Origin of the sequence: Devosia sp. 67-54 (assembly GCF_001899075.1) — a bacterium.
Classification (GTDB): domain Bacteria; phylum Pseudomonadota; class Alphaproteobacteria; order Rhizobiales; family Devosiaceae; genus Devosia_A.
The window spans coordinates 220,120-277,531 of sequence record NZ_MKVA01000008.1 but is presented as its reverse complement, the minus strand read 5'-3'; the positions used below and the strand labels follow the sequence as shown (position 1 = coordinate 277,531).

Sequence of the window (57,412 nt, the reverse complement as noted above, 5' to 3'; positions counted from 1 at the left end):
GCGCAGCCGCCGCTGGATGGCGAGGGCGTTGCCCGGCGCGCGCACCTTGTCGGTGGAAACGAAATAGGCAAACACGTCGCGCTCGGGCTGCTTGCCGGCCATCGGCACGATCAGCTCGCCGGCGATCGTCTTGCCGGCCGACATCGCCTCGAGCCGCCCGGCCCACAGGTCGAGCCCCGCATCGTCGTAATGGTCGCCGCCCGGCGGCCCCTGCAGGCGGCAATAGGTGAAATCGGCGGTCTGGTCGAGCCACGGCCAGTCGGCGGTGTCGGCGATGACCAGCGCCACATTGTAGCGCTTGAGCAGGGTCACGAAATCGGGCGTGGCGAAGGCCTTGCTGCGCACCTCCAGCGCCTGCCGGATGTCCCTGGGCAACAGCTTGAAGAAGGCCTCGAGGCGGTCGAGGTCGTATTTGAAATTGGGCGGCAATTGCCAGCACACAGCGCCGAGCTGCTTGCCGAGCGCCGCCACCGAGGCGAAGAAGAACTCGACCGGCTGTTCCACCTCCTTCAGCCGCTTGATGTGCGTCACCGCCTGGTGACCCTTCACGGTGAACACGAAATCCTCCGGCGTCTGCGCCGCCCAGGCCTCGAAGCTCGCCGGCTTCTGGTTCTGGTAGAAGGTCGAATTGATCTCGATCGCCGTCACGTGGCGGCTGGCATAGGCGAGCTCGTCCTTCTGCTTCAGCCCTTCGGGGTAGAACTGTCCCTTGCGCCACTCGGGAAAGATCCAGCCGGCCATGCCGGTGCGGATCGTGCCTGCCATCGTTCGCTCCGCTCCCCGCCTTCGCGGCGAGCATAGCAGCAATCGCCGCAGTGAACAGCGCGTGCCCTATGCAGCCGCCCCGATGGTTCGGGCGCCGGGGATCACGTGCAGCGCCCGCATCAATTCGCGCGCGTTGTCGGGCGCCTGCAGCTTGTCGGTGTTGTCGAAGAACATGTAGACGTCGCGGCGCTTGCCGTCGTCGAGCGGCGCGACGACGAAATTGCCGTCCGCCATCCGGCGGCCGCCGGCCCAGGCGGCGACGCGGCGTGCCCAGCGCTCGATCTCGGCCCGGCTGTAGCGGGATTTGTAGAGCTCGGTCGAGCCGTGCAGCCGGCAATAGGCGAAGTCCGCCGTCAGGTCCATGAGCAGCGGCCAGTCCACCGTGTCGGCGCACACCAGGGCCACATCATGACGGCGCAGCAGGTCGATGAAGCGCGGCTCGCGAAAGCCGGGATGACGAATCTCGATGGCATGGCGGATCGGCAAATCGTCGACGATGTCGAGATGGGGGGCGGCGCGCAGGCGGTGGTCGTGGTGGGTGGCGAGCCGCGCGGCGGCGGCGTGGGTGCGCGGCAGCATGTCGAAGAACCGCCGCAGCCGGTCGGGATCGAAAGCGAAGCGCGCCGGAAACTGCCACAGGATCGGCCCGAGCTTGTGACCCAGTGCCAGCGGTCCGGAGGCGAAGAAATTGGCCAGCGGCGCCTCGATCCGGGTGAGTTGCAGCATATGCGTGAGGTAGCGCGGGCCCTTCACCGCAAAGACGAAATCGTCCGGCACCGCGCTGGCCCAGCGAGCGAAATTCTGCGGCACCTGCATGCCGTAGAAGGTGCCGTTGATCTCGAGGGCGTTGAACTGGCCGGCGGCGTAGCGCAGCTCGTCCTTCTGCCGCAGGCCGCTCGGGTAGAAGTTTCCGCGCCAGGGCGTGTAGGTCCAGCCGGAAATCCCGATCCTGATGTCGGCGCGCTCTGCCATGCCGGATCAACCCGCCGCCGGTTCGCCGGTTCCGGTTGACGCCCGCGGGGGATTTGCTTTAGTCGCTGCCCAGCTACGGCGCCCCTGTGGTGGAATTGGTAGACGCAGAGGACTCAAAATCCTCCGCCGCGAGGCATGTCGGTTCGAGTCCGACCGGGGGCACCAGCTGTCAGGAATGTAATAGTTTCGCTCAGGATGGGCCTATGTCGGGTATCCGGGCGGGGTATTCTGTTGGCAGAACAGTTACTTGGCTCTTTCCGCGGGACGGATCGAGCAAGAATCGCTCCGCTCTGTTTGTGAGGACGCGACACACCTGCTAGCGGCTTTCCCAGATCCGCGGCAATCGCCTCGCGCGGTTTTCTCGGATGTTGCTTGGATCGTCGAACACGGCATAGGCGACAAAGATCAAGGTCGTTGCGCCTGATAGCGTTCCACGCCCACCAGTCCAATCAGCAACGAGCATCCGTCCCTGCTGAGTCCGCGGCAGCGTTCCTTTGGTTGCCCCTGCGACGGTCCCACACGCTCACTGGATCCACGGAATTGTTCATCCGACCCGAAGGCAAGCCCGCCAGCAGCCGAGAGGCGTCGTAGATCCTGAGGATGGGTCGTCGAGACAGGATGGTGGCCTTGTCACGGGCCTATCTCGGCAACTACGCTGCTGCATTTGCGGGGGGGCGCCTTGCTTTTCAAGTATTTGAACGACGACGCTTTTCTGATCTTCTCAAGAGGAAACCGACACCTATACGAGGCCTGCCTCCTAGCGATCTACGAGCGCTACTTCGACGTCGGCACGCAGTTTCCAACGCCTCAGGAAGTCGTGCACGTGGTCTACGACGTGCTGTCGGCGAATCCTCATCTGGTCGACGACGAGGGCGAATTGCAGGCACTTCCGGAGATCGTCTCGAAGCGAAGACGTCGAATCCGTTTCGTCGGCAATCCTGGTACCGCAGGCGATAAGGCGCTTCGGCTTGCGACCCACGTCTACACGCGCCTTGTTGGGACGGGTTGGCTCGAAGAGGAGGAGTATGGTTTGCGCGTGACCGTCGACATGCCGATGGGTGCGCTTCTGGTCATGCAAAGACTGTCGAGCATCCGCAACGACATTTCACCGCGCTTCGGCGGCGTTGTTGTCCTCATCAAGTCGAGTCTCGAGAATGCATCGCAGTTGGCGAAGTCGACCGATTCGCGTCTCAGGAGCGATGCCTCACAGGCGCTGGACACAGCGCTGAAGCAGGTCAACGATTTCACCAAGACCTTGCGCGCCATTCTCTCCGATCTCAAGCGAGTACGAAGGGCGCTTCTTGAGGCGTCGACCCAAAAAGACCGGATCGCCACGTATTTCGACCAGTTCATCGGGCAGCTGCTGCTCAAGGATTTTCAGTCCATCCTGACGACGAACCACCCTTACCGTCATCGCGATCGTATCATCGAGCTCGCACGAACCTTGTCGCTCGACGAGATCATTATGGAGGCCCTCGCTGAAGGCTATCTTGCCAGCGGGATGGCGGGAACGACCGTCGATGGGTACCGTCAGGCCGAGCACAACCTATTGTCTATCGAAACAGCGTTCGAGACCATCGGCGAGATGTTCGAGCGTATCTCGCAATTCCGGCGCGGGCTCGAGATGCGCCTTCGGAACACGGTTCGATACGCGGAACAGGGTGGGCGAGGACTAGTTCCCCGGGCGGAGAGCTTGATCAAGCAGCTCGAAGCACTCATCGCCTCCGACCCCTCGCGCTACGACAGGGCGACGGTTCCTTCTCCCATCGAGGCCAGGAGCGTCCTATTATCGGAGAACTCATTGGCTACGACGCGCCAGCCGAGGAGGCCGATCGTCATCGGGGCCTTGGCGAAACGCAAGTTCGACCAGATCTACCTGATGCGGAAAAAGCTGAGGGGAGCCTTCCTCCAGCGCATGAATCCGACCCCTGCGATGGTTCGCGCGTACCTGCAGCGGCTGCTCCCCGGGGAAGGAGCTATCTCGGCGAGCGAGGTCGTCATCGGGGATATCGACGAATTCCTCGTATTCGATGCCGCACGCCGCATGGCGGTGACCGGCGAACTTCCTCCCGAAGTCGGCAGGGAGTTTGCCATTGAGTTGCTCGAGGGCACGCCTCCTCACGATGACGACTGGGTACGTTGCTCGAATTTCTCGGTGCGACGACTCGTCGGAGGAGATGCGAATGCTTAGCGAGTTCGTTCAGGTGGAGGCGGACTACGGGGAGCAGAAGGGTGCCGACCTTCGTCGAGCGTGCCGCTATCTCCTTCGGAATCAGTTCGTATTCAATGGTCGCGGCCTAGCCAGCATCTACGACACGTTGACGGATGCACGGTTCCGAAGAGTGATCGGCGAGTTCTTTGACAGCATCGGATACTCGATCAGGCAGGACGATCGCGAGCAGTGGGTGGGCATCATGCCCATGGAGGACGATGCGACAGGAGGCCGGCTCCGGATCGACGCGACGATCTGCCTTCTCGTCGTCGCTGCCCATTGGCAGGCGGAGATAGATCGCGGGGAGGCTGAGGAGCGCGCCGTCGTCAGGACCACGTTCAACATCCTCTACGAGCGATACAAGGACGCCATCCAGAAGGTCTCCAGCGCCGCAGTGAACAAGACCCGATTCCTGGATGTGCTGCGCGAGCTCGGCGACAGGCACTTGGTCAGCGTCGGCGACGAGGATCGGGATCTGCAGGATCGCGAGGTGGACATCCGCCCTATGATCAAGCTCGTAAGCGGCGACGATGCTCTGAAGCGCATCGAGACGTATGTGCGCCAGGAGATCGTGCTCACCACGCCTGAGATACGTGCATCGATCCTCGGTGATGGTGGCACGACCGACGAGGATGCCCGATGAAGCTCGTCCACATCGCCATGGTCGGCTGGCACATGTTCGACATTGAGGACATCTCGGTCGACGGAGACATTGGCATCCTTGGCGAGAACCGCTCTGGCAAGTCGACGATCCTCGACCTTTTGCAGATCATCCTTACCGGCGATAGCCCGAGCTACTATCGACTCAATTCTACTGCCGGTGACAATGGCGGCCAAAAGAGCAAGTCGAGACGTACCGTCCATGGGTATTGTCTCGGGCAGATGGGCGAGGGCGAATATAGGCGAGACGAAAGTCTTACTTACGTGGCGCTGGGCTTCGCAGACCTCACTGGCCAGCGCCCGTCGGTTAGCATAGGGCTCGCATTGCAGGCGAGCCGCAGCGATACGTCGGAGATCGTTCTTGGACGCTTCGTCGCGATCGGGACGGTGTTGACGACTGCGGATTTTCTGGTGGAACGGGAGGGCCGACAGTTCCCGGTGGAGTGGGACGACTTCCGGACGGAGATCGTCCAGCGCCTCGGCGCCGACGGATTCATCAATCATCGCGATCGCGCGCTGGACTTCGTCCGCGAATACATGCGGCGGCTCGTGCCGGGGAGTTCCGTCGGCGAGAAGCACGCCACCGCGATGCTCAAGGCAATGGTCAATGCGATGACGCTCCCCACGGGTCTCTCGGCGACCGAGTTTGTCCGGAACTTCATCGTGCCGGATCAACCCATTCGGATCGCCGAGCTTCGCAATTCCATCGAGACGTATCGAAGCGTCGATCAAGCCATCGCCGACATGAAACAGCGCCTTGCCGAACTGAAGGTGATCGAGGAGCATGTCGCCGCCTTCAAGGAAGCCACTGATCGCGAGACCATCGAAGCGTGGACACTGAAGAGAGCGAAGTACCTCGCCGCACTATCGAGGCATCGGGAGCTCCAACGCAGCATCGTCGCGATCGAAGGCAGGCTTAGCCTGCGCGACGAGGAGCTAGCGGATGCCAACAGGCGCATCGAGGACATCGAAACGGTTATCTCCAGCACTCAGGCACTGCTCGCAGCCAAACGGGCAAGTAGCGGCATCGACACCAAAGAGAGGCTCGCGACCAATCTTGGCGAGCGGATTACGGATATCGAGAGATCGATACGCAGGCGACTTGGATATGTCGACAAACTGGCTGCCCTCGCGACCGTCGCTGGGTTGAGCTCGGATGCGCGCGCGATCTTCGCGTCGCTATCTGTTGCCGCAGCAAGGCTGCGACGGGGCGAAGGTCCTGTGGACCTGACGGTCGCCGAGCAAGCACTAGGAACGAGATCAGGGCTTGCCGACGAACTCGAACGAAGCCTTACCGCAGCGCAGGAGCAGTTGCACGCAAGCCGGAAGCGCATCGAGGAACTCATCGGGGCGATCGGCGGCGATCCATCCCGGCGACCTGCGGATGGTCACCTCGACAGCACAACGCGCAATCTGATGCTGGCACTGCGGCAGGCAAACATGGTTCCCCGCCCGCTCTGCGATCTGATCGAGATTGCAGATCCGGCGTGGGCGTCGGCGATCGAGGGCCTTCTCGGACGCGATCGGGAGATCATCCTCGTCGATCGCTCCGACATCGGGCGAGCCACCGAGATGTTCAAAGCGCGGCGCCGTGAATTCCGCGGCGCGTCCCTCGTCAGTCTCAATAAGATTCGGGACACCGGCGAGGCAGCAAGGGAAGGATATCTTCCGAGTCTGATCCGGACGGATGATCGCGACGCAATGCTGTTCGTGCTGCGACGTTACGGTACCGTCCGTTTGGCCGTCGACATGCGCCAGTTCGAGGCCGAAGGCCGGGCTCTCATGCAGGACGGGCTCTACGACGATGGTCTGGCGCGAAATCATCGGGCTGCCGATCCAGCGGATTTCAAGATCGGTCGTTCCGCTCAGGCGGCACTGCTACTGCGCCGGCAAGCCGAACTGGAGGAACTCCAGGATGGCTTTGCGGCGTCCGCCGGCGTCGTCAGGGCGCTGCAGGAAGGCGTGGCCGCTCTGGGCGAACTCATGGCTCCAGGCCCAGGGTTCGCGGAACTCCTGCAGCAAGCTTCGCAGACCATCTCCGATCAGGAGGCGACACAGGCGGAGATTGCGGCGATCCTGGAGCGCGGCGACGATGGCCTCGGCGAGAAGGTTCGTACCAATAGGGGTCTGAAGGAGCGTGCGCTCGCCGATAGGAAGGCTCTTGAGGACGAGCTGTCGGATGACCGGGCGGCGCTCAAGTCAAACCAAAGCATGCTCAACGGGCTCCAAAACGTTCCCGGTTCCGCGATGAACCTCGCGCTCGCCAAGCGTTTCTATGCCGAGCACAGTCGCGTACACGACCTCGCGAAGGGACGTGGCCGTGAGGACTATCGCAGGCGATATGCCGCTGCTCTCGGGGATCCGTTGAAGGAACTGGTCCACAGCCGAGCACATGCGGATATTGCGGATGCGGCCGAGCGCGCCCTGGAAGCTGCCGTTCGTCGACGTATGGAGGCGAACGACCTCGCTCGGCGTGCTTTGCGAGAGTTCTTCGGCACCTTCGGCCCAAGCTCCCAGGTGGGGGCCGAAAGCGCGCTTCTGACCGAGATCAAGCCGTGGATGGAGGTCAACATCGAGGAAATCGAGACGAACGCGCTACGCGAGCGCGAGCGCGAGGCGGCGGAGGCGGCGGCGAAAGCCAGAAGCCTCTTCAGGAGCGAGTTCATCAACGAGCTGACCAGTCGGATCGGCAACATGGACTGGGAACTGCGTGCCCTGAATGCGAGCATGGCGAACCATCCCTTCCACAACGAGCGCTATAGCTTCCATAAGACGCAGGACGCGCTGTACGGACCCATACTGAAGGTGATCGACATTTCGAAGGCATCCGATGAGGCCCTCGACATGCTGTTCAGGGACGTCGTCCCCGAGGATTTCGAGTACGCAGAAACCATCGGCGAGGTCACCCGCCTCCTGGAAGATCCCGACATCGACTTCTCGTCTTTCGAGGACTACCGCAAGTTCTACACATTTGATCTCCATATGGAGGACATCGACACCGGCAGGCGTGAACGTTGGGAGTCGCGGCGCCAGACCGGCTCCGGCGCTGAGCAGCAGGTACCTCTTTACGTCGCGATCGCGGCGTCCTTGTCCTCGGTCTACGGCCATCGCGCCGGTGGACGTAGCGACGGTATGGCGTTGGCGATGTTCGACGAAGCGTTCACCAAGTTGGACGGCAAGAACCAGCGCCAGATGATCTCTTTCTTCAAATCGCTCGGGCTCCAGGTGGTGATCGTGGCGCCCCCGGAGAAGCGAAGTATCGTCACCGGCTACATCGACACGATCGTTGAGGTGGATCGCGTTGAGGACGACGCCAGCACGGAGGTCGTCTACCTCAAGGAACGGGTGCGTCGGGAGGTGGCCGCCATCAATCCGGAGAATTTCACCGACGACGAGATTCGCGCCCTGATCGGTAGGGAGGGACACGGTGGTTCGGCGATTCCGTGAAGCCTTTAAGCTACTCGGCGACCTGCTGGACCGCTACGAGGATGGCGTCCTCGACGTGAGGGCATACCCCGACATCGATGGGTTCGGCGAGGTCACGGAGATCGATAGGTTCCAGCGTGAGCTAAAGCGAGCCGAAGCGACAGGTGCTGTTTCGATCACGATGGGTACGGGGCGGCAGAGCGACACCATTGTCCGGGTGGACCTCAGCGATCCGCGTCTCCTCTATGCCTATGTCGGGCGTGTTCCCGCATCAACGATCGCTGAGACATCCGCATCGCGGGCGCTCGCGGGATCATCGCTGCATCCGGCCATTCGGGACCGCGTGAAGGACGTGATTGGGGCATGGGCGCGCAACAAGCAATGGTGCGGGCTGATGCCTGGCGACGAGGCGGGGCTCAGGAAGACTCTGCTCCTCGCCCAGGCCATCGTAGATGGTAGACATGCGGGTCTAGACTATAGAACGTTCTCACGGCGCCACGCCGGTGGGTCCAAGGACCTTGAGGATCTGGAGGTTGCAGTGCTGCGCATGCTTGGAGCGGCGCTTCCGCTTCCTGTGGGTCTCGATGCGCGCGCGACCTTCTCCGAGCTTGGCCTCGATCGCTTCGGTCCCCCGCTGCTGCTGGCTGGTCCGATTGCGCTCGATGGCATGATGATTCCGATCTCGATGCCCTATCTGGGGATTCCTGCAAGGGAGCATCGGAGAGTGACATTCGTGCGCCCACCAAGCTACGTCCTTACCGTTGAGAATCAGACCAGCTTCAACCGCCAAGTGATCGAGACCGATCCGGGGCGGCTCGGCCTAGTGATCTACACCGGCGGTTATCCCTCGCTCGACGCGCAACGAGCGATCAGCCACTTCGCGGCGGCGCTACCTGCGGTTTCGTTCCACCACTGGTCGGACATAGACCCCGATGGGACTTGGATCTTCCGTACAGTCGAGCGTGCTGTTAGCAGGCCGATCGTGCCGCACCTCATGGATCGCGAGCTGGCGGAGGCAAAAGGAGCACCGCTGCCGACACCGGTCAACCTTCGGTCCGACCTAGCACAAGCTTCGGGGATCGCCGATCTCGTGGCCTATTTCGAGGAACCGGGTGCCAAGTGGCTCGAGCAGGAGGAACTCGATCCGATCATGCCCGAGCTACGCTTCGGTATGACGCGACTATAGGAGCAACTCGATCGTACGTAAGAGTGACTCGATTAGGCGCCTTGGAGAGTCAGTCAAGGCTTGTGTCCGCTTGGAACGGGCATTGGTCTGGCAGAGGGGTAGTAGGCCAATTCCTCCGGACCTATCAAATGAATGGACGCATCAGACTGGGGCAGATGCTCGACCTCGGGCTTGAAACCGTTTCTACTGAAGAAGATGAATTGTTTGCCGGGATGCCCTTTCCCGTAGGCGGTCAGGTCGGCTCGCCGTTTGAGAGTCTCAACCATCCCCAAGTCGATCCTTGTCGATCTCCATTTGCACTCGCCGTAGAAGAACGTGCCGTTGAGCAATAGTCCGGCCACGTCGATGTCATAGTCGGCACCCCAGATCTGACCGACCTTCTGAGCTGACGAGCCCATGCTCTCCTTTCCAAACTGCCTTACGTGATCAAGGCAGATGGGTTCGAATGCGGTCCCCATGTATTCTGAAAACTTTGGAGCAATGACGCTGTCGTAGACTTCGTTTCCATGTCCTTCGGCGATCGCGGTGAGGTTCGGTCGAACAAACCAGTGCCAGAAAGCGATAAGGCGATCATTGAGGGTGAGGTGCAGGTTGCGCGCCTTCTCGGACGCATCCATCGACCTCGACACGGAAATGAGATCCAGCCGCGCTAGCGTTTCGAGATATGGACCCAACGAGCGAGTGTCGGAACGACCGATCCGGCCGGCGATTTCATTCGTGGTGGTGCATCCCTGCGCAATGGCGGACAGGATGCTCGAATAGAAGGCGGGATCCCGGAGTTCACTCTGCAGCAAGGTATTGGGTTCGTCCACAAGCGCACCGGTCTCGGAGAGCAGCAGATTGATGATGTTCGTTCGCAGGTCCGCCTGCTGATCGCAGAGCTGCAAATAGTACGGCATGCCGCCGAAAACTGCGTGCGCCACGATCAGGTCTTCGGCCGAGTAGTCGGGGAAGAACATTGCGGCGTCCCGCAAAGGGAGCGGCCGGACGATCATGGGCGTCGTGGCGCGGCCGTATAGCGGATTCCGCTCGGCAAACAACTCTTCCATCTGGGAGATCGAGGAGCCGCACAGGATGAGCTTCATCCGGCCATCCTTGCGGATTTCCTCATCCCAAAACCGTTGAAGGATTGACGGCAGGGACTTGTCATTGTCCGTGATGTAAGGGAATTCGTCGATCACCACGACCACGTTGCCGCGATCTTCCGTCGCTTGTTGCGAAATGTAGTGAAACACGCCCTCCCATTCGTTGATCCCATCGAGTACTGGAGACGCCCCCAAAGAGGCGGCCACCCGTTGCTTGAAGGCTTCGAGGTTGAGTTCGCTCGAAACTCTCGCAGCCTGGAAGAAAACCGTTTGCCGACTTTTGACTGCTTCCAAGAGGAGACGAGATTTCCCTACGCGCCGCCGCCCCGAGACCACGATTAGTGATGCTCGGGGGCGGGAAAGCTCCTCATTCAGCCTGGCCAGTTCTCTTTCACGTCCGACAAACATGGCAAACCTAGATTAGACTAATTATGATTAGACTAATCTATCTGTTGGTATGATGCAAGCGGCCGGGGGCGAAACCATCTAGCGCCTTGAAAATCAGGCAATGCCGCGGGAGAGTTCGGGCTCATCCGGAGAATCTGGTTTGCGGCGCAACTATGCCATCGACATCAGCACGCTGCCCGACGAGAGGCTTGAGGCTCTGGTCAGCGACTGGCTCGGGCATCGCGCCAAGCACTACTACAGCCGTGAGAGGTGGTCCGGGCCAGGGGACATGGGACGGGACGTCGTCGGCTACGTGACCGCCGCCCGACATGAGGGCGACTGGGACAACTATCAGTGCAAGCAACTCTCCACGCGGCTTTCCGAGACGGCTGCGTTCGTGGAGTTGGGCAAGATCTTCATGCACACGGCCAACGGCGAATATCGGCTGCCGCGTGCCTACTATTTCGTGGCCCCTCGCGGCGTGGTGCGCAACGTGAAGGGCTTCATTGCCCACCCGGAGCGCTTTCGGCAGGCATTTCTCGATCGCTGGGACACCCAGATCGCTTCCGCGCTCGTTGAGAATTCAACGATCGCCCTTTCGGACGGCATTCGCGCCGCGATCGGAAACTTCGACTTCACGCAAGTGCACGTGCTGGATTCCGTCGGCCTCGCGGACGATGCTGCCATGCAGCCCGTGCTCGTGCAGTGGTTCGGTGCCGATCCCGGTCCAGCTCCGCGCGGGATTGTCCCGGACGCGGTAGTGCCAGAGGAGGCCGCCTATCTCGGTCAACTGGTCGAACTCTATGGCGAGCGCGACGGCAGCGCCTTCGCCGGGCCCGACGCCGTTCTAAAGCATGCGACTTGGGGCGGCCATCTGCGCACCCAGCGCACGCGATACTTCGAGGCCGCGGCATTCGACCGCTACTACAGGGATTCCACTCCGCCCGAGTTCCTGGTGGCATTCAAAGACGACGTCTACCATGGCGTCGTGGACGTCTACGGCGACAGTCATCGAGACGGCCTAGATCGAGTCAACAAGGTCATGACGCAGGCGGCGCAGGTGCCCGCGTCCGGTGTTCTGGGCACCCACGCTGGGCCGGCAGTCAAGCAGGGCACCTGCCACCACTTCGCGAACGATGGGCTGATGCCATGGAAGAAATGAAGTCGGAAGGCATGGCCTCGCATCCCTTCAACAGTGCGCTGGAGACGGGCATTCGCGCGCTCGTGGTCCTGGAGGCGCTGCACCCGAGACGCTGCGACCTAACGGAGATGACCTGGCTGGACCATCTCGTCGTCCACACTGCCGACATAGACCAGGATTCGCCGCCCAGTCTTCATCCCGAGCTGCCCAACCGAGCAGGCGAACTCCTTGTTCGCCGCAGCCTCGTCGAGCAGAGCCTGCGGCTGATGCATCAGATCCACCTTGTCGACATCGACGATACCGAAGAGGGGATCGTCTTCTCGGCCAGCGAGGAGGCACCCAGCTTCCTCGATCTCCTTCAGGCGCCGTACACTGTCGAGCTCAAGCGGCGAGCCGAGTGGCTGGGAAAACGGTTCGGTGCCTTCTCGACCGAAGAGATACGAACGGTAGTCGAGGACCGCATCGGAAGGTGGACGGCCGAGTTCCAGCCGCGCCGCGACGCAGGCGAAGGGCCGTGAGCGCCCCGCGAATTATCATTCGGCATCTGGCCTTCACCGGACCGAACATCGAGGAAGCTCGTCTCGACCTCGGCACAGGGCTGAACATAGTCTATGGCGCTTCGAACACCGGCAAGTCCTTCACTGCCAAGGCGCTGAACTTCATGCTTGCCGGCATCTCGAAGCTCCCGCAGACCGACGAAGTGAAACCCTTCACCGCGGCATGGCTCGGCCTCACTCTGCCCGACGGTCGCGATGTGACTCTCTACAGAGCCACCCAAGGGGGCGACTTCCGCCTTTTCGAGGGGCTCGTTTCCGCCGAGGCGGGCACGCCCATCGCTCTGCTCGGCAGCGCCGAGGCCGACAAGCAGGACACCGTGTCGCACGTCCTGCTCGATTCCATCGGGTGGAGCGGCAAGGTGATCGTCAAGAACGTCAACGCCGAGAAGGACAATCTCGCGATCCGGCACGTCCTGCCATACGTCATCGTTTCCGAGACCGACATTATGTCGGAGGCCAATCCGGTGCACCATTCGGGCCAGTACACCAACCGTACCCTGGAATCGAACCTGCTACGGTTCATCCTCACCGGCCATGACGACGCGGCCGCCGTCACGGTGGTGGGCCGCAAGGAGCAGCGGGTCGCCAATGCGGCCAAGCTCGAAATTGTCGACGAGTGGATAGCTCAAATCGACGACGAGCTCGGCGAGACGCCTCCGGATCGGAAAGAACTGTCGGAGCAGATAGACCGGCTCGCCGCGACCCTTGCCGGCCTGCAGGACCATTTGCGTGCGGCACAGGAACGGCTCGATCAACTGGTCGCTCGGCGCCGTTCCTTGCTGGATCAGCGCCGCGAGATCGATGACCGCGTGACGGAGCTCGCCTTGACGCTCGACCGGTTCACGCTGCTCGACCAGACCTACACCAACGACCGGGATCGGCTGCAATCGCTCGAGGAGAGCGGCTTCCTTCTCCTCGCCCGCGCGGACCGGGATTGCCCCGTCTGCGGTGCGCCGCCCGACGCCCAGCGGCATCGACATGCGCCAGACGAGTTCGGTCTGGCCTATCGCGCGGCCGCAGCCGAGGCGCGCAAGATCGAGATGGAGCAGCGCGACCTACGGCGCACGATGACCTCGCTCGATGCCGAAGGCTCCGGTCTGCGCACCACAGCGACACGATTGTGGGATGAGGTTCAGGACATCGAGAAGCAGATCGAGGAAGCGCGTCCGGCTGAAACCTCGGTTCGGTCCGACTTCTCCGCCATGCTGGAGAAGCAGTCGGAACTGCAGCATGTCGAGGACCTGTTTCGCCGGCGCGATCGGCTCGTCGTGCGGCGTTCGCAGATCGACTCCACCAAACCGACGAAGAACGAGGCGAAGCTCTCGGTCGGCATAGACGGCACGACGGCCTATGCCCTCGGTCGAAAAGTCGTGGAGGTCCTGGAGGCATGGAATTTCCCTGCCGCAAAGGAGGCGCAATTCGACCTGGAGACGAACGACATCACGATCGGCGGAAAGGCGCGTGCAGACAACGGCAAAGGCGTTCGTGCCATCCTGCACGCCGCGTTCAACGTCGCATTGCTGCTCTACTGCCGGGAGCAGAAGCTCCCCCATCCCGGCTTCATCGTGCTCGACACGCCATTGCTCACCTACCGAGAGCCACTCACCAGCAGGCACGGGGAGTTGTCCGAGGACGAGAGCCGCATGAAGGAGGCGCCGGTGGCCGTGGGCTTCTACGAACACCTGGCAGGGCTCGAGGATACCCAGGTCATCGTGCTGGAGAACGCGGACCCGCCCGCGGACCTGAAGGGCGAGGCCAAGGTGCAGGTGTTCACAGGCCGCCCAGGCGACAATCGCTACGGCTTATTCGCACCGGTTCAGCGCCCGGCTCAGTCATAGCGCCCGAAGGCGAGCGGCGCCCGCGGGGACGAAGCGATTGGAGGATTGTCATGGGGCTAGTCGTCGAGGATCGTGTCCGCGCGCGCGCTCGTCAGGTCACCGCGGCGACGAATCTTTCGATGCGCGAAGTGCTAACTCGGCATGCGCGCCCTGAGAAGCCGCGCTACGACGTATTCCTCTCGCAGGCGCTCAAGGACGAGGAGCTCGTCCTCGGCATTCATACGATCCTCACCGAGGACCTGGGACTGACGGTGTTCTGCGATTGGATCGAGGCCGGCCATTCCGACCATGCTGGAACCACGCCGGCGGACGCCGCCTTCATCCGGGACAAGATGCTCGCATCGACCGGCCTCGTCTTCGTCGATTCCGAACACGCTGCCGGTTCGAACTGGATGAGCTGGGAAATTGGATGGTTCCATGGCGCGAAGGGCCGCATATGCGTGCTGCCGATCGTCAAGGACGGGTCGGAGCACTATCGCGGTCGGCAGTATCTTGGTCTGTATCCCGTGGCCGAGGAGGATGCTCAACATGTCCTCCGCGTCTCAGTGCCGCTTGCCAAGGCCGCGGCAGGCTACCCTGTGGGCGAGCCGCTCGGTCTGGCAACATCGTTGCCGATGAAGGTCTGGACGTCGCTCGAGAAGTTGCCGCGCTACTTCCTGCCGTAAGCGAGGTCATTCCCGCAACCAGACAGCAAGCTCATGACCGGTCCAGCGCTCGTCGGGCGTCCAGAACGAGATCGAATAGGCGAGCCTTCCTCAGGGCAGCCCGCACCTCTCGGAAAACCCCCTCAAACTTCGGCGTTGTAGACATCTGCGCGTCAAGCCTGGTGCTCCATGTCTTCTCCAGCGCCTTTTCCTTCTTGTCGAAAGCAGTGGAGAGATCCTCGGCGCCCCTGCCGCGGATCTGAAGTTTCTGGGCGATGGCGTAGGCCAGCCGATCGAGGCCGAAGTCTCCATTCGTCGCCAAGGTCCAGACGTCGAACAAATCCCTTGGCTGAGTGCGCTTGGGGTCGGTCAGAGCCAGCAGCTTTTCTGCCACGATCTCGTCTATGCCGTAGACCTTCACCGCGCAGTTCGCCGGGAAATCGTATGCAGGATAGGTGACGATCACCGGCCTGCGTTCGAGTTCGGCGACGATGCTCTCGGTGCGCGTGACGTCGACCTTGAATTCGCGTGCCCGCCCCATCGGGCCGGTGAAGGTCATGTAGAACGTATGGCTGTTCTCGTGCGGATTGCGATCTGGCCGCTGATAGGCGAATGCCATGCCGGTCTCTTCCGTCACGCTCGCGGCGACTTCGCCGAAGGCTCTGGTGACGGTGTCGAAGTCGTCCTCGTTCAGAAGGGTGAAGTCGAGGTCTTCGGAGAACCGGTACTCCCCGAGGTGGCAGCGCCGGAGGGCCGTGCCTCCTTTGAATGCCAGTCTGTCCCCATAGGGATGCTGTGAAAGCTTGGCCAGGAACCAGCCGAGAGCGTAGTCGAGCTCAATGGACTGCTCCGGGATGCGGCGACCCCCGGTCTCTTCGAGCAGCTTGTTCGAAATGATCGAAAGGTCGCGCTGCGCTATCAAGGTCAACTGCTCCTGGTTGCCTCGATCTCATCCTGGCCTACGTTCAGGCGCAGCTTCCATCGGGCCATATAGCGCCCCTCGGCGGGCATGGAAGGATCCAGCAGGTTGTACGTGGTCCTGAGATGCCGCTGGAGCTCCTCACGATGAACATCGGTTCCCATGCTGCAAGAATCCAGCAGATAGCCTAGCCGAGCGCACACGGCTCCCACGCTGAGACGAACGGCGTAGTCGACCAGTCTATCGACGTCGATGTCGTCCCGCTTCATCCAGGAGCCGCGGTCGATCTCCATATATCCGCCGCACAGGTCGGGGCGTCGGAGACAATCGACAACAGTGCGTTCGATGTCGCTGACCGTGACACTGACCCCGCTATCGACCCAGTGTTGCTTCGTTCCGAAGAATTCGATCTGCGGAATGGAGGTCACACGAATTTCCGCACCTTGGGCGACGATCGAACGCGCAGGTGGATCAACGCAAGATACGGTGATCACGATGCGGGGTTGGGTCGTCATGTTGTGAACGGCCATGGCAGTGCCATGCGACAGATAATGCGGACGATTTTCCATGAGCCGATCCGCGACGAGCAGCGGGTCGCCCGCATAGAGCATCTCGCTTCCCATGACCGATGGCACGAGGATGTACGTTCCCCTGCGTAGCCGAGTTACGACGCCCCGTGCCTGAGCCTTCCCGAGAAGGTTGGAGACGATCGCCTTGGGGTCGCCAAGGATTTTCGCCGCGTCTTCGACGCTGAAAATGGTCTTGCCTTCATCATACAGCGCTGCGACGAGCTTGGCCGTCTTCGGTCCCATAGTTTTTATATTGTGCATCATAAAATCATCCCTACAAGATGATAACATTGACTGCAATATTAAATGACGATGGGCCGACGCCACCAAACCCGCCGGTGGTCGTTATGGCGAGCGCGCGCCCGCGCGCCTATCCGGCCTTCGCCCGGCGATCGAGGATGGCTCGGACGGTCGCCAGGAGTTCGTCGTCGGTCGCGCCGCCATTGGAGAGCACTCGGAGTTCGTCGTCGCTTGGCCTCAATGCTTCCGGGCCGGTGGCAGGGGTTGCCGAACCAAGCAGTTCCCGGCCCACCGTCTCCGCGGCACCGCCGAACGCGCCGATCGGCAACAGGAACGAACCGGCGGCCCTGGCAAGCTCGAACTCTTCCATGACGCCATCGGCGACGACCATGGCACCTGCTTCTGACTTGAGGCCGCCGACGAACAAGACGATACCGGCATGGCGCGCCAACTCTGCTCGAAGCGCGCGCCACTGATCGCGATCGGCAGTTTTTCCCGGTAGAGGCTGGGGGAAGGGTCGTGCGATCAATCGCCGGTCGATGTCCCAGCCTCCGCCGGTTCGCAGCGCGTCCATGAACCCCGATACCGTCGCGGGTCCAACTAGAACTCCGGCTCCCGAGACCAAGTCGCGACCGGTGTCGCCGATCATGCGGCCGAGCTTCTCGGCAATCGTATAGATCCGCGAGGTCTGGGGATCCGCGCCATCGAGCGGCCAGCTACCACTGACCCAGACCCGCTTCTCCGCCACTCGTCTCTCGACCTGGCGAAGCAGCTGCGGGACTTCGTCGTAATCGTCGATCTCGACTGCGACCAGGCCGTAGCGCCTAAGATCTTTGGACCAGAGCTGATGCTGAGCCTGTCGAGCCTTGAACTCGTCCTCGGTCTGGAAGTCGGTCCGCTTCGGAGGGCGCAGGATCGCAAAATGCTCGGGCGGAGCGTCAGTGAAGCTCTCGCGTATCAGCGAGAGCACGTGCCGAATATTGGGGTCGGTCAGGCTGAGGCCCACGAAGAGCATGGACATGCTGCTCAGATGGGCCTGCAGCAGCGGCAGGAAGGCGCCGCGCCGCGCGCGGTAGAGCTCATAGTCGTCGGTCGAGATAACCAAGTCGTCAAGCCTGTCGACCGAACCATGCATCTTGTACAGACGCGTGGCTCCCGGCCTCGGCCTCAGCGCGAGATCCTTGGCGCCCGAGATCGCGTCGAGCGGCCGGTTTATGCCAGCGAAGGCGCGCTCGACGAGCCGGTCGTAGTTCGTCGTCCAGATGTGGCGAACCGGAAGACGCGCCAGGACCTGCAAAGTCTCGGGCACCGGGAATTCCTGTCCGATCTCCCGCTTGATGACGTTGCGCACACCCGTCGCGTTGCCGGTCTCGAGGATATGCCACTGCGCGAGGGCGGCGAGATCTTGGATGTCCCTGGAATTGACACCGATCTCCTCGCCGATCTCGGTCAGCAGTTCCGTCCACGATGGATAGCCCGCCGCCATCGAAACGCCCGCGCCCACGAACGTCACCCCAACCCCGTCGTGGAGCGAGGACGGGAACTCCTTGAGGAACTTCGTCCGACCCACGCCCGCCATGGCTATTTCCCCGCGGCCCTCGCCGCCGCTTCGATCCAAGACTCGATATTGTTGTAACCGTCGTTGAGCACCCAGTCGTAGCTGGAATAGAGCGTGTTCATCTTGCGCTCGCCGACCGAATAGTATGACAGCGGGTTCGCACCCTGGACGTCGGCGCCGCTCTGCGGGTGCTTGATGTTGTGGATGTCGATCGCCAGAAGCCCCTTGCCCAGTTCAAGCTACGCTTGATCTCATGCTGGACCCACGGTCGATGATATGTCTCGGCGCCATAGAGGACGACGGTGACCGACGTCCCGACCAGTTGCTGCTCGATCCATTTCTCGATGCCTCCGGCGCGGCGCTTGACCTCTTCGAACTCCGCTTTGTCGTAGAACGGGGTGGCCTCTCCGTTTCGGCGCACCACCCAGGAGTTCCGCACCTGCATGACGCGGTGGACGTCGCGATCGTAGTGGAAGCTGAAGAATACCTTTCTTGCCAATTCGCCCTCCTCAGGCACGAAATCGAAAATGCTTCGTCGAATAGATGGTCGGGTGTGGTCGGCGAAGACCTGCGCAAGATGATCAATACAGACCAAGCGATACGCCGATAGGCAAAGTATCGGGCCGACCGATCGGACTTTTCCTCCGAAATCGAACAGTTCCGAGGCGAACCTAGTCCGATTCGAGGACGCGCAGGCCCGATTTGCACCTGGTCGCGTCAAGCCGGGCTCCTCGGGGATCCACCGCGTTCGCCTCCGACCGGTCGGACAACGAGAGTTAATGTGCTGCGGAAAAGGATCGACAATGCACATGCCGGTTGGATGGTGGCTCTGGTCCTGGCGGTCGTTCGCTCGCTGGAGCCGGCTCGATCTGGACCCCATTGGCCTGTCGCCAGCAGAGCGATGGGGGGTCGTTGCCGCCGTGATCCCCGCAGTCTTCCGAGCCCGCTTTGCACGTCCTGTCCGCCATTGGCTCCAGTCGCGTCTTCCAGCCCGGGTGGCGCTGCTGCGGCTGGAACGGCATGCCAACGGATGGTACCGCATCCCCGATCGGCCGGCGGCCGAGCATTGCATGTTCCGTTTTGACCACCCGGGGTTGGACACCGGCACTTTCCTCAGGATCGAGCGTGGAGTCCTCGCGGCGACGGGCCACGTGGAGGTCGATCATTGTGAGATGCTCTTCTTCCTGCCGAACGGGGAGGTCGAGGACGAGCCAGCGGTTCCCGAAATGCGGCTCGCCTGGCACCGCTATTGGGAAGCGCGTGACCGGTTTGAATCGGGAGATTAGCGCAACTGAGGAGACTTCTAAGGAAGGGGCTCCATCAGAGTCAGGTAGTAGGCGGAACGACCAGCGACGCCAACGTTCAGACCACCCACCACCTCCGTCGCTGCTAGATTCGTAACTGCATAACCAAGTGGTAACAACGAAAGCGGGTGGAGTGGCTTCGCCGTCCGGCCACGAGCAGATTTTGAGCCCAAGTAACGGTTTCGTCCAAACAACTCGTCCTAGCGTCAAGCGCGGCCATACTCTGTGGCGGACCCAGAATGAACTTGGCGACGGGCTACAAGGCCTTTGGGACGAGCAGAGTGTCCCACGGCAGCGCAGGAAGGGTGGTGGCAGGGGCGGCGGCAATATCTTCGGTGATTTTCCGTTTGGGATCGAGATTCACATCGGTCGCTGAGACAGCGGGCCGGGCTTCGGCCCCAAGGGCCAGACCCGCGTACTGAAGGAAGCTTCGAGCCTCCAGCCGATACGAGCAAGCGACGAGGAGGCGCGTGTCTCCACGCAAGACCCCGGCGTAGCGCTTGCATCGCACTGGCCAATCGACGAGCGTGACATCCCCCCGGTCCGATGCTATCGGAACCTGCATGGGCGCCCATAAATGTCGCGGCGGCCAACAAGGACACAGGCAATGAACGACGGCAGTCGATCTAACATCGCGCAGGATACGATCCGGGCCTGATCCGCTGCCTCGCCCGGCGTTTCCTGCGACAGTCAGGAGGCCGGGCATGATCCCGACAATTTGCTTTTCGCCAGCCGGCATCCACCGTGTTGTCGCGCCCGTTTCCGGGCCGCTTCCGCCGCTCTCCGCAATCCGCTGCGCGGGAGAGCAAGAATGACCCAGGCGAACACGCCCTTCACCAGAGGGTCGGCGCGCGTCCTCACCGTCTGGGACCTCGTTGCCGTGCTGCTCGTCCTGGGCACGCTGGTGCTGCTCGCCCAGGGCAGCCGCGGACTTTTGCAGCCGTTGCCCGAGCCGGGTTTCGGCGCCATCACCCTCGATCCCCTGGCGCTGCCGCAATATGCCCTGCTCACCTCGCTCCGGATGCTGGGGGCGATGGTGCTGTCGCTGCTGTTCACCTTCACCTACGCGACCTGGGCCGCCAAGAGCCGGCGCGCCGAGCAGGTGCTGATCCCGTTGCTCGACATTCTCCAGTCGGTGCCCATCCTCGGCTTCATCTCCGTCACCGTGGTGTTCTTCATGTCGCTCGCGCCCGGTCGGATGCTCGGCGCGGAGATGGCTGCCGTCTTCGCCATCTTCACCAGCCAGGCCTGGAACATGGCGTTCAGCTTCTATCAGTCGCTCCGCACCATTCCCAAGGAGCTCACCGAGGCCTCGCGCTCGTTCCGTCTCAGCCCCTGGATGCGCTTCTGGAAGCTCGAGGCGCCGTTCGCGATGCCGGCTTTGGTCTGGAACATGATGATGTCGATGGCCGGCGGCTGGTTCTTCGTCGTCGCCTCCGAGGCGATCAGCGTCGGCGACACCACCGTGATACTGCCAGGCATTGGATCCTACATCGCGCTCGCCATCGCGCAGCGCGATCTCGCAGCCATCTTCTGGGCCATCGGCACGATGCTGGTGGTGATCCTGATCTTCGATCAGTTGCTGTTCCGGCCACTGGTGGCCTGGGCCGATCGCTTCCGTTTCGAGCAGGGAGCCGGCGCACCGCCGCCCCGCTCATGGGTGATCACCATGCTGCGCCGCTCGCATCTGGTGGCGCGTGCGGTCGCACCGCTGGCGAACGCGTGGCGGCGGACCTATCGCCCGATCGCGGATCGGCCGCGGCCCGCGCCTGCGGCACCTAAGGATGCCGTTGTCGGGAAGCACTGGTCCGATCGGCTCTGGTATGGCGCGATCGCCGCGATCTGCCTCGCCGCCCTGTGGTGGATCGGCACGTTCGTGCTGGAAGGCGTGACGCTCTCCGAGGTGGGGACAGCGGGCCTCCTCGGCCTCGCCACCATGGTGCGCGTCTTCGTGCTGATCGCACTCGCCAGCCTGATCTGGGTGCCCGTCGGTGTCTGGCTCGGCTTGCGCCCGGAGGCCGCACGCATCGCCCAGCCGATCGCCCAGTTCATGGCCGCCTTCCCCGCCAATCTGCTGTTCCCGCTGGCGGTGTCGGCCATCGTCGTGCTCGGGCTCGACCCGGACATCTGGCTGAGCCCGCTGATGATCCTGGGCACGCAATGGTACATCCTCTTCAACGTCGTCGCCGGCGCCTCGACCATTCCGAGCGAGTTGCGCGACATCGGCACCAACTTCCACGTGAAGGGCTGGCTGTGGTGGCGGCGGATCGCGTTGCCGGCCGTGTTCCCCTTCTACATGACCGGCGCCATCACCGCCTCGGGCGGCTCGTGGAACGCCAGCATCGTGGCCGAGATCGCGACCTGGGGCGACACCACGCTCAAGGCGCATGGCCTCGGCGCCTATATCGCGGAGGCGACCGACGCGGGCGACTTCCACCGCATCGTGCTCGGCATCGCCGTGATGAGCGCCTTCGTCGTCGTCATCAACCGCGCGTTCTGGCGGCCGCTCTACGAGCTCGCCGAGCGCAAGTTCCGCCTGAGCTGAAAAGGAGACCGACATGGATAGCGCCCCCCTGCTCGACATTCACGGCGTCCGCAAGTCGTTCCTCAAGCCGGACGGCGGCGAGTTGCTGGTGCTCGACGGTATCGACCTGACCTTGAAGGAAGGCGAGATCGTCGGCCTGCTCGGCCGCTCGGGCTCGGGCAAGTCGACCTTGCTGCGGCTGATCGCCGGCCTTGCCGAGCCGGCAGCCGGTTCCGTCACCTATCTCGGCAACGAGGTCGCCGGACCGCCGCCCGGCATCGCCATGGTGTTCCAGAGCTTTGCGCTGTTCCCCTGGTTGACGGTGCTGGAAAACGTGCAGCTCGGCCTCGAGGCGCTCGGACTGCCATCCGACGAGATCCGCCGTCGCGCCATCGAGGCGATCGACCTGATCGGCCTCGACGGCTTTGAATCCGCCTATCCGCGCGAGCTCTCGGGCGGCATGCGCCAGCGCGTCGGCTTCGCCCGGGCGCTGGTCGTTCACCCCAATATCCTGCTCATGGACGAGCCGTTCTCGGCGCTGGACGTGCTGACGGCCGAGACCCTGCGCACCGATTTCCTCGATTTGTGGTCGGAGGGCCAGCTTCCGATCAAAGGCGTGATCCTCGTCACCCACAATATCGAGGAAGCGGTGCTGATGTGCGACCGCATTCTGATCTTCGGCAGCAATCCGGGCCGGATTCTCAAGGATCTCAAGGTCGAATTGCCGCATCCACGTGCCCGCCTCGATCCCGACTTCCGCGAGCTGGTCGAGCGCATCTATGTAGAGATGACGGCGAAGGCCGCACCTGCCGCCCAGAAGCGGGCGGAGCGCCCTGCAGGAACGGGCATCGGCACCATTCTTGCGCCGGTCTCCACCAACCTGTTGTCCGGTCTCCTTGAAGCGGTCGCGGCGCCGCCATATGAGGGCGAGGCCGACCTGCCGGTGATCGCCGCATCGCTGCAGCTCGAGATCGACGAGTTGTTCCCGGTGGCCGAGACCCTGCAGATGCTCCGCTTCGCCGAAGTGGCCGGCGGCGACATTCGCCTTACGGCCGAGGGACGGAGATTCGCCGGCCTCGATACCGACGAGCGCAAGCGCCTCTTCGCCCAGCATCTTCTGAACCACATCGCGCTTGCCGGCCACATCAGGCGCGTTCTCGATGAGCGGCCGGAACACCGAGCGCCCTGGAGCCGGTTCGCCGACGAGCTCGAGGATCACATGTCGCCTGCCGCCGCCGAGCAGAGCCTGCGTGCCGTTATCGACCTCGGCCGCTACGCCGAAGTCTTTGCCTACGACGATGAGAAGCACGTCTTCAGTCTGGACAACCCCTGATCGAGGAGAATGCGACAATGACAGCGATAAAGACCATTCTTGTCGCCCTCGATCTCGAAGCGGGCAGCAATGCAGTGCTGGCCCGAGCAATGCAGATCGCAAGCGCCCACGCCGCCCGGCTGCTCGTGCTGCACGTCATCGAGGCGGACTCGCTGGCCCAGACCGCCGAGCTCTCAGAGCGCAGCGAGACGGAACTGAGGGAGGACCTCAAGCGCCATGCGTTCACGGCCATCGAGACCAAGGTATTCGAGAGCGGCGATGTGCGGCGCACCGAGGTGTGGGTGGAGTTCGGCGTTCCGCATGAAATCGTCGCGCGCGTCGCCGGCGACCACTATGCCGATCTGATCGTCATCGGTCCGGGCAAGGGCCGCACCCTCAAGGAGAGGGTGCTGGGGTCCACGGCCGACAGGATCATTCGGTCAGCGACCTCCTCGGTCCTGATGGTAGGGAGGGAATCCGCAGCGCCCTATGAGCATATTCTGGCCGCGGTCGACTTCTCGGAGCAATCGGCAACGGCCGTCACGGAGGCTTTGAGACTGGCACCGCACGCAAAGATGCAATTGCTGCATGCGGTGGAGACGCCCCTGGCTTTCGCGCAGGCCATGCTGAGGGCTGGCACGCCGCAGACGGAAATCCAGCGCTACGAGACGGCGAGAGCCGACAAGGCGCGAGAGGAGCTCGCGGCTCCCGCAGGCAGGATCAGCAGCGAGGGCAACCTCGGGCTGCGCGTCGTCGACGGCAGTGCCGGACCGACCCTGGTGCGGCTCTCGAAGGCCGGCGGAATCGACTTGATAGCCATTGGACCGCACGGCCGAGGGATCGTGCGCCAGGCGCTGCTCGGCAGCGTCACGCAGCGGGTGCTCCGGGAAGCCGCGTGCGACGTTCTCGTCGCGCGCAGTTGATATCCGGACGGCACAGCTGTTCGAGGTCGACACGCACCATTGCCGATCGGTGGCGCCCATGCTTCGCCACCGATCGGAGGAAGAGATCATGACCCCGCACAATCGGAAACGATCGTGCCGATCGCGTAGCGTTCTCGCCGATGCTATCGCCGCAGCCTGGCGAGATAGTCGTCGCGGCTGAATGGATCAGGTCCGACCCTGCGGCGCTCCTTCGGCGCCGCCATCGGCGCATAATGGTCGAAGGCGCTTTCCATCGCGGCAACACCTCCCGTCAGACCCGGCAGGGCGCGTTGCACCTGCTGCACGGCAGAAGTCGCAATGGTGCCTTCGAGCCTCGCCGTTCCGTCCTCGACCTCGGTGCCGGTCAGCGTGGCTCCAGCCTGTCCCAACAAGGTCAGCAAAGGCCCGATCGCATCGGATGCGGCCTCGATGCGGAAGCGGTTGATCGGCTCGCAAACCCTGGTATCGGCCATGGCGAGAGCCGCGGCGAGCACCAGCGGCGTCAGGTGCCGGAAATCGCCTGCGGTGGAAATTGGCGCGCGTTGCCCCGCCATGGTCATGGTGACGTGGCAATCGATCACCGGCCAGCCGAACCGACCTTGCTGCAAGGCGTCTGCCACGGTCTCTTCGACAGCCCGATAGAACCCCGCCGGCATCAGGCCGATATTGACGGCAAAGGCAAAACTGTTGCCCGAGCCGGGCGAACGCGGCTCGACACGGAGCCCTACGGTGGCAACGAACGGATTTCCGCCCTCGAACACCACTTCATGCGCTTCGCCGGTGCCGACAGGCCGTTCCACGCAGATGACGCTGCTTTCCAGAAACTCGGCTTCGATGCCGAAATCCTGCTCCAGCATTGCGCCGATGACCTCCTTTTGCACCTCGCCATAGAGCGAGACGAACATCTGGCCCGCTTCCTCGTCGTGCCGCAGATTGATGAGCGGGTCCTGTTCCGCCAATTGACCCAGCGCCACCCATAGCCCCCGCCGGTCGGATGGCCGGCGGGCAAGCACCCGGGTTTCGAGGGTCGGTGGAGCAAAATGGGTTGAGCGCTCGAAAATTGCCCCTTCGCCAACGGCATCGCCGATGATCGCTGCCGCAAGGCCGCTGACCCGGCCGATCTGACCGGCTTCCAGCTCAGCGGCTGGCATGAGTTTTCCAGCCTTGAAGACATGGATGCCGGTGATGCGTTCATCGCCTTTCGGGAGGTGGAGCATTTGCCGCAAATGGACCGAGCCCGATGTCAGGGCGAGATAAGCCTGCTTTTCACCGCCCCAGCCGCGGTCGATCTTGAAGATGCGGCCATGCACCGGCCCTGCATCATCGGGTTGCCGGGCCGGCAGCAGGGTTTCGATGGCATCCATCAGCGCCGCCATGCCGGCGCCCGTCGCGGCCGAACCGGCAAAAGCCGGATGGATCAGGCCCCTGCCGGCCTGATCGGCCAAGGCTTGCCGCAGTCTCGGCTCTGTGAGCCTGTCGGGGGCTAGCACGAAGTCATCGAGCAATTTTTCGTCGTTCTCAACCAGCAGATCGAGCAAGGCCTGCCGCTGCGGATCGGCACCGAAATCGAGGGCGTTGACCCCGGCGGCCTTGGTGCCTGCGTCGTTGACCGACGACATGGCGATCGTGCGCAGATGGAGCTGGTCGGCGAGCGAAGCAACGACACTCTCATAGCTGGCGCCAAGCCGGTCAATCTTATTGACGAAAAACAGAAAGGGCACGTTCAGGCGGCAAAGCGCCTGCACCAGCACGCGCGTTTGCGCCTGCACGCCCTCGACGGCGGAAACCACCACCACGGCGGCATCGAGCACACCCAGCGTTCGCTCGACCTCGGCAATGAAATCGGGGTGGCCGGGCGTATCGACGAGATTGACGGTAGTGTTGCCGAGCGCAAACGATACGACGGCTGCCTTGATGGTTATCCCGCGTTGCCGTTCCAGATCGAGGTTGTCGGTCTGGGTATTGCCGGCATCCACGCTGCCAAGCTTGGCGATGGCGCCGGCTTCAAAAAGCAGCCGCTCAGTGAGGCTGGTCTTGCCGGCATCGATATGGGCCACAATGCCCAGATTCAAGGTGCGCATGAGGCGTCATCTTCTCAGAATTCCAGATCTGGTTTCGATGAGAAGGGACTCGGGGCATGGGGACCTCTATGCGCAAGAACACAGGTATTGCCTGCACCGCCCTCTTTGAGTGCAGCGCGGCTACGCTATGGCGAATGGGGAGATAGGGTCAACTGCCAGCTGTGAGGTTTGTGCGCGCCCTTGCAGCTTAGGCTATTGCGCGGCCTCATCGAGAATACCGGCTGCCCAGCCAGGCATGCGGCTGAGTAGACGGAACAGCCTTTAACCTTGCGCGCTGCAGCGGCCGCCCAAATCGAACTCGATATGCTGCGATATCCGGCTGGGTCTACCATAGCATCTTGCCCTCTCCCAACCGCCCGCCAATGACCATGCCCCGCAGACACCTGTTCCTTACCGTGCTGCTCGTGTTGCTGGCCTCGCTGGCACTCGCGCGACCGGCTTTCGCAGAGCAGTGCGAACAGCAGGGCTTTGAGGAGGCCGCCTTCATCGTCTGCACCGTGCACCCCGGCGAGGACGACCTGCGCCTCTTCTGGAAGGATGCCGGCGGCCGGCCCTATCGCCATTTCTCGGCCCTGGCCGAGGCCGTCGCCGAGAGCGGGCGCAACCTCGCATTCGCGATCAATGCCGGCATGTACCAGACGGATTTCTCCCCGAATGGCCTCTATGTCGAAGAGGGGCGCGAGCTGCGGCCGATCAACACCCGCACCATGGAGGGATCGTCCGGACAGGTCCCCAATTTCTACAAGCAGCCCAACGGCGTGTTCACTCTCGGCGACGAGGGCGCCGGCATCCTGCCGACGGAAGACTATGTGAAGCGCCGGCCGGAGGTCCGCTTCGCCACGCAGTCCGGCCCCCTGCTGGTCATCGACAACGAGATCAATCCCATCTTCATCCCCGGCTCGACGGACCGGACGCGCCGCGACGGGGTGGGCGTGTGCGAGGGCGGCGTGGTGCGCTTCGTCATCAGCGAGAGCGCGGTGAACTTCCACGATTTCGCCCGCCTGTTCCGCGACCACCTGCAATGCCCCAACGCATTGTTCCTCGATGGCGGGCGCGGCGTCGGCCTCTACAGCCCGGAGCTGGGCCGCAACGACTTCTCCTGGCATGGCGGCTTCGGCCCGATGCTCGGCCTCGTGGAATAGCGCAACGATGGCGGGATCGCCCGGATCGGCGTAGAAGGTGGTCGGGCCATGAGCGCCGCCGCCTGGAACCGGATGGCCTCGATGGCGGGGTCGGCATCTAGGTAGGCTTGCCGTGCCGGACGACCGCCCATCGAGCCGCGATGCCCTCGAGCACGATATCGAGCCCGGCCGCGAACCCCGCATCCTGATCGGCGGCACCCGTCCGCTGCAGCTCGTCGAACAGCGCACTTGTCAGCGGATAGACGCCGGAAGCTCGGATCGCCGCCGTATAGGCCGCCTGATCGGCATGCCATTGTGCCGCGCTCAGGCCGGATTGGCGGATCGCCGCGTCGCTCGCGAGCTCGGAGGCGACGAAGCCGCGCACATAGGAGGTCAGCACGTCGATCAGCGCCAGCTGTTCGGCCAGCGGCAATCCGCTCGGGGCGAGCAGGGTCAGCATGGCCTCCAGCGCCCTGAGCCGATTCGGTCCCAGCGTCGGCCGCCCGGCCAGCGCCGTGGTCAGCCAGGGATGCGCCTTGAACACCGCCCGCATGGCGTGCCCGATCTGCTGCAGATCCATGCGCCAGTCGCCGGAAGGCTGCAATTCGCCCGCGCCCAGCGCCGCGTCGACCATCAGATTCAATAGATCGTCCTTGCGCGCGACATAGCGATAGAGCGAGCTCGCGCTGGTGCCGATCTCCGCCGCGATGCGCCGCATCGACACCGCCGCCAAGCCCTCGCGATCGGCCACCGCGATGGCCGCTCGGGCAATGGCGTCGCGATCCCGCGACGGCTCCGGCCCGCGCCTGCCGCGTACCGGTCGCATCCAGATCACCGAAGGCATGGGCTTTTCCGTAGGCACGGCGGGTCCCCTATTGCGAACATTGTACCCAGTTGCTATCACCGGCGCTACTGCGAACACTGTTCTGGGTTATCGCCATGCACGAACATGATGTGATCATCGCCGGCGGCGGTCCGGTGGGACTGGCTCTGGCGCTCGAGCTGGCGCGCGCCGGTGCCGCCGTGCTGGTGCTCGAGGCTCGACCCGACCGCCATGCCGTGCCCGCGGGTCCGCTCGGCGCCCGCTCCGTCAATGTCGCCAGCGGCCGGCTGCTGCATGGGCTCGGTGTGCTCGACGCCATCCGTTCGCGCGCCCTGTGGTGGTTCGATCCCGACGCCGTAGCGCCGCCCGCGACCGGCCGGACCGTCACCGAAGGCTTCATCGGGCACTTTTCCGGCCTCGGCCTCAAGACGGCCAATCTCGATCCGGCGACCCTGGGCGATCCGGGCTTCGGCGGCGGCGCCGTCGCCATGGCCGACATCGTCGCCGCGCTCGACGACGCCGCACGCGCCGCGGGCGCCGAGATCCGCATGGGCGTAGCCGTCACCGGCTTTTCCGAGGGCACCTTCGGCATCGAGGCGCATACAGGGATTGGCGCGTTCCGCGCACGCTGGCTGGTCGCCTGCGATGGCGGCCGCAGCCTGTTGCGCAAGGCTGCCGGCATCGGCTTTCCCGGCACCGATGCCGAGTTCGTCGGCCGCATCGCCTTCGTCGATCTTGCGCCGGGCGCGGCGCCTCCGGTCGGCGACTGGATCGAGACGCCGCATGGCACCTGGCTGCATGCCCCAGCCGGCCGCTTCCACATCGTCGAATATGGCGGGCCGCCCATCGACCGTGCCACGCCCGTCTCGCTCGACGAGATCGCCGGCAGTCTTGCCCGCGTCGCCGGCCTGCCCCTGCGCGTCGAACGCCTGCATTTCGCCCAGCGCTATACCGACGCCGCCCGCCAGGCCGACGCCTATCGCAAGGGCCGGCTGCTGCTCGCGGGCGATGCCGCGCACATCCATTCGCCTGCCGGCGGCCAGGGGCTCAACCAGGGATTCGGCGATGCCGCCGCGCTCGGCCGGCTGCTGCCGCCGGTGCTGCGCGGCGCCGCGCCACCCGAAAGCCTCGATGCCTATGATGCCGAGCGCCGCCCTGTCGGCGCCGCCATTCTCGACTGGACGCGCGCCCAGTCGGCGCTTGGCCGGCCTGATCCCAACAGCCGCGCGCTGCGCCGTGTCGTCGCCGATCTGCTCGACAGCAAGCCGGCCACCAGCTACGTGCTGCGCCGCATCGGCGGCGATTGGGGGGATGCCGGCACCACGGGCGGGTGAGATGGAGCCCTATCTTCCGCCCATCCTCATTTTCGTGCTGACCGTTGCCGTCGCCTGCGGACGGCTGCTCGCCAACCGAACCGCGCGCCGGCTACCGCTCGCGACCATCGCCGTGTTCGTCGCCGTTGCTGTGGGGCTTGCGGTGCAGCTCATCTGGCCGCCGACGCTCGAACTGCTCCGCCGCGATCTCGGTGCGACCGCCGGGGGCCAGCTCTAACGGCTTGGCACGGCGCTGTTCGTGCAGGATGGCGGCCTCGCCGGGGGCGCGTTCAACCTCGCTGCCCTGGCGCTGGTCGGGGCGATGGCGAGCAGCTCTGGTCGCGACCGCGCTGGCTCGCGATCTATTTCGGTAGTGGCATGCTGACGCAGCTTCTCGCCGCATGGTGGCAGCCGATCGGCGCCGGTAATTCTGTCGCCTGCTTTGCACTGGCCGGCAGCATCTTCGCCCGCGCGCTGCTCCACGATCGCCGCGCCGTCCAGTTGCTCGGCCTTGCGGGCATCGCCGCCGCGCTCCTGCTGCTGGCGCTCAGGGACATACACGGCATCGCCACCGTCCTCGGCGCTACGTTGGGGCTGCTGTTGGCCGCCGGAAAGAGCAGAGCACGACATGATTGACGACGCCGTTCCCTAAGGAGACGTCGTTCAGCCACGGGCGCCTTGTCTCAGGCGACAAGCCGCGGTCCGCCGGAAATGAACATTACGCGTTCACCGTCAGCCAACAACTCGTTGGCCGGTGCGTCGCAAGGGTGCAATGGAAGCCAAAGGCGATATCGCGCCGGCGGTGGCGCCCTACGCTTGCGCGGATCGAAGCGGCTGATGTTCATGCGGGCAATTCGCCATCTTCATATCGAAGTCAGCGAAATCATCCTCTGAGGATGATTGTCTCGGCCTGAACGTCGGGCTCGGCCTCCTGCAGGCCGGCGACCGCCAGGGTCAGATGACACGCCCCTCGCGGCGCATCTGGTGGATCAGCTGCAGGTTGGTGAAGGTGTGGGGATCGTCCCACTGCTGCCGCGAGAGGGCTATGACTCGGACATCATCACCCGTGTCCAACAGGGCTTCGTAGGATAGGTCGGAAGATTATCGCTGACGGATCGTCGGTCGTCGCCCCTTCTTCAGAATCACCGCGAGTCGCTATCGCTGCCCTCAGTGGGATGCCCGCGAGCTTGACTGCCGTAGGCTATCGCCATTCATAGATGTCATTCCCATAGAGGACCCAACTTGGCCTCGCTCGTCGCATGGCATCGCGGAGCTGGTCTTTCCAGGCGTCTGTGACGAGGCGATGGTCGTCACGGAACGGCTTCGGCTCGGGGAAACCAGCGAGCGCCCACAAGAGCTGTGATCCGTCACTCAGCGAAGTAGACCAGCAATGGCTCGCGATCGCAGGAACGGACAAAGGAAAGTAGATCAGCAGGGGTAAGACCGACGCTCTCCTCCTGGACCAGCGGATGGAAGTTGACCTGCTCGGCCTCCAGCAAAGATGCGTCGATCACCGCCGTGACCGTGCCGGCGCTGTCGTTGATGAGACCCAGCGGGGTCAATGCGCCGGGCTGCACACCCAATAGCTCGATCATGCGTTCGGCCGGTGCGAAACCAAGACGGCCATTCGCCCCGATGCGCTGGTGCAAGGTCTTGAGATCAAGCGCACGATCCTCATGGATCGAGAACAGGAACAGTCGTCCCTTCTTGTCCTTGAGCAGGAGGTTCTTGGTGAAGGTGCCGGCCATCTCGCCGCGCAGGCGTTTGCCCTCCTCCACGGTCTCATGGACGGGATAAGGAACGATCGGCGCGGCAATGCCGAGCGAGGTCAGCCTGTCGAACAACCGGGTGCGAGCCTGCGCGGTCCGCTCGGCGGATAGAGTTGCTTCGGTCATTTGCGCAGCTCCCATCAACCAACCGACGCCGGAGCTGGTTGACGGCGCTGCTTCCAGCCCAGCCACAGCAGCGCCAGTGCCGCGAGGGCGAGCCAGGGCAGCAGGATCAGGTTGAGCATCTGCCAGCCGAGGGTCTGGAGGAGCGCCGCTGCCCCGAAGGAACAGGCGAGACCGACGACGAAGACGGTCATGTCGTTGGTGGCCTGGGCGCGGCCCTTTTCGGCGGCGGTGTAGGTCGTGGTCAGCAACGTCGTGCCGCCGACATAGAGGAAGTTCCAGCCGACCCCGAGCAGGACGAGCGCGCCGGCGAAGGAGCCGAAACCGGTGCCTGTCAGCGTCATCAGCACGTGCCCCGCAAGGATGAGGACACCGGCCAGCATGATGCGCAGAACCCCGAACCGAGCGATCAGCGAGCCGGTGAAGAAGGACGGCAGGAACATGCCCAGCACGTGGAGCTGGATCACCGTCGCGGCGGTCGCAAGGTCATGATGGTGATGGACCATGGCGAGCGGGGTTGCCGTCATCGCCAGGATCATGATGCCGTAGCCGGTCGCCGCGCCGAACAGGGCGACCAGGTAAGCGGGCTGGGCCACAACGGTCCGCAAGGGTCGGCCCAGCGCCGCTTCACCGGAATCCACTTTGGGGGCCGGAACCTGCAGCGGCAGCATGATGCCCGCGCCGAGCATCGAGACCAGCGCCAGCAACAGGAACGAGCCGATATATTCCGGTTGCACAAGCGGGCCGCCAAGCCGGCCGAGCATCGGCCCGGCAAGAGCCGCGACGACGCCACCGGCCAGTACCAACGAGATGGCGCGGGGCCGAAAGGCCTCATCGGCGACCTCGCTGGCGGCGAAGCGATAGAACTGCGCGAATGCCTGGTAGGCCCCGACAAGGAAGGTGCCGAGCGACAATAGCGCCAGGTTCGAGAGCCAGATGCCGATGGCGGCGATCAGCCCGCCGCCGACACCGAGCAGCGCTCCGGCGATGAAGCCGGCCCGTCGTCCCGCCCTGGCCATCCACATCGAGGCGGGGAAGGTCATCGCCGCCGTGCCGAGGAACATCGCGGCGATCGGCATCGTCGCCAGCTCGGGCGGCGCGATCTGGCTGCCGGCCAGCCCGCCGACCGTCATGACGAGAACCGAGGCGGTCTGGAACAGCGCCTGGGCGCTGGCGAGCAGGAAGACCTGAAAGTGCATGGCGCGGCGCTGCATCAGAACACCAATACCTTGTCCGCCGCGATGGTGGCGGCGGCGAGCTCGTCCATGGTGCTGCGGCGGGCGCCCTCCATCATGTCGCTGTCGGCAAGGCCACGCGCGTCCATGCAGGTGCCACACAGCAGCACCTCGCCTTTGCCGGCGAGCACCCGCTTCAGCATGCGCTCCATGTTGTAGTAGCCTTCCGGTGTCTTCTGGCCGGACTTGGCGGCCACGACCGCGTCGGCCATCAGGAATACGGTGATATGGTTGGCGGAGTCGGCCTTGAGGAGCGCACTCGCCAGCCGCAGGGCGTTGTAGCAACGCTCGGTGCCGTAGGGAGGGTCGTTGAGGATGAGCAGGGTTTTCATGGGCGCGGCTTGTTCCTTAGGCGGCATCGTGCTAGCTACATTCAATCACTCTGCTGAATGATTGCAATAAAGGGAGCGCCCGTGTCAACCACTGGTCCGAAACAGGCGATCTATTCCGGTCTCGCCGAGGTCGCGCAGGCCATCGGCCATGCCCACCGGCTGGAACTGCTGGAGCATCTGGCGCAGGGCCAGCGCAGCGTGGAAGAGCTTGCCGAGCGAGCCGGCCTGAGTTTCGCCAACGCCTCGCGCCATCTGCAGATCCTGCGCCGCGCGCGGCTGGTCGAGACGGAGCGCCAGGGCAAGCGCATTCTCTACAGCCTGTCCGGGGAGACCGAAGTCGTGGCCCTGCTCAAGGCGCTGGGTTGCGTCGGCGAACGGAACGTCGCCGAGGTGCGCCAGATGATGAACGACTATTTCGGGGCCCGCGACGCTTTGGCTCCGGTGACCCGGAACGAGCTCCTCGCGTCCTTGCGCGACGGCATGGTGACGCTGCTCGACGTACGACCCGAGGATGAATTCGCGCTCGGCCATCTGCCTGGCGCGTTGAATCTGCCGCTCACCGAGTTGGAACAGCGGCTGTCGGAATTGCCGAGGGATCAGGAGATCATCGCCTATTGCCGCGGCCCATATTGCGTCCTGTCCGTGGACGCGGTGTCGAGCCTGCGCGCCAAGGGCTACAAGGTTCGCAGGCTCGAGGACGGGTTCCCGGAGTGGAAGGCGGCCGGACTGGACATCGAGGCCGGCGCATGAGCCGGCAGACAGCGTCCGGAGCAGAAGAGGAAACGGCTTCAGGACGACAAGACCAAAGATCGCCGATCCTGCAGGCCAAGGACTATTCCGCGCCGTCCGCGTTCCGGCCGGAAGCACTTCTGCGTGAGGCGCGCCGGCAGAAAAGCCTGCCGATGTCGCCGGTTCCCGACATCTGTATTCTGGATCCCGACGGCGATGTCGTTCGCCACTTGAAGCGGACGGGTCGTGGACAGCTTCATGGCGGCTGGGCCTGCTATCACACCGAGCTTCTGACCTTCGATCTTGAAGGGATCGGCGAAGTCGGAATCGTCGGCTGCGCCGTGGGCGCTTCCTTCGCCGTGCTCGTCGCCGAGCAGCTCTTCGCCTCAGGCTGCAAGTTGCTCGTCAGCGTTACCTCTGCCGGGCTGATCGCCGACAGCGGGCCCACGCCCTACTTCGTATTGATCGACCGTGCATTGCGCGACGAGGGCACGAGCTACCACTATCTGCCGCCATCGACCTTTTCGGAGGCGCCGAGCGCGAACCTGCTTGCGGACGTCGAGAGAGCTCTTCCGGAACATTGCGACGTGGTCGTTCACCGGGGCGCTACCTGGACGACCGACGCGCCCTATCGCGAAACCGAAACCGCGATCGAGGCAGCGCGCGCCAAGGGGGTGGTTGCCGTCGAGATGGAAGCGGCCGCGCTCTATGCCTTCGCGACGGCAAGAGACAGATCGGTGGTCTGCTTCGCGCATGTCACCAACAGCATGGCCCGGACCGAAGGAGATTTCGAGAAGGGCGATGCCGATGGTGTGACGGCAACATTGGCGGTCGTCGCCGCCACAGCGAGGGCGTGGACCTCCACGTCACCGCTTGAACGCGATAGCATTTGATTGGAGCGGGGCGGATGCGGATGCGGATATGGAGCAGTATTATCTGGTCGCCATCGTGACGCTGCTTTGCAGCCTCATGATCTTCGGCATGGCACTCACCGTCGCGAGGACCCACAGGACAACGGGCATCCTCGCGCCGACCATGACCGGCGATCCGCTGCTCGAGCGCGCCATCCGCGGCCATTCCAACACGATCGAGTGGTTGCCGGTCTTCCTGCCTTCGATGTGGCTGTTCGCGATCTACTGGAGTCCGGAATGGGCAGCGGCTCTGGGCGCCTTGTGGCTGGTCGGACGGATTGCCTATTTCGTCGGCTACCTCGTCGCGCCGTTGAAGCGCTATCCGGGCTTCTTCATCCAGGCCATAGCGGCGTTTGCACTGCTGTTCGGCGCACTGGGACGCATCATCTATCTTATGAACAGCTAGAGGCTTTTGGGTCGCGGATGGCGCTGTCGTTCATTAATTGAGCTCAAGGATGGGATGCCGCGGGGCCGATATCTGGATCCTTGCTTTGGCACTCGACACGCTCGACCGCCTCTCGACACCGTTTTTTCCGGCAGGTGCCCCGGAAGTATCGTCCGGGGAGTGCCCGTTGCATTTATCGCCATCGAGGCGTCGAATAGCCCGTCATGGCGGTCATGCCGCGCATTACGCGCGAGCCGTTGGTCGAAGCGAGGGAGCGCAGCGATGCAACCCAGAATTGACAGCAATCTCGCTATCCAGGGCGAGCCCGACGAATGGGTCCATTCGGCATGCCTGCTTTGCTCGAACGGCTGCGGTCTCGACATCGCGGTCAAGGACGGCCGCATCGTCGGGGTCCGCGGACAGGCTAGCCATCCGGTCAATTTCGGCCATCTCGGCCCCAAGGGCGAGCATGCCTGGGTGGCCAACCACTCGAAGCGCCGCGGCACGACGCCGATGATCCGCCGCCGGAAGGGCGAGCCGTTGCAGCCAGCGAGCTGGGCGGAAGCAATGGACTTCTTCGTCGAGCGCTTTCGCGACGCCTGGGCGCAAGGTCACAACAATCTTGCCTGCTACAATTCCGGCCAGCTTACCATCGAGGAACTCTATACGCTGGGCAAGCTGTGGCGCGGCGGGCTCCAATCCGCGAATATCGACGGCAATACGCGGCTCTGCACGGCGACATCCGCCACCGGGCTGATGGCCAATTTCGGCACCGATGGCCCGGTCGCGTCCTACGCCGATATCGACCAGGCAGAGTTGCTCTGCCTCTACGGCCACAACGTCGCCGAAGTGCAGACCGTCCTGTGGGAACGGATGCTGGCGTCGAAGCAGAAGAATGGCGGCCGCATCATCGTCGCCGACCCACGCAAGTCACCGACTGTAAGGCAAGGCGCTGATTTGCACCTGCAGCTTGCGCCCGGCACCAATGTCGCGCTGATGAACGGCATCATTCATCTGTTGATCCGCAAGGACTGGATCGACCACGATTTCATCGATGAGCACACGGTCGGCTTTGCCGAGATGGAGGCGATGGTCCGTGACTATCCGCCCGAGCGTGTCGCAAAGATCTGTGCGATCCCCCAAGCCGATCTGGAAACCGCCGCCGAATGGATCGGCACCACCGAGCGTTTCGTCTCGACCGTGTTGCAGGGCTTCTATCAGAGCGTCGAAGCGACCGCCTCGTCGTCACTGGTGAACTCGGTGCACCTGTTGCGGGGCGCCATCGGCAAGCCCGGCGCGGGGCCGCTGCTGATGGCCGGCCAGCCATCGGCGATGTGCAACCGCGAGGCCGGCGCGGGTGGCTCCTACCCCGCCTATCGCAACCCGCACAACGAAGCGCAGATGCGCGATCTCGCCGCGCTCTGGAACCTCGACTACGATCATTTCCGCCACGAAGTTCCGGTCGACATCATGTCGATGATGGAGGCGGCCGAGCGCGGCGAGATCGAGTTCATGTGGGTGATCGGCACCAACCCCTTGGTCAGCCTCCCCGACCAGAACCGTTCCGAACGCATCATGCGCAAGCTGTTCATGGTCGTGCAGGATCCGTTCATCGACGCGGAGACGGTGGACCTTGCGGACATCTATTTTCCGGCCGCGATGTGGGGCGAGAAGACCGGCTGCATCACCAATGCCGATCGCAGCGTCAACCTGCTGCTGCAGGCGGTCGAACCGCCGGGCGAGGCGCGCAGCGACTTCGATATCGTCGTGGAGGTCGCGCGGCGCCTGGGCTTCACGGATCGCGACGGCGCGCCGCTGATCCCGTTCACCGATCCCAGGCAGGCTTTCGAGGAATGGGGCAAGGTCTCGCAGGGGCGTCCGTGCGATTATTCGGGGATGAGCTACGAGCTGATCCTCGAAATGGGCGCGGTGCGCTGGCCGTGCAACGCGCAGCATCCGCGCGGCTGCGAACGGCTCTACGAGGACCTGAATTTCGGGACCGATATCGATTATTGCGAAACCTACGGCCACGATTTGCTGAGTGGCGCCCCCCGTACCCGCACCGATTACGAGCGCATCGACCCCAAGGGCAAGGCGTTCCTGCGGCCCGTGCAGTGGCGGCGACAGCCCAACCCGGTCTCGGAGGACTATCCCTTCACGCTGATCACCGGCCGGGTCGTCTATCATTTTCGACGAGATCACCTCTATGATCGTCAAAGGGAGCAAGCCGACGGAGGCGGTGGATCGTCTCGATGCAGCCATCACGGCCAAGCTGCAGGCCGGTCCGCGGGCCAAGGGCCTTCCGCGACTCGAGGATGCGATCGAGTACGGTGCTGCGCGGCAATGGGCGCTGGATCTGCGCGATGATCTCGCCGACGTTCGTCGCGGAATCGTCGGGCTCGACCAAGTTGACCGTGGGGCCGTCCTATTCGGCCCTCCGGGCACCGGAAAAGCGCTGCTGGCTCAGATGCTGGGGGAGGCCTGTGGCATTCCGACAGTCGTCGCGTCGATGGGAGAATTCTTCGCGACGACCAGCGGTTATCTGGACAGCGTAATCAAGGCACAGAGAAAGGTGTTTGAAGAGGCGAGAAGTAAAGCGCCAAGCTTTCTCTTTCTAGATGAAATTAACGCGCTTCCTAATATCGACAAATTGGGAGACAGGGGTCGCGATTGGTGGCTTCCGGTAATCCTCGATTTCTACACGCTGCTCGATGGAGCGATGTCGGACCGGGATGGCGTGATCGTGATCGGTGCCACCAATAGGCTCGAGGACATCAATCCTGCGCTGCTGCGCCCGGGTCGCCTCGAACGCGCAATCTATGTCGGCCCTCCGGATGCCGCGGGGCTCGAGCGCATCATGCGGCACCATCTGGCCGGGGACCTGACTGGTGAAGATCTTGGTCCATTGGCGCTGATCGGCTCCAACGTAGGGGCGACCGGAGCCATCGTGATGGAGCAGGTTCGCGCCGCCCGACGCCGCGCACGGCGTGCCGGACGCTCGATGCTGCTCGAGGATCTGATGGTTCAGATCGTTTCCGAGGACGATCGTTCGGTGGAAGATCTGCGCCGCACTGCGCTGCACGAAGCCGGCCATGTCGTCGCGGGGCTGGTGCAGGATGTGGGCGCGGTGAAGACCGTTTCGATCCTTTCGACCGGAGCCTCCGGGGGCAACGTATCCTTCGATGAGCGGTCGCTCGCGTACTCGACCCGGGAGCATCTGGACGCGATGATCGTCACCCTGTTGGCTGGGCGCGCCGCTGAACAGCTCGTTCTCGATGTGCCGAGCCAAGGCGCCGGCGGCGCCGCGGATTCCGATCTCGGCCGGGCCACGCAACTGATGACGAGCATCTTCACGGCTACGGGTCTTGGCGGCAGCCTCCTCTTCAGGGCACCGTTCGATCGGGCTCACGAGCTGTTGGTGGTGGATCCCGAGCTGCGGCGCCAGGTGGAGAAGGGGCTCGCCGATCTCTACGACCGCGCCGTGGACCTTCTACGCCGGCACAAGGGTGTGCTGCTGGCGGTTGCCGACGCATTGATCGAGAAACGCTTCCTCACCGGCGAGCAGGTGAAGAAGGTCGTGGAGCGGTTCCCGCTCGATCCGCCGACGCTGTCCTGAAGCAGCATTATTGCTCAGGATCCTCGGTCTGCTCGAACGGCCCGAGGTCCACGAATTCCATGATCCTCTCGTCGGCAGTGGTGCGGTCCAGCCCGGACATCTCGTCCCTGCCCCTCAAGTCGAATACCGATCCATCGGGTGAACGAATGGCTTCCACGATCCTCTGCAGGCGTCGACGTTCCACGCGCAACCAACCCAGCACCGCTTTTCGGTCGGCACGGTCGGGTCTCGACTTCGTCGCGACCTCTTCGCACTCGACTTCGTCGCGCGGGATCCGTGCGGTGGCAGCCTTGGCGATGAATTCATACCCGGCGACGAGCGACGCCACTTCTGCGAAGAGTGCCCCGTCGAGCGTGAGCCGCCCCTTGTTCCGCGACGAATACTGTGGATCGGCGTACTTCTCCCAGTCCTCCGGGTGCTCCAGGTCGTCCTCATCATGCTTTTCGAGGACAACTTCTGGGCCGCGCCTCCCCCTCGTGGGGCGGCGCTCCATCATCACGACGTCGTATTCTAACTCCAGACGCTCGAAGGCCGCACCCACGATGTCGACGGTCAAGTCGATATCGTGCTCCTCCATCACCTCCACCAGCTTACGCTCTGACAGCCGCGCTTGGGCCGGACGCGAACGCGCGTAGTAGTGAAGTATGCGCAGGTCCTGAATGTAGGGCGCCCCCCTACGATCGATATCGTTCTCGTCGCCCTCTGGCATGACGTCCTCCCATTCGCCGACAGGCTTGCATGTCAATTCTTGCCTGTCGGTGAATGGAGCGATGTTCAGGGCGAAGGGTCTTGCTGGTCGCCCTCGCGGCGCAGCCGATCGAATACCGGCTCGAATTCCTTAAGCAGGTCGCGAACGACCTTCTGCCGGATGGTGGCGAGGGCAAAGCCGCGAAGCGTGGCGCCGTCGGCGTGCACGACCTCGGTCGCGAGACCGGGCTTGCTGGCGATGATGCGAGCGGCCCAGGCGAAGTCGGCATCCTCCGGGATGACCTTTCTGCCAATATCATGGACGATGAGATCGGAGTTGCTGTCGTCCTCTCGATAGGCCTCGGGAGCCTCTTCGAGTTCGGTGGCCACCTCGTCACGCCACACGGCATAGAGTTCAGCGTAGGTGCGGGGCTTCGGTGTTTTTCTGGTCATGGCGATCTCCTTTGGAGCGCCATTCTCGAAATATCGACAGCAAGGAACCAGCCCCCGCCGACATCGCATCGGAGCGACCGAACACGGAATCCGCGATCCATCGACGTCGTTAACGGAGTCCTTCGGTGGGTTGGCGTCGGAGCCGGTTCGACGCCAACGAAGCTCAGGCCCTCGGCTTCCGTGGAATGTTGTGGGCGTGCCGACACTGGTGCCCATGCCGGCATTCGTCTGTCGACGTCGCGTCGACACTCATCCGACTGTGAGGATGGAAATGCGTTTTATTACAATGCACTAGGTCGTTCTCGGTGTTTGCAGTCAAGGTCGCGCCGATCTATTTCCCGATCGTCCAACGCGGTTGTCGCGGCTCGATGAAAAGCGCCCGGGCCTTCTGAGGGACCCGAGCGCGATCAGAACCGGTCGCCGTTCTCCTGGTGGGGTCACGGCGACCAAACACAACGAGTGAACGTCATGTCTTTCGAGGATGACGGCGGGCTCCCTGCGAGTCAAGCCGACCTCCCGGCAGGCATGATCAAGGAGTCATGTCCGTGAGTACCCAAACCAGCCAGGCGTTCCCCCTGGTTCCTTCCGACCACTTTCCGCCGCCGCCCGTGCCCGAGGTGCCCGCTCCGGCCCCCTTGCCCGAAATGGCAGTAATCGAATTCGGCAAGCCTGACCGCTACGATCTCGCGGTCCCTGTCCTGGTGCCGTCGGGCGCCAGTCGCCTCTCGCCCTTCAATGCGGAGGGCGAGCCTCGTGCGCAGCACGTCTCGACCAAGTCGAGCACCAGTCTGCTGCTCGACCCCAAGACGAGCCGCGTCCTTGTGGCGGAGAGCACGATCGAGAGTAAGGCGGTGTTGGCTTTGATGGCCGACCGCACCATTGCCCATATTCAGGATCAGCCGTCCGGCATCCGCTTCATCGATATCGACGGCGTCGAACGGCTCCACACGTTCGATTTCCGGGCGGAAAGGATCGATGGCGATGCGTTTGCTATCTTCGCCAAGAACAAGGAACGTGCCGAGCGCGAGGATATGCGGGCGCGTGTCCACCTCCTCGCCGACCAGCTGCCCTCCGGCTTCGCGTCCGAGATCGTCGTTCTCACGGAAGAGGACTTCCCCGCCTGGCTGGCGGCCAACAACACCCTGTTGGTCTCGGTGCGCTTCGATCCGCGCACCCATGTCGATGACATGGTCCGCGAGGCTGCTCTGCTGCTCGAGGAACCGATCGCTATCGGCGATCTGGCTTCGAGGCACGGGGGAGGCGGCGTCGCCTTCCGCCCGATCGTGCGTCTGCTTGACGACGGTATCCTCGAACTGGTCGAGCCGGCCCGTATCGATGGTCGCTGCATGGTGCGTCGTACCGCGAAGGGAGCCGCGTGATGAAGCTCCGACCCAAGACGATTGAGATCGGGCCGCTGGCCATCATCGATGGCACCAGGATCTACCGCGTCGTTGCCCAGGGCGACACCGATTTGATCCTTGTGTCGGTGGATTCCGATGCCGAGGATCGCAATCTGCAACGAAGCGAACTGGCGCAGCGCAAGGACGACGGTACCCTGCAGGTGGTCGAAGGCTACTTCCTGCCTGGTGGCAGCATCGCCGGCAAGAAGTCGCGTTACCGAATGCTGGGCGAGTGCAGCGTCGACATCCAGGTCCAGGCCCTCGTCGACCTGGCGTGGGCGCAACATCTCGATGAGTGCCGCAGCAAGACGGGGCAACCTTCCCTTGCCCATGATCCGCTGACCTCGTGGATCGACGCCGAACATCCGGCGATGATCGTGAAGCTGGCACCCGTGCTCGCGCACGTCGACGTCGACGGTGAACGCCGGAAGAATGTCGACGCGGAAAAGGAATCGAAGCGCCGGAAGAACCGCCGGCGGACAGTGATCGATGCTCCCGGCGCCACCGCGCTTCGGGACAACCTGCGCAAGCTCAAGGCCGCCAATTGGGACGTCATGGTCCTCGTTCCCGGCTGGGAGAACTGTACCGAGGGCGGTCGTCGCATCGCGCCGGAAGTGCGCAGGGTGGTCCATCAGGTGGCCGTGGAATACGCCACCGAGAAGGAACCCACCTTCGCAGGGCTGAGGCGCAAGGTGAAGACTGCGTTGTGGGAGATGAAGGAACGGGGCGAGGGCGATTTTCCACTGCCTTGCGCCCAGACCATCGCGCGTATCGTCCGGGAAACGCCAGAGGTCGAACGCGTCATCGGGCGCCGCGACATCAAGGAGGCGCGCCAGAAGCTGGCTCTCGTCGGCGAGGGCCCGAAGTACACCCGGGTGGGCGAGCACGTCACCATGGACTGCTGGAAGATGCAGGTGATGTCCTTGTACAAGGAGAACGGCATCTGGCAACTGCTCGACGACCGGGTCAAGGAGATCATCAAGCCGCTGCGGATCTGGGTTGCGCTGCTGCGCGACAGTGCCACCGGCTGCACTCTCGGCCTGTCGTTCAGCATGACCGAGAGCACCGACGCCGTGATGGGCGCGCAGCGCATGGCCTTCATGGACCGGACAGACATCGCCCGCTACGCCGGTGCCACCAGCGATTGGCTGTTCCCCGTCGGGTTCGACTGCCTCGAAACCGATGGCGGCCCGCCGTTCCGCGGCCATGAGTTCTGGATGGCCGGGGTTTCGCTGATCGGCCACGTGCGCAAGGCCGCAGGTGACCACACCCGCTTGCGCGGTGGGCAGGAAAGGCATTTCGGCAACATCGCCAGAGGGTATCTGCCGGAGTTCACCGGCCAGACCGGGGCGAACCTGATCGAAAGGGGCGATTACGACCCGCAGGTTCGAACCTCGATGGTCGTCGACGCGATCGCCAATGGTCTGATCCTCTGGACCGTCGACATCCACCATCTCACCAAGCCCAAGGCGCCGCTCGCCCAACAGCCGAGGCGGAAGTTCCTCAGGCTGTTCAACGAGACCGGCGCCAAGCCGCCTCCGTCGAAGGAACAGCTTCGAATGGCATTCGGCATCGAGGTCGAGCGCGAACTGGGGCGCTGGGGCATCCGGCATGCCAACGTCATGTACTATCGCAGCCGTCGGCTCGAAGCCTACCTGCAGCAGCACGGACCGCAGACAGTGAAGATCAAGGTCGATCCTCTCGACATCGGGCAGATCAGCGTTCTGCTCGGCAAGGAGTGGGTCACGGTCGGCGGTCCGCCCGAACTCGACGGGGTCGGGCTGACCGAATGGATGGCCTACAACCGTGAGCTCGAGCGTCGCTACCTCGCCGAGGAGGCACTCGACTGGCCGACTGTTGCCAAGGCCATTCGCACTCTTGAGGCGATGAGCGACAAGGGCATCGCAGAGTCCCAGATCCGCGATCTGCAGATCACGAAGAGCAAGATGATCAAGCTCGTGGGATCGCTCAAGCTCAACATCGTCTACGACGACGATCCGCGTGCCCGGAAGACCGTCCCGTCTTTCACCGGCGGTACGCTCGGACGCGTCGTGAAGCCCAGTGGTCAGCAGCCTCCTGCGCTTCCGGCCGCTGTCGCGAGCTCGGACCCGATGTCGACGCAGGACGAGGAGCCCGCGGGGCTCTGGGGACTCGTCTCCAAGGACGACTGATCTCTCGGCGGGCGCGATTTCAGGCACGCACCCGCCTTCTGTCCATTCTCACATGGGTACGCCTTATGGCCCGCCCGCATCCTGAAGAAGGTTTCCTCATGACCACTGAGCCCGAAGTTCTCGACGAGAAGCACCCTTTGCTCGCGTATACGATTGAAAAGCTCGCCCAGCGCAGGTTTCCCACACCTGATCTCGCGCGGGTGGTCGACCGCATCGCCCTGCTGCACGAATCCGTCACGGTCCGAAAGGACAGTTCTTTGCCCTTGGGGCCGTCCAACCGCCTTCACACCACGTGTCTTGCCGTCACGGCGCCGACGTTCCACGGCAAGACCTATTCCATGGATGCCGCGATCGAGAGCCTCACTCCGGTAGCGGTTGGTGATGGCCAGGTCATTCAGAAGAAGATTCTTCGCTACAAGTGCACGCCCAACGCGAGCGTCGGTGCATTTCTCAACGGGCTGCTGCGGCATGCGGGCTATCCGGCCAATCGCGATCTCCCGCCGGGCGTGGCAGCGTCTCGGATCGCCGCCCATTTCCAGCAGGAACAGTTCACCCTCCTGGCAATCGACGAGTTCCAGTGGGCCATCAACCCCGCCGCCTCTCCCGGCCGCTCGCGCGAGCAGGACGAGAACCTCGTCTGGAACACGCTCCACAGCATCATCGACAACGTCGAATGGTCGACGCCGACCGTGGTGAATGGTTTGCCTGGCATTGTAGATTCTCTGAACCACGACACGGCTGAACGCGCGGCCATCAGGAGCCGGTTCGACGTCATGTCCATGGCGAGCATGACCATCGGCCACGCAAAGGATGCAAAAGATATTGTCGATCTCTACTGCAAGGATGTCGGGGTCACGGTTGCCATCCATTCGGATTTCGTCCTCGGCAAGCGTCTGACGCATGCCTCGAACTATACGCTCGGCATCGTGCTGCGGCTCGCGAGGCTCGCGATTGCTCGAGCTGCCCTGCGCCCCGATCGCACGTTGACGGCGAAGGACTTCGTCGACGCCTATGCGACGAAGACGGGATGCCGTCTGCAGGCAAACCCCTTTCACGCCGATGACTGGCCACAGATCGATCCTACGTTGCTGATGGCGCAGACTGCCGATCAGCGGCGTACCGACAAGGCAGAGAAGGTCGATGAGCCCCGGAGGTCCAGGAAGTGACGCCGAGCATCGAACCGCTGAAGAAGACCTTGCATCTCGGTGAGGGTGAAACCGGAACTGGCTTCGCGTGCCGGGTCGCTACCCTCTGGCGCGCGCCCTCATCCACGATCTTCTGGGAGGATGTGGGCATTCCATTCAACTCCATCGCCAAGGGGGAGGAGTCTGCGATCCGGGCATTGGCGGACGTGACGGGTGCCGATTTCGGGGAGCTCAGACGTTGGTCACCGGTCTGGCTGGACAGGGGGAACTACCGCCTCGGCGATGAGCTCGTGTCCAGGACGGTCCTCGTTCGTGGGCGATTTCGTCTCTGTCCGGAGTGTGCGGTGGAAGACATGGCGCAGAACCCTCATCTGCGCCACGATCAGGCCGTGCATGGGCGTTTGGTCTGGCAGTTCATGCCGATTGCGACGTGCCACAGGCACTCGCGCAGTCTGGTCGAGATCGTGTCCGATCTTCCCGCACGTTTCGACTTCCACGATTTTGGCCTTCGGGTGGGGGACGCACTGCTCGATCTGGACCGGCTGATGCATCAATCGCGGATCCGCCCGACGTCTGCGTGCGAGCGTTATTGCCAGGATCGATTGGAGGGAAAGTCGACCGATGTCCCTCTCCTCGACAAGATGCGGCTTCATCACGTCGCCGGGGGATCCCTGGTGTTTGGCCGCGTCTCGCTGTTCGGGCCGAAGCGGCGCCAGGCCGATTTGACCGAGCACGAGATCTATCTGGCGAGGGAGGAGGGGTTCCGTATCCTGGCAGAAGGTCCGCCCGCGATCCGGCGGCTGTTCGAGAGGCTGATGGTCGAGTCTTCGGAGAGGCTTACGCGCAGCCATACGATCACCGGCACCTTGGGCCACATCATCGGTTGGCTGGAACAGAGCCTTGGCGATGACACGGATCGAGATGAACTGAGGACCATCGTCGCTCGCCAGGCGTTCTCGACCTTTCCAGGAGCGGGTGGCGAAACCCTGTTCGGCGTCACCAATTCCAGCCCGCCGATGTTGACCGTGCACGACGTCGAGCGGCGATATGGTGTGGATTGGGTCACGGCCACGAGGGTGGCGACACTGGCTGGAGTCCTCAGGCACATCCGCGCCGGTGATGCACCTGGTCCCAGGATCATCGCTGCGGAGGATGCCGAGCGGTTGTTCGCGAAGTTCGTCGATGTGGTCTCTGTGACCGTGCTCGCCCACGAGATCGGCGCCACGCAGAAGCAACTCGTGGCCCTGGCCGATGCCGGTATTCTGAAGCCGGCATTCGACGCGCCCGGAGTGGTGATGTCGTTCCGGCGATCCGACGTGGACGCACTCTTGGGCATGCTCACGAGAAACGCTACGCCCGTCGTCCAACGCGATACGAGCATGGTGAGCATTCGTCGCGCAGCTTGGCGATCAGCGCCGAAATTCATCGAGCTTGTTCGTCGAATTCTCGACGGCGATATCGGGTGGTTGGGTCGCCTTCCCCAAGGGCGCCTACTGGAGGCGCTCGTTGCCGAACGTGATGAAGTCGGCGCCTCATTCGTCAGGCCTGCCCCGGTGGATGGAACCGTGAGCGTCACGGACCTATGCGCTCGATGGAAGGTCAAGTCCGAGGCAGTGGTAGGATTGGTGGAGCGACGCAGGTTAGCCGCCGTGCAGATCGGGGGGCGCGGCCGGCGATACCGTATCCGTTGGGCCTCGGCCGAAAGCTTCGAGCGCACTCATATCTCGGTGCAAGCCCTGGCGCTCCTGCGGAACCAGGATTGGAAAACCGTGAAGCCGATGGTCGAGCGTCACGAAATCTCGAGGGCATTCCCGGGACTTCGAGGATGCTTCTACCTGAGGGATGAGCTCGAAAGAGCCAACCTCATTTAGTGACCGGTTGACGGGGTCGGGACGCGGTTCCGGCCCCTTTTTTTGCCTGGATTCAGAGCGCATCTTGTTCATAGCAGAGCGAAAGTCGATCATTCGCCTGTCTTGAAAGTCCCGGATTTCTGGGCTTTTCTGAGGGGTGAGGAGCGAATCTTTTTCATTCCTGGCACCAGCTAGCGCTTCATTTCGATATGCGATTTCACCGGCTTGCCGGAATCGGGGTCGTCGATGGTGGTGTCGACGACGACGCGGCCGGCGCTCAGTTTCATGATCGAGGTGCCGGTGGCGAGGCCGCGGATCTTGGCGGCGAAGGTGAGCGTGCTGCCGCCGCGGGTGCCGATGGTGACGATGCCGGTGGGCGAGGTGGCCTCGTAGCGCTTCGCCTTGTCGTTGTAGGCGATGTCGCCGGAGAAGCTTTGCGGGCCGATCTCCTCGACGTCGCATTTGCCGCGATAGCTGGCTCCTGCCGTCGTGGTGCGGATGGACAGCGTGCAGCTCAGCGCGCCGCTGCGGCTGCCGGTCAGCTTGCCGGCGCCGCTGTAGCTGCCGGCGAGCTTGGCGAGAAAGGCGTCCTCGGCGGTGCCGGCCAGGGCGGGTGCAACGCTCAGCGTCAGGGCGGCGGCGAAAACAAGCGACAGGCTGCGGATCATGTGAGGCTCCCTCAAGCTCAACGAGGAGCATGACATGCCAGGCCTGCGTCGGGGAGGCGTCGCAGGGTCTTTCCACGGAAAGGCGCGGCGACCGCCGGCCCTGCGCCGTCAACCGCGCTTCGGTTCAGACGATCGGCGGCACGCTGCCATAGACGCTGCGGTAGTCGCGGATCTGGTCCGCCGAATAGGCGGGCGCGTCCTCGTCGAAGCCGCGCCAGCCTTCGGCGAGATAGTCGGCCCGGCGGGCGTCGATGTCGACGCCGTCGGCGTGCCGCAGAATGGCGGCGATGCTGTCGGCGCGCGTCTCGTCAGCCCGCACGCTGACCAGCGTGCCGCCGCGGCGCACGCCTTCGGCATAGACATGGGCCTGTTCTTCCGGCACGCCGGCATTGGCGAGCGCGCCGAGCAGGCCGCCGGCCGCGCCGCCCACGGCCGCGCCGGCCAGCGCGCCGATGGCGGTGGCGAGCAGCCAGCCGCCGGCCACCACCGGGCCGATGCCGGGAATGGCGAGCGCGCCCAGCCCGGCGAGCAGGCCGGCGCCGCCGCCGGCGACGGCACCGACGCCCGCGCCGGCCGCAGCGCCTTCCTCGGCGTCGAGATCGGTGTCGATGTCGCCGGCGACGTTGTTGGCGACCACCGAGATGTCGGCGCTGTCGATGCCGGCGTCGCGCACGGCGCGCACGGCCGAGGCGGCGTGCTCATAGGTGTCGAACAAGGCGGTGATGGTGCGCATGAGTCCCTCCGCGAAATCTGCTGCAACAGGCGCGCGAGGGGACCGCGCGCCGACTGTGAGGCAAACTCCGGGCGGGCGGATTGCGTTCCCTCGGCCGTCAGGCGGCGGCCGGCTCGAGCCGGCGGGCGCGCACCCAGCGCAGGATCATCAGCAGGCTGAGCACCAGGATCGGCGCCATGCCGAAATTGAGCAGGGTCCAGCCGGCATTCTGCAGCGCCAGGCCGGCCGACAGCGCGCCGGCGGAGCCCGCGAGGTTGTTGAACAGCCCGCTGATCGCCTGCGTCTTCGGCCGCTCGTTGGGCCGATAGGATTGCGCCAGGAGCGTCGTTCCAGAAACGATCATCAGGTTCCAGCCGACGCCGAGCAGGAACAGCGCGGCGTAGAACGCCGGCAGCGCCGTCGAGGCGATGGCGGTGGCGGCGCAGACCAGCAGCAGCGCCATGCCGGTCGCCAGCACCGGCCAGACGCCGAACCTCGCGACCAGCCGGCCGGAAAAGAACGACGGCACGAACATGCCGATCAAATGCATCTGGATGATGTGGGCGCCGTCCTCGATGGGGTAGCCGCAGGCCACGGCGGCGAGCGGCGCGGCGGTCATCACCAGCGTCATCGCGGCGGCCGAGGCCATGGTGGTGGCAACGCCGGCGCCGAAGATCGGCTGGCGCATGATCTCGCGCAGCGGCCGCGGCGGCACATCGCTGACGATCGCCACCGGCTCGACGTCGCGATAGAGCGCCAGCACCAGGGCGGTGGCGACGAGCGCCAGCACCGCCACCAGCATGTAGGCGCCGGCGAACATCACGCCGGGGATCAGCGTGCTGGTGAGCGCCGCCAGCGCCGGCCCGGCCAGGGCCGCCAGCACGCCGCCGGCGAGCACGGTGGAGATGGCGCGGCTCTTGAACTCGGCGGTCACCGAATCGGCGGCGGCGATGGAGTAATATTGGGCAAAGCCCTGGTAGGCGCCGATCAGCGCCGTGCCGAGGCAGAACAGCCAGAAACTGGCGTGGAACACCGCAAACACCGAGATCAGTCCGCCGACCGCGCCGCAGAGCGAGCCGACGGCGAAGCCGAGGCGGCGGCCGAGCCGGCCCAGCACATAGGCGGCGAACACGGTGACGATGGCGGCGCCGACGGTGATCAGCGCGAAGGGCAGGGTGGCCAGCGCCTTGTCGGGGGCGAGCTGGTAGCCGGTGATGCCGGTCAGAGTCAGGTCGACCGAGATGCCGCAGACATAGAGCCCCTGGCTCAAGGCGAGCACGAAGGCGTTGCGGCTGCCGGGGCCGTGCGGGGCGAACGAAGCGAGGGACATGCTGGGCCGGGAAAACAAGGGACTGCCCGCGATTATCGGCGTGTTCGCGGCCGGCAGCAATGGCCATCCGCCGGCCGGCGCGGACGATTGACGCTGTCGCGAGGCGCAGCTAAACAGCCGCCCGTGCGTTCCAAAAAACCTGAGCTCTGACCCGCCGGCGTCCTGTTCATCGGACGTGAAGAGGCCCTCTGCGACTGCCGGCCATCCCTGCCGGACGACGCCCTTGGGATCGCATCCAGACGAGACCGGGTTTCTCAGGAGTTTATAGATGACCCCCGCGCAAAAGCCGCTGTGGCAGCGGTTCCTTCTGTTCCTCGTGCCGCTGATGGTCAGCAACATCCTGCAGGCCATGAGCGGCACCATCAACAACATCTATATCGGCCAGTTGGTGGGCGTGGATGCGCTCGCCGCCACCGCGGCGTTCTTTCCCATCCTGTTCTTCCTGATGAGCTTCATCATCGGGCTCGCCTCGGGCTCGACCGTGCTCATCGGCCAGGCCTGGGGCGCCAAGAACGAGCTCAAGGTCAAGGAGATCGCCGGCACCACCATGACGGTGACGTTCCTCGCCGGCGTCGTGGTCGCGGTGCTCGGCACCATCTTCATCCGCCAGATCATGAGCGTGCTCGGCGCGCCGGCCAACATCCTCGACCAGTCGACGACCTACGGGCTGATCATCCTCATCGGCATGCCCGGCTTCTTCGTCTACCTGATCGCCACCTCGATCCTGCGCGGCGTGGGCGACACCACCACGCCGCTGGTGGCGCTGATCATGTCGATCCTCGTCGGCCTCGTGGTCACGCCCGCCTTCATCCTGGGCTGGGGCGGGCTGCCGAAGCTCGGACTCTACGCGGCGGCGGTGGCGTTCATCATCGGCTTCGTCGTGGTGCTGGTGTTTCTGTTCTTCTACCTCCGGGCGCGCAAGCATCCGCTGGCGCCCGACCGGGTGTTCCTCACGCATCTGGGCATCGATTTCGGCCTGCTGCGCACCATCCTCCGCCTCGGCGTGCCGGCCGGCGTGCAGATGATCGTGTCGTCGGTCGCGGCCATCGTCGTCGTCGGCATCATCAATCGCTTCGGCTCCGACGCCACCGCCGCCTATGGCGCGGTGGGGCAGGTGATGAGCTATGTGCAGTTCCCGGCCATGTCGATCGGCATCGCCGCCTCGATCTTCGGGGCGCAGGCCATCGGCGCCGGGCAGCAGGACCAGCTCGGCCGCATCACGCGCACGGCGATGGTGATGAACCTCATCATCACCGGTGCGCTGATCCTTCTTGCCTACATCTTCAGCCAGACGCTGGTGCAGCTTTTCATCACCGAGCCCAAGGTGGTGGAGATGACCGAAACGCTGCTCCACATCGTGCTGTGGAGCGTCCTGATGTTCGGCTTCGCGGTAATCCTGTCGGGCATCATGCGCGCCTCGGGCGACGTGCTGATCCCGATGCTGATCAGCCTGGGCACCATCGTCATCGTCGAAACGCCGCTGGCGCTCTACCTGTCGACGACGTGGCTGGGCCTCAACGGCATCTGGACCGGCTACGCCACCAGCTTCTGCACCATGTTCGTGCTGCAGGGGATCTATTACTGGTTCTTCTGGCGCAAGAAGCCGATCAAGAAGCTGGTGTAGTGCGCCGCCGGCGCCCTCAGCTGGCGGCGCCGGCGTAGCGCCGGGGCTCGGGCTGCGCCGCCTCGCCGGCGTTGTGCAGGCGGTCGTAATTGGCGCGTGCCTCGTTCACCGAGTGCATGTGCCGCGCCGCCCAGTTCCACAATTCGTCGAGCGGATCGGTCAGCGTGCGGCCGAGCTCGGTGAGCTGGTATTCGACGCGCGGCGGAATCTCGGGATAGACGGTGCGGATCACCAGTCCGTCGCGCTCGAGATTGCGCAGCGTCAGCGTCAGCATGCGCTGGCTGATGCCGCCGATCGAATGGCGCAATTCGTTGAAGCGCATGGTCTTTCTGGTCAGGTGCCCGACCACCATGACGCTCCATTTGTCGCCGATGCGGTTGAGGATGTCGCCCATGGCGCCGCAGATCTGCACCTGGTCGCCTTCCACTCTGTAGCCCATCTGAGCCTCCGTCGTTTCCGCCAATATAGGGTAGGTTACTGTCTGTGCCTAGGGCTCAGAACGTTATTGTTGACAGCCCTCCGCCGGCGATGGCTTTTCGGGCAGGCGTCAGCGGGAGGCCCAAGCATGAGCGAAGACCGGATCCACGAGCTCGTGGAGCAGATGACTCTCGCCGAACAGGTGAGCCTGCTGTCGGGCGAGGATTTCTGGTCGCTGCCGGCGGTGGTGCGGCTCGGCATCCATAAGCTCAGGGTCACCGACGGGCCGAACGGCGCGCGCGGCGGCGGCGGGCTGGTCGGCGGGATGAAGTCGGCGGCGTTTCCGGTCGGCATCGCCATCGGCGCGAGCTGGAACCCGGCGCTGGCGCAGGAGATCGGCGGCGCCTTGGCCGACGAGGTCAGGTCGAAGGGCGCGCATGTGTCGCTGTCGCCGACGGTCAACATCCACCGCTCGGTCACCAATGGGCGCAATTTCGAGTGCTATTCGGAAGATCCGGTGCTGGCGGCGCAGCTCGCCGTCGGCTTCATCGCCGGGCTGCAGCAGCAGGGGATCGGCGCCACCATCAAGCATTTCGTCGGCAACGAATCCGAGATCGAGCGCACCACCATGAGCTCGGTGATCGATGAGCGGACGATGCGCGAGATCTACCTGGTGCCGTTCGAGCAGGCGGTGAAGGTCGCCGGCACCTGGGGCATCATGAGCTCGTACAACCGGCTCAACGGCACCTACACCAGCGAGAACCACTGGCTGCTGACCGAGGTGCTGCGCAACCAGTGGCACTATACGGGCGTGGTGATGTCGGACTGGTTCGGCTCGCATGCGACCGCGCCCACGGTCAATGCCGGGCTCGACCTCGAAATGCCCGGCCCGCCGCGCGATCGCGGGCAGAAGCTGGTGGAGGCGGTCGAGGCGGGCCTCGTCAGCCGCGAGACGGTGCGCGAGCGCGTCCTCAACGTGCTGCGGCTCGCCATGCGCACCGGCGCCATCGACGACGACCGGGTGTGGGAGGAGCGCGCCGACGACCGGCCGGCTCATCGCGCGCTGATCCGCCGCGCCGGCGCCGAGGGCGCGGTGCTGCTCAAGAACGATGCTCTGTTGCCGCTCGATGGCGCGACGGCGGGCACCATCGCCGTCATCGGCCCCAATGCGAAAGTTGCGCAGATCATGGGCGGCGGCAGCGCGCAGCTCAATCCGCATTACGCGGTGTCGCCCTGGGACGGGCTGGCCGCGGCGCTCGGCGAAAGCCGGCTGCGCTTCGCGCAGGGCGTCACCAATCATCGCTTCGAGCCGCTGCTCCACTCCGAGTTCCGGGTCGACTATTTCAATTCGCCCGATCTCAGCGGCGAGGTGGTGCATCGCGACACGCAGCAGGGCAGCGAGGCGTTCCTCTTCGGTGCGGTGGGCGGCGGCAAGGTCGATCCGCAGCGCTGGTCGGCGCGCTTCACCACGCGCTTCGTCCCCGCCGCAAGCGGCGAGCATCGCGTCGGCATCGCGGCTGCGGGCCATGCGCGCGTCAAGATCGACGGCGTGCTGGTCGCCGACGATTGGAGCCAGTGGAAGAAGGGCCGCACCTTCTTCGAGGAAGGCAGCGACGAGGTGGTTGGCGTCATCGCGCTCGAGGCGGGCCGGAGCTACACCGTCGAGCTCGAATTCGCGGTCAAGCCGGCCGCGACGCTGGCGTTCTCGGCCTTCCGCCTCGGCATCGGCCTGCCGCTCGGCGACGACGCCATCGCCGAGGCGGTGCGCGTCGCCAGGGCGGCCGACATCGCCGTGCTCTGCGTCGGGCGCACCGGCGAGTGGGACACCGAAGGCAGCGACCTCGAGACCATCACGCTGCCCGGCCGGCAGGACGAGCTGGTGCAGGCCGTCGCCGCCGTCAACCCGCGCACCATCGTGGTGCTGCAGACCGGCGGTCCGGTGGAGATGCCGTGGCTCGATCAGGTCGGCGCCGTGCTGCAGGCATGGTATCCAGGACAGGAGGCGGGCAACGCCATCGCCGACGTGCTGCTCGGCGTGGCCGAGCCGGGCGGCCGGCTGCCGCAGAGCTTTCCGGTGCGCTGGAGCGACAATCCAGTGCATTCGCAGGATCGCGAGATCTATCCCGGCCTCAACGGCCGTGTGCGCTACGAGGAGGGCGTGTTCGTCGGCTATCGCCATTACGACCGGCACGGCATCGTGCCGCTGTTCCCGTTCGGCTACGGCCTCGGCTACACCAGCTTTACGCTCGGCGACCTCGCGATCGACGACGATGCGTTCGAGAGCGACGGCCGGGTGGTGGTGTGTGCCAGCCTCACCAACACCGGCGCTCGCCGCGGGTCGACGGTGGTGCAGCTCTATGTCGGGGACGAGGCCGCCTCGGTGCCGCGCCCGGTCAAGGAGCTCAAGGCGTTCGACAAGGTGGCGCTGGAGCCGGGCGAAAGCCGGCGCCTGCGCTTCGACCTGGGCCCCCGCGACTTCGCCTTCTTCGAGGTCGGTGAGGGGATGTGGGCGGTGGAGCCGGGCGCCTTCAGCCTGTTCCTCGGCCTGTCGGCCGCCGACATCCGGCTCTCCGGCGTCGTGCGGCGGAGCAGCGCCCTGCGCCTGCCGGTCTGAAGGTCCCGCGGCCGCAGCGAGCAGTTCAAAAGCGCGTCATAGCGGGCGTGCGTCCTTGAGGCGGCCACACTCCGGCGTTAGAAGCAGGCCTCTGATTTTGCGACGGAAGTTTCCCCTCATGCGGACTGCGCGATTCGCCCGGACACTGGCTCTGTGCCTCGCACTGCTCGCTTCCGCCATCGCCCCCGCCGCCGCCACGCCGATGCTGCTGCTCGATGCCACGACGCTGCAGGTGCTGTACGCGCAGGACGCCGGCCAGCCCTGGCATCCGGCCTCGGTCACCAAGCTGATGACGGCCTACCTCGCCTTTGCCGCGATCAAGGCCGGTCGCGTGACGCTCGATACCCCAGTCACCATCAGCCAGCATGCCTGGAACCAGGAGCCGGCCAAGTCCGGCCTCGAAGTCGGCGAGTCCGTCAGCCTCAAGGACGCGCTCTACATCATGCTGGTCAAGTCGGCCAACGACATGGCCGTCGCCATCGCCGAGACCATCGGCGGCAACGAGAAGGCGTTCGTCGCGCAGATGAATCTGATGGCGCAGCAGATGGGGATGACGGCGACGCATTACGACAATGCCAACGGCCTCAAGAGCCCGGGCCAGATCAGCTCGGCGCGCGACCTCGCCATCATCGCGCTCTACGTCAAGCGCGACTTCCCGCAATACCAGCCGATGTTCGAAACGCAGTGGGTGCAATTGGGCGCGCACAAGCTCGAGACCAGCAACGGCCTGCTGCAGCATTTCGAGGGCGTCACCGGCATGAAGACCGGCTACATCTGCTCGTCGGGCCTCAACATCGTCGCCACGCTCGAACGCAACGGCCACTCGCTGCTGGCGGTAGTGCTGGGCGCCTCCTCGGTGCGCGAGCGCAACGAGATGACGGCGCAGCTTTTCCTCCGCGGCCTCGCCGGCGAGCTGAAGCCGACCGGCCAGACGGTGCTCGACATCAAGGATCTCGCTACCGATCCGGTCGACATGAGCCCGCTGATCTGCGGCAAGAAGGCCAAGGCCTATGTGAAGCAGCGCATGGCCGATTTCCCCTACGGCCTCAAGGGCAAGCCGAGCTTTCTGAGCGACAGGATCGCCGGCCCGACCTATATCGCCACCGAGCTCAGCAAGGTGGTGGACATCCCCATGCCGCGGCCGCGCCCGGACAACGGCGTCGCCGCCGTCGCCTCGAACTAGAGCGCCTTTACAATCGTAAAGCTGAACGCGTCGCCGCTGCTGTCCGCGGTGCAGGCATGCCCGTGCTGCGTGCAGTAGAGCGGGATATCCACCTTGGCCATCGGGTCGGTGGCGAGTACCGTGAGGGTCGCGCCTGCCGACAGCTGCGCCAGGCGCTTTTCCAGCTTCAGCACCGGCAGCGGGCATTTGAGCCCGCGTGCGTCGAGCACCTCGTCAGGCAAGGACGATCACCCAGTAGACGCCATAGGGCGAGGCGGCATCGTACACTGCCGCAACACCCGCTCTGGTGGCGGCGCGGTCGGTGAGCGCCGGCGCGTCGGCGGGCGAATTGCGCCAGCCCGAGAACGTTTCGGCGAAGGTGAAATAGCCGGCCGAATAGCGGATCTGCGCGATGCCGGCGGGCTTGGCCGGCTGCTTGCCGGTCTTGGCATATTGCATGGCGAGCTGCTGCGCCTGCGCGTCGAGCCCGGCGTCCTCGGTCAGCGCCGCGGCGCCGCTCTGCGTGCGGTAATTGTTGACGATCCCCAGCGCTTCGGCGCGGTTGAGCTGCGCGCCGGGCATGTCCATGCGCTGCGCCAGCCCCGGCGACAGGGCGCCGCCGCTCGAACAGGCTCCCAAAGCGAGGGCCGCAACGAGGGGCAGGGCACGGAGCATGGCGAAGGTCATGGGGCGGAGGTCCTTGTGAACGAAGCAGGCAGGCTGAGACCACAACGCGATTAACGCGGCGGCAATGCGGCGGCAACCGGGCATCGCCGCCTGCCCCGCCGATGCCACACCTGAATGGCGGATAAAACGCGCGCTCAGTGTCGGTTCAAGCGCCGGACGCGACAAGGCGGGCAACGGACGGAACGCACCGTCCAGCCATCAACCCGAGGATTTTCGCCATGTCCAATCTGCACAAGCTCGCCGTCGTCGGCCTCGCCACCGCTGTCACCCTGTCGCTCGCCTCCGGCGCCTTCGCCCTGTCCCTCATCAAGCCCGTCCTCAAGCAGGCGCATCATACCCAGGCGCTGGATTGCACGGTGCGCGGCTTCGACCTGATCATCACCAATTTCGGCGACGACAACGCCGATTCCGGCCGCCAGGTGGCGTGGGCCGTCTCGACCGGCGACAACGGCACCATGCTGCTGCCCAAGATGCTCGCCCCGGGCGAGCGGCTGCTGGTCGCCGACGCGCTGACCGATTTCGCCGCCCGCGGCTCGCGCTGCCAGGTCGACTACATCTGACCCGTTCCCCCGGCGCATCTCCAATGCGCCCGCCCCTCCGGCTTCCCCCGCCGGAGGGGTTTTGCGTGCGCATGACGGGAAGCTGGTGACCCCGATGAGATTCGAACTCATGGCCTTAGGATTAGGAATCCTACGCTCTATCCTGCTGAGCTACGGGGTCGGCGCGGCGGACCATAAACGAAGCTCCGGCGAGAACCAAGCTCTACGCCGCCGCCCGCGCGCCGGCGCTTTCGGGCGGGGCGATCGCCCGGCGGGCGAAGCGGTGGCTCGGCTGCTCGACATAAAGGTGCAGCAGCCAGGCCAGCGCGAACACGAAGACGCAGAGCAGCGCCGTGGCGGCGAGCCGTTCCATGCTGCCGGCGTGGTCGCGTTCCAGCGTGAAGCGCAGCCAGCTCAGCGCCATCACATGCAGCAGGTAGAGCGGGAACGAGATCAGCCCGAGCCACACCGCGAGCGGCTGCGCGAACAGCCGGTTGGCGGCGCCACGGTCGGCGGCGAGGCCATAGACCAACAGGCCGAAGCAGGGGGTCAGCAGGCTGTAGCCGAAGGGCGGCAGCAGCAGGCAAATGAGCAGCGCGACGAGCGCGGCGGTGGCGAGGCCGCCCTGCACGGCGCGCTCGCGCTCCGGCGCCAGCCGATGCAGGCGCGCCAGCACGATGCCGCCGGTGAAGGCGCCGGCCATGCGCGTGCCGGCGCCCCAGAAGATGTCGTCGTTGAACGGCTTGCCGTGCGTCACGGCGGCATAGGCGGTGGGGAAGGCGAGGCTGAGCGCGGCGAGGGCGACGAGCCAGCGCCGGTCGGTCAGCCGCGTCGCGGCCACGGCGATCGCCGGGAAGGCGACATAGCCGAGGATTTCGACGCTCAGCGACCATTCCGGCTGGTTCCAGTCGCCGTCGGTCGGCGACCACCAGCGCGTCGCCAGCGCCAGGGTACGAAAGAACGACGAGACGGTGAAATTGTGCGGGATGGAGCCCTGCGACCAATAGGCGGTGAAGCGTGGATCGAGCAGCGTCAGCAGCAGGATCAGCAGCAGCACCACCGTTGCCAGCGGATAGACGCGGAAGAAGCGCAGCCAGGCGAAGCGCCCCGCCGGCGCCCAGGCGAGGCGCGGAAAGTCGCGCTCATGCACCAGCATCAGGATGAAGCCCGACAGCACGAAGAACAAATCGACACCGGCCCAGCCGGTGCGCAGCACCGGCCAGCCCCTGATCGCGGCGAGCCCGAAGGCGTCGCCATATTGCTGCAGGTGGAACAGCAGCACCCAGAGCGCGG

50 protein-coding genes and 2 tRNA genes (2 of these 52 running past the window's edge) are annotated in these 57,412 nt (G+C 64.4%); 30 read left to right on the top strand and 22 right to left on the bottom strand.

Annotated features, from left to right (window positions below; all coding sequences use genetic code 11):
• Both BGO82_RS14570 and BGO82_RS14565 read right to left on the bottom strand, forming a co-directional pair.
• Positions 1–765 carry the 5' portion of a DUF72 domain-containing protein gene (locus BGO82_RS14570; protein WP_291306330.1) on the bottom strand. The gene continues 18 nt to the left of window position 1, outside the view, so the window shows 765 of its 783 coding nt (coding positions 1–765); the start codon lies at positions 763–765; its stop codon lies off the left edge, out of view.
• Between the two features lie 66 nt (positions 766–831).
• Positions 832–1,737, bottom strand: a complete 906-nt coding sequence (locus BGO82_RS14565) for a DUF72 domain-containing protein (protein WP_291306329.1) — start codon at positions 1,735–1,737, stop codon at positions 832–834.
• Between the two features lie 80 nt (positions 1,738–1,817).
• Between BGO82_RS14565 and BGO82_RS14560 the strand changes: the two genes are divergently transcribed.
• The 5 genes from BGO82_RS14560 to BGO82_RS14540 all read left to right on the top strand — a co-directional run bounded on the left by BGO82_RS14560 (position 1,818) and on the right by BGO82_RS14540 (position 9,221).
• Positions 1,818–1,902, top strand: a tRNA-Leu gene (locus BGO82_RS14560).
• A gap of 514 nt (positions 1,903–2,416) precedes the next feature.
• Positions 2,417–3,928 carry a Wadjet anti-phage system protein JetA family protein gene (locus BGO82_RS14555; protein ID WP_291306328.1) on the top strand — a complete coding sequence of 504 codons (1,512 nt, stop codon included), beginning with the start codon at positions 2,417–2,419 and terminating at the stop codon, positions 3,926–3,928.
• Positions 3,921–4,592, top strand: a complete 672-nt coding sequence (locus tag BGO82_RS14550) for a DUF4194 domain-containing protein (protein ID WP_291306327.1) — start codon at positions 3,921–3,923, stop codon at positions 4,590–4,592. The genes BGO82_RS14555 and BGO82_RS14550 overlap by 8 nt, the downstream gene beginning before the upstream one ends.
• On the top strand, positions 4,589–8,056 hold the full coding sequence (locus BGO82_RS14545) for an SbcC/MukB-like Walker B domain-containing protein (protein WP_291306326.1): 3,468 nt from the start codon (positions 4,589–4,591) through the stop codon (positions 8,054–8,056). Before BGO82_RS14550 ends, BGO82_RS14545 begins: the two co-directional genes overlap by 4 nt.
• Positions 8,037–9,221: a Wadjet anti-phage system protein JetD domain-containing protein gene (locus tag BGO82_RS14540; RefSeq protein ID WP_291306325.1), complete on the top strand. Its 1,185-nt coding sequence runs from the start codon at positions 8,037–8,039 to the stop codon at positions 9,219–9,221. Before BGO82_RS14545 ends, BGO82_RS14540 begins: the two co-directional genes overlap by 20 nt.
• A 53-nt stretch (positions 9,222–9,274) precedes the next feature.
• On the opposite strand, the gene BGO82_RS14535 is transcribed toward BGO82_RS14540, so the two are convergent.
• Positions 9,275–10,714, bottom strand: coding sequence for an ATP-binding protein (locus BGO82_RS14535; protein WP_291306324.1), 1,440 nt, complete (start codon positions 10,712–10,714; stop codon positions 9,275–9,277).
• A gap of 139 nt (positions 10,715–10,853) precedes the next feature.
• On the opposite strand from BGO82_RS14535, the gene BGO82_RS14530 reads away from it, so the two are divergent.
• From BGO82_RS14530 to BGO82_RS14515, 4 genes are read left to right on the top strand one after another with little or no spacing between them, the layout of a single operon-like run.
• Complete coding sequence (locus tag BGO82_RS14530) at positions 10,854–11,855, top strand: ABC-three component system protein (RefSeq protein ID WP_291306323.1); 1,002 nt, start codon at positions 10,854–10,856, stop codon at positions 11,853–11,855.
• Positions 11,843–12,352, top strand: coding sequence for an ABC-three component system middle component 2 (locus BGO82_RS14525; protein ID WP_291306322.1), 510 nt, complete (start codon positions 11,843–11,845; stop codon positions 12,350–12,352). The genes BGO82_RS14530 and BGO82_RS14525 overlap by 13 nt, the downstream gene beginning before the upstream one ends.
• A complete protein-coding gene (locus BGO82_RS14520; protein WP_291306321.1) occupies positions 12,349–14,229 on the top strand; it encodes a hypothetical protein in 1,881 nt (626 codons plus the stop codon). Before BGO82_RS14525 ends, BGO82_RS14520 begins: the two co-directional genes overlap by 4 nt.
• A 50-nt stretch (positions 14,230–14,279) precedes the next feature.
• On the top strand, positions 14,280–14,894 hold the full coding sequence (locus BGO82_RS14515) for a hypothetical protein (protein ID WP_291306320.1): 615 nt from the start codon (positions 14,280–14,282) through the stop codon (positions 14,892–14,894).
• Positions 14,895–14,925: 31 nt separating this feature from the next.
• On the opposite strand, the gene BGO82_RS14510 is transcribed toward BGO82_RS14515, so the two are convergent.
• From BGO82_RS14510 to BGO82_RS14495, 4 genes are all read right to left on the bottom strand, one after another.
• Entirely contained in the window at positions 14,926–15,795 is an 870-nt protein-coding gene (locus BGO82_RS14510; RefSeq protein WP_291306319.1) for a nucleotidyl transferase AbiEii/AbiGii toxin family protein, read from the bottom strand.
• A 2-nt stretch (positions 15,796–15,797) separates the two neighbouring features.
• Positions 15,798–16,625 carry a transcriptional regulator gene (locus BGO82_RS14505; protein WP_291306318.1) on the bottom strand — a complete coding sequence of 276 codons (828 nt, stop codon included), beginning with the start codon at positions 16,623–16,625 and terminating at the stop codon, positions 15,798–15,800.
• Between the two features lie 106 nt (positions 16,626–16,731).
• A complete protein-coding gene (locus BGO82_RS14500; RefSeq protein ID WP_291306317.1) occupies positions 16,732–18,180 on the bottom strand; it encodes an SIR2 family protein in 1,449 nt (482 codons plus the stop codon).
• Positions 18,181–18,277: 97 nt separating this feature from the next.
• On the bottom strand, positions 18,278–18,754 hold the full coding sequence (locus BGO82_RS14495; protein WP_291306316.1) for a TIR domain-containing protein: 477 nt from the start codon (positions 18,752–18,754) through the stop codon (positions 18,278–18,280).
• Positions 18,755–18,962: 208 nt separating this feature from the next.
• On the opposite strand from BGO82_RS14495, the gene BGO82_RS14490 reads away from it, so the two are divergent.
• The 4 genes from BGO82_RS14490 (at position 18,963) to BGO82_RS14475 (ending at position 24,222) form a co-directional block, all read left to right on the top strand.
• Complete coding sequence (locus BGO82_RS14490; protein WP_291306315.1) at positions 18,963–19,445, top strand: hypothetical protein; 483 nt, start codon at positions 18,963–18,965, stop codon at positions 19,443–19,445.
• A gap of 829 nt (positions 19,446–20,274) precedes the next feature.
• Positions 20,275–22,008: an ABC transporter permease subunit gene (locus tag BGO82_RS14485; protein WP_291306314.1), complete on the top strand. Its 1,734-nt coding sequence runs from the start codon at positions 20,275–20,277 to the stop codon at positions 22,006–22,008.
• Between the two features lie 13 nt (positions 22,009–22,021).
• Positions 22,022–23,320, top strand: coding sequence for a nitrate/sulfonate/bicarbonate ABC transporter ATP-binding protein (locus BGO82_RS14480; protein ID WP_291306313.1), 1,299 nt, complete (start codon positions 22,022–22,024; stop codon positions 23,318–23,320).
• A gap of 17 nt (positions 23,321–23,337) precedes the next feature.
• Positions 23,338–24,222 (top strand): universal stress protein, encoded by an 885-nt coding sequence (locus BGO82_RS14475; protein WP_291306312.1) that lies wholly within the window; start codon positions 23,338–23,340, stop codon positions 24,220–24,222.
• Positions 24,223–24,365: 143 nt separating this feature from the next.
• On the opposite strand, the gene BGO82_RS14470 is transcribed toward BGO82_RS14475, so the two are convergent.
• Positions 24,366–26,303, bottom strand: coding sequence for a TetM/TetW/TetO/TetS family tetracycline resistance ribosomal protection protein (locus BGO82_RS14470; RefSeq protein WP_291306311.1), 1,938 nt, complete (start codon positions 26,301–26,303; stop codon positions 24,366–24,368).
• Positions 26,304–26,665: 362 nt separating this feature from the next.
• Between BGO82_RS14470 and BGO82_RS14465 the strand changes: the two genes are divergently transcribed.
• Positions 26,666–27,445, top strand: coding sequence for a phosphodiester glycosidase family protein (locus BGO82_RS14465; RefSeq protein WP_291306310.1), 780 nt, complete (start codon positions 26,666–26,668; stop codon positions 27,443–27,445).
• A gap of 97 nt (positions 27,446–27,542) precedes the next feature.
• Here BGO82_RS14465 and BGO82_RS14460 read toward each other — a convergent pair whose 3' ends face one another.
• Positions 27,543–28,268, bottom strand: coding sequence for a TetR/AcrR family transcriptional regulator (locus BGO82_RS14460; protein ID WP_291306309.1), 726 nt, complete (start codon positions 28,266–28,268; stop codon positions 27,543–27,545).
• A 95-nt stretch (positions 28,269–28,363) separates the two neighbouring features.
• Between BGO82_RS14460 and BGO82_RS14455 the strand changes: the two genes are divergently transcribed.
• The 3 genes from BGO82_RS14455 to BGO82_RS14445 all read left to right on the top strand — a co-directional run bounded on the left by BGO82_RS14455 (position 28,364) and on the right by BGO82_RS14445 (position 30,196).
• On the top strand, positions 28,364–29,581 hold the full coding sequence (locus BGO82_RS14455; protein WP_291306308.1) for an FAD-dependent monooxygenase: 1,218 nt from the start codon (positions 28,364–28,366) through the stop codon (positions 29,579–29,581).
• A gap of 1 nt (position 29,582) precedes the next feature.
• Positions 29,583–29,798, top strand: a complete 216-nt coding sequence (locus BGO82_RS14450) for a hypothetical protein (protein WP_291306307.1) — start codon at positions 29,583–29,585, stop codon at positions 29,796–29,798.
• Between the two features lie 140 nt (positions 29,799–29,938).
• Positions 29,939–30,196: a hypothetical protein gene (locus BGO82_RS14445; RefSeq protein ID WP_291306306.1), complete on the top strand. Its 258-nt coding sequence runs from the start codon at positions 29,939–29,941 to the stop codon at positions 30,194–30,196.
• Positions 30,197–30,927: 731 nt separating this feature from the next.
• On the opposite strand, the gene BGO82_RS14440 is transcribed toward BGO82_RS14445, so the two are convergent.
• The 3 genes from BGO82_RS14440 to BGO82_RS14430 are packed head-to-tail and all read right to left on the bottom strand — an operon-like array spanning position 30,928 to position 33,019.
• Entirely contained in the window at positions 30,928–31,455 is a 528-nt protein-coding gene (locus BGO82_RS14440; RefSeq protein ID WP_291306305.1) for a prolyl-tRNA synthetase associated domain-containing protein, read from the bottom strand.
• Positions 31,456–31,469: 14 nt separating this feature from the next.
• On the bottom strand, positions 31,470–32,651 hold the full coding sequence (locus BGO82_RS14435; protein WP_291306304.1) for an MFS transporter: 1,182 nt from the start codon (positions 32,649–32,651) through the stop codon (positions 31,470–31,472).
• Between the two features lie 14 nt (positions 32,652–32,665).
• Positions 32,666–33,019 (bottom strand): DsrE family protein, encoded by a 354-nt coding sequence (locus BGO82_RS14430; protein WP_291306303.1) that lies wholly within the window; start codon positions 33,017–33,019, stop codon positions 32,666–32,668.
• Between the two features lie 81 nt (positions 33,020–33,100).
• Between BGO82_RS14430 and BGO82_RS14425 the strand changes: the two genes are divergently transcribed.
• From BGO82_RS14425 to BGO82_RS14405, 5 genes are all read left to right on the top strand, one after another.
• Positions 33,101–33,769 carry a metalloregulator ArsR/SmtB family transcription factor gene (locus tag BGO82_RS14425; RefSeq protein WP_291306302.1) on the top strand — a complete coding sequence of 223 codons (669 nt, stop codon included), beginning with the start codon at positions 33,101–33,103 and terminating at the stop codon, positions 33,767–33,769.
• The gene (locus tag BGO82_RS14420; RefSeq protein WP_291306301.1) at positions 33,766–34,641 is read left to right on the top strand and encodes a nucleoside phosphorylase; all 876 of its coding nucleotides are present in this window, start codon (positions 33,766–33,768) and stop codon (positions 34,639–34,641) included. The genes BGO82_RS14425 and BGO82_RS14420 overlap by 4 nt, the downstream gene beginning before the upstream one ends.
• Before the next feature lie 28 nt (positions 34,642–34,669).
• On the top strand, positions 34,670–35,065 hold the full coding sequence (locus BGO82_RS14415; protein ID WP_291306300.1) for an MAPEG family protein: 396 nt from the start codon (positions 34,670–34,672) through the stop codon (positions 35,063–35,065).
• Positions 35,066–35,326: 261 nt separating this feature from the next.
• Positions 35,327–37,411, top strand: a complete 2,085-nt coding sequence (locus BGO82_RS14410) for a molybdopterin-dependent oxidoreductase (RefSeq protein WP_291306299.1) — start codon at positions 35,327–35,329, stop codon at positions 37,409–37,411.
• Positions 37,305–38,660: an AAA family ATPase gene (locus BGO82_RS14405; RefSeq protein WP_291306488.1), complete on the top strand. Its 1,356-nt coding sequence runs from the start codon at positions 37,305–37,307 to the stop codon at positions 38,658–38,660. Before BGO82_RS14410 ends, BGO82_RS14405 begins: the two co-directional genes overlap by 107 nt.
• A gap of 7 nt (positions 38,661–38,667) precedes the next feature.
• Here BGO82_RS14405 and BGO82_RS14400 read toward each other — a convergent pair whose 3' ends face one another.
• Complete coding sequence (locus tag BGO82_RS14400; protein ID WP_291306298.1) at positions 38,668–39,369, bottom strand: hypothetical protein; 702 nt, start codon at positions 39,367–39,369, stop codon at positions 38,668–38,670.
• Between the two features lie 65 nt (positions 39,370–39,434).
• Positions 39,435–39,800, bottom strand: a complete 366-nt coding sequence (locus BGO82_RS14395) for a hypothetical protein (RefSeq protein WP_291306297.1) — start codon at positions 39,798–39,800, stop codon at positions 39,435–39,437.
• Between the two features lie 545 nt (positions 39,801–40,345).
• On the opposite strand from BGO82_RS14395, the gene BGO82_RS14390 reads away from it, so the two are divergent.
• The 4 genes from BGO82_RS14390 (at position 40,346) to BGO82_RS14375 (ending at position 46,387) form a co-directional block, all read left to right on the top strand.
• Positions 40,346–41,179 carry a hypothetical protein gene (locus BGO82_RS14390; protein ID WP_291306296.1) on the top strand — a complete coding sequence of 278 codons (834 nt, stop codon included), beginning with the start codon at positions 40,346–40,348 and terminating at the stop codon, positions 41,177–41,179.
• The gene (locus BGO82_RS14385; RefSeq protein WP_291306295.1) at positions 41,179–43,371 is read left to right on the top strand and encodes a hypothetical protein; all 2,193 of its coding nucleotides are present in this window, start codon (positions 41,179–41,181) and stop codon (positions 43,369–43,371) included. Before BGO82_RS14390 ends, BGO82_RS14385 begins: the two co-directional genes overlap by 1 nt.
• A 98-nt stretch (positions 43,372–43,469) precedes the next feature.
• The gene (locus tag BGO82_RS14380) at positions 43,470–44,537 is read left to right on the top strand and encodes a TniB family NTP-binding protein (protein WP_291306294.1); all 1,068 of its coding nucleotides are present in this window, start codon (positions 43,470–43,472) and stop codon (positions 44,535–44,537) included.
• Positions 44,534–46,387, top strand: coding sequence for a TniQ family protein (locus BGO82_RS14375; RefSeq protein WP_291306293.1), 1,854 nt, complete (start codon positions 44,534–44,536; stop codon positions 46,385–46,387). The genes BGO82_RS14380 and BGO82_RS14375 overlap by 4 nt, the downstream gene beginning before the upstream one ends.
• A 170-nt stretch (positions 46,388–46,557) precedes the next feature.
• Here BGO82_RS14375 and BGO82_RS14370 read toward each other — a convergent pair whose 3' ends face one another.
• From BGO82_RS14370 to BGO82_RS14360, 3 genes are all read right to left on the bottom strand, one after another.
• A complete protein-coding gene (locus BGO82_RS14370) occupies positions 46,558–47,034 on the bottom strand; it encodes a hypothetical protein (RefSeq protein ID WP_291306292.1) in 477 nt (158 codons plus the stop codon).
• Positions 47,035–47,158: 124 nt separating this feature from the next.
• Positions 47,159–47,767 carry a hypothetical protein gene (locus tag BGO82_RS14365; protein ID WP_291306291.1) on the bottom strand — a complete coding sequence of 203 codons (609 nt, stop codon included), beginning with the start codon at positions 47,765–47,767 and terminating at the stop codon, positions 47,159–47,161.
• Between the two features lie 97 nt (positions 47,768–47,864).
• Entirely contained in the window at positions 47,865–49,076 is a 1,212-nt protein-coding gene (locus tag BGO82_RS14360) for an MFS transporter (protein WP_291306290.1), read from the bottom strand.
• A gap of 268 nt (positions 49,077–49,344) precedes the next feature.
• Between BGO82_RS14360 and BGO82_RS14355 the strand changes: the two genes are divergently transcribed.
• Positions 49,345–50,700, top strand: a complete 1,356-nt coding sequence (locus tag BGO82_RS14355; protein ID WP_291306289.1) for an MATE family efflux transporter — start codon at positions 49,345–49,347, stop codon at positions 50,698–50,700.
• Positions 50,701–50,716: 16 nt separating this feature from the next.
• On the opposite strand, the gene BGO82_RS14350 is transcribed toward BGO82_RS14355, so the two are convergent.
• Positions 50,717–51,139, bottom strand: coding sequence for a helix-turn-helix domain-containing protein (locus BGO82_RS14350; RefSeq protein WP_291306288.1), 423 nt, complete (start codon positions 51,137–51,139; stop codon positions 50,717–50,719).
• Positions 51,140–51,265: 126 nt separating this feature from the next.
• On the opposite strand from BGO82_RS14350, the gene BGO82_RS14345 reads away from it, so the two are divergent.
• Together BGO82_RS14345 and BGO82_RS14340 are read left to right on the top strand one after the other, a co-directional pair.
• Positions 51,266–53,731, top strand: a complete 2,466-nt coding sequence (locus tag BGO82_RS14345; RefSeq protein WP_291306287.1) for a glycoside hydrolase family 3 C-terminal domain-containing protein — start codon at positions 51,266–51,268, stop codon at positions 53,729–53,731.
• 118 nt (positions 53,732–53,849) lie between these two features.
• Complete coding sequence (locus BGO82_RS14340; protein WP_291306286.1) at positions 53,850–54,914, top strand: D-alanyl-D-alanine carboxypeptidase family protein; 1,065 nt, start codon at positions 53,850–53,852, stop codon at positions 54,912–54,914.
• On the opposite strand, the gene BGO82_RS14335 is transcribed toward BGO82_RS14340, so the two are convergent.
• Together BGO82_RS14335 and BGO82_RS14330 are read right to left on the bottom strand one after the other, a co-directional pair.
• The gene (locus BGO82_RS14335; protein WP_291306285.1) at positions 54,911–55,135 is read right to left on the bottom strand and encodes a sulfurtransferase TusA family protein; all 225 of its coding nucleotides are present in this window, start codon (positions 55,133–55,135) and stop codon (positions 54,911–54,913) included. The genes BGO82_RS14340 and BGO82_RS14335 overlap by 4 nt on opposite strands.
• A complete protein-coding gene (locus BGO82_RS14330; RefSeq protein ID WP_291306284.1) occupies positions 55,128–55,580 on the bottom strand; it encodes a CAP domain-containing protein in 453 nt (150 codons plus the stop codon). The genes BGO82_RS14335 and BGO82_RS14330 overlap by 8 nt, the downstream gene beginning before the upstream one ends.
• A gap of 218 nt (positions 55,581–55,798) precedes the next feature.
• Here BGO82_RS14330 and BGO82_RS14325 point away from each other — a divergent pair, with 218 nt between their 5' ends.
• Positions 55,799–56,140, top strand: coding sequence for a hypothetical protein (locus tag BGO82_RS14325; protein ID WP_291306283.1), 342 nt, complete (start codon positions 55,799–55,801; stop codon positions 56,138–56,140).
• A gap of 83 nt (positions 56,141–56,223) precedes the next feature.
• Here BGO82_RS14325 and BGO82_RS14320 read toward each other — a convergent pair.
• Positions 56,224–56,300: transfer RNA gene (locus BGO82_RS14320), tRNA-Arg, on the bottom strand.
• A 42-nt stretch (positions 56,301–56,342) separates the two neighbouring features.
• Positions 56,343–57,412, bottom strand: partial view of an acyltransferase gene (locus BGO82_RS14315; RefSeq protein ID WP_291306282.1) — the 3' portion only. It continues 37 nt past the right edge of the window; the window shows 1,070 of its 1,107 coding nt (coding positions 38–1,107); its start codon lies beyond the right edge, outside the window; its stop codon occupies positions 56,343–56,345.

Coding starts and splice junctions, on each gene's coding strand:
- BGO82_RS14415 (WP_291306300.1), top strand. CDS start 34,670: ATGGAGCAGTATTATCTGGTCGCCATCGTGACGCTGCTTTGCAGCCTC.
- BGO82_RS14440 (WP_291306305.1), bottom strand. CDS start 31,455: ATGACCGAAGCAACTCTATCCGCCGAGCGGACCGCGCAGGCTCGCACC.
- BGO82_RS14395 (WP_291306297.1), bottom strand. CDS start 39,800: ATGACCAGAAAAACACCGAAGCCCCGCACCTACGCTGAACTCTATGCC.
- BGO82_RS14355 (WP_291306289.1), top strand. CDS start 49,345: ATGACCCCCGCGCAAAAGCCGCTGTGGCAGCGGTTCCTTCTGTTCCTC.
- BGO82_RS14500 (WP_291306317.1), bottom strand. CDS start 18,180: ATGGCGGGCGTGGGTCGGACGAAGTTCCTCAAGGAGTTCCCGTCCTCG.
- BGO82_RS14445 (WP_291306306.1), top strand. CDS start 29,939: ATGCTGACGCAGCTTCTCGCCGCATGGTGGCAGCCGATCGGCGCCGGT.
- BGO82_RS14350 (WP_291306288.1), bottom strand. CDS start 51,139: ATGGGCTACAGAGTGGAAGGCGACCAGGTGCAGATCTGCGGCGCCATG.
- BGO82_RS14435 (WP_291306304.1), bottom strand. CDS start 32,651: ATGCACTTTCAGGTCTTCCTGCTCGCCAGCGCCCAGGCGCTGTTCCAG.
- BGO82_RS14385 (WP_291306295.1), top strand. CDS start 41,179: ATGAAGCTCCGACCCAAGACGATTGAGATCGGGCCGCTGGCCATCATC.
- BGO82_RS14330 (WP_291306284.1), bottom strand. CDS start 55,580: ATGACCTTCGCCATGCTCCGTGCCCTGCCCCTCGTTGCGGCCCTCGCT.
- BGO82_RS14420 (WP_291306301.1), top strand. CDS start 33,766: ATGAGCCGGCAGACAGCGTCCGGAGCAGAAGAGGAAACGGCTTCAGGA.
- BGO82_RS14480 (WP_291306313.1), top strand. CDS start 22,022: ATGGATAGCGCCCCCCTGCTCGACATTCACGGCGTCCGCAAGTCGTTC.
- BGO82_RS14325 (WP_291306283.1), top strand. CDS start 55,799: ATGTCCAATCTGCACAAGCTCGCCGTCGTCGGCCTCGCCACCGCTGTC.
- BGO82_RS14340 (WP_291306286.1), top strand. CDS start 53,850: ATGCGGACTGCGCGATTCGCCCGGACACTGGCTCTGTGCCTCGCACTG.
- BGO82_RS14565 (WP_291306329.1), bottom strand. CDS start 1,737: ATGGCAGAGCGCGCCGACATCAGGATCGGGATTTCCGGCTGGACCTAC.
- BGO82_RS14535 (WP_291306324.1), bottom strand. CDS start 10,714: ATGTTTGTCGGACGTGAAAGAGAACTGGCCAGGCTGAATGAGGAGCTT.
- BGO82_RS14515 (WP_291306320.1), top strand. CDS start 14,280: ATGGGGCTAGTCGTCGAGGATCGTGTCCGCGCGCGCGCTCGTCAGGTC.
- BGO82_RS14450 (WP_291306307.1), top strand. CDS start 29,583: ATGGAGCCCTATCTTCCGCCCATCCTCATTTTCGTGCTGACCGTTGCC.
- BGO82_RS14410 (WP_291306299.1), top strand. CDS start 35,327: ATGCAACCCAGAATTGACAGCAATCTCGCTATCCAGGGCGAGCCCGAC.
- BGO82_RS14430 (WP_291306303.1), bottom strand. CDS start 33,019: ATGAAAACCCTGCTCATCCTCAACGACCCTCCCTACGGCACCGAGCGT.
- BGO82_RS14470 (WP_291306311.1), bottom strand. CDS start 26,303: ATGCGCACCTTGAATCTGGGCATTGTGGCCCATATCGATGCCGGCAAG.
- BGO82_RS14345 (WP_291306287.1), top strand. CDS start 51,266: ATGAGCGAAGACCGGATCCACGAGCTCGTGGAGCAGATGACTCTCGCC.
- BGO82_RS14525 (WP_291306322.1), top strand. CDS start 11,843: ATGGAAGAAATGAAGTCGGAAGGCATGGCCTCGCATCCCTTCAACAGT.
- BGO82_RS14485 (WP_291306314.1), top strand. CDS start 20,275: ATGACCCAGGCGAACACGCCCTTCACCAGAGGGTCGGCGCGCGTCCTC.
- BGO82_RS14490 (WP_291306315.1), top strand. CDS start 18,963: ATGCACATGCCGGTTGGATGGTGGCTCTGGTCCTGGCGGTCGTTCGCT.
- BGO82_RS14505 (WP_291306318.1), bottom strand. CDS start 16,625: ATGATGCACAATATAAAAACTATGGGACCGAAGACGGCCAAGCTCGTC.
- BGO82_RS14400 (WP_291306298.1), bottom strand. CDS start 39,369: ATGCCAGAGGGCGACGAGAACGATATCGATCGTAGGGGGGCGCCCTAC.
- BGO82_RS14365 (WP_291306291.1), bottom strand. CDS start 47,767: ATGCGCACCATCACCGCCTTGTTCGACACCTATGAGCACGCCGCCTCG.
- BGO82_RS14545 (WP_291306326.1), top strand. CDS start 4,589: ATGAAGCTCGTCCACATCGCCATGGTCGGCTGGCACATGTTCGACATT.
- BGO82_RS14380 (WP_291306294.1), top strand. CDS start 43,470: ATGACCACTGAGCCCGAAGTTCTCGACGAGAAGCACCCTTTGCTCGCG.
- BGO82_RS14550 (WP_291306327.1), top strand. CDS start 3,921: ATGCTTAGCGAGTTCGTTCAGGTGGAGGCGGACTACGGGGAGCAGAAG.
- BGO82_RS14465 (WP_291306310.1), top strand. CDS start 26,666: ATGACCATGCCCCGCAGACACCTGTTCCTTACCGTGCTGCTCGTGTTG.
- BGO82_RS14475 (WP_291306312.1), top strand. CDS start 23,338: ATGACAGCGATAAAGACCATTCTTGTCGCCCTCGATCTCGAAGCGGGC.
- BGO82_RS14370 (WP_291306292.1), bottom strand. CDS start 47,034: ATGATCCGCAGCCTGTCGCTTGTTTTCGCCGCCGCCCTGACGCTGAGC.
- BGO82_RS14360 (WP_291306290.1), bottom strand. CDS start 49,076: ATGTCCCTCGCTTCGTTCGCCCCGCACGGCCCCGGCAGCCGCAACGCC.
- BGO82_RS14460 (WP_291306309.1), bottom strand. CDS start 28,268: ATGCCTTCGGTGATCTGGATGCGACCGGTACGCGGCAGGCGCGGGCCG.
- BGO82_RS14455 (WP_291306308.1), top strand. CDS start 28,364: ATGCACGAACATGATGTGATCATCGCCGGCGGCGGTCCGGTGGGACTG.